54 protein-coding genes (1 of these 54 cut by a window edge) are annotated in these 56,028 nt (G+C 67.0%); 27 read left to right on the forward strand and 27 right to left on the reverse strand.

The window, feature by feature from the left end; all coding sequences use genetic code 11:
* Positions 1-141 precede the first annotated feature (141 nt).
* The 4 genes from ACFSC3_RS04665 (at position 142) to ACFSC3_RS04680 (ending at position 5,677) form a co-directional block, all read left to right on the forward strand.
* Entirely contained in the window at positions 142-1,551 is a 1,410-nt protein-coding gene (locus ACFSC3_RS04665) for an MATE family efflux transporter (protein WP_380939217.1), read from the forward strand.
* Between the two features lie 141 nt (positions 1,552-1,692).
* A complete protein-coding gene (gene groES, locus ACFSC3_RS04670) occupies positions 1,693-1,980 on the forward strand; it encodes a co-chaperone GroES (RefSeq protein ID WP_380939219.1) in 288 nt (95 codons plus the stop codon).
* A gap of 64 nt (positions 1,981-2,044) precedes the next feature.
* Positions 2,045-3,691 (forward strand): chaperonin GroEL, encoded by a 1,647-nt coding sequence (groL, locus tag ACFSC3_RS04675; RefSeq protein WP_380939221.1) that lies wholly within the window; start codon positions 2,045-2,047, stop codon positions 3,689-3,691.
* Positions 3,692-4,078: 387 nt separating this feature from the next.
* The gene (locus ACFSC3_RS04680) at positions 4,079-5,677 is read left to right on the forward strand and encodes a DUF6311 domain-containing protein (protein ID WP_380939223.1); all 1,599 of its coding nucleotides are present in this window, start codon (positions 4,079-4,081) and stop codon (positions 5,675-5,677) included.
* A gap of 123 nt (positions 5,678-5,800) precedes the next feature.
* On the opposite strand, the gene ACFSC3_RS04685 is transcribed toward ACFSC3_RS04680, so the two are convergent.
* Positions 5,801-6,859, reverse strand: a complete 1,059-nt coding sequence (locus ACFSC3_RS04685) for a mannose-1-phosphate guanylyltransferase/mannose-6-phosphate isomerase (RefSeq protein ID WP_380939225.1) — start codon at positions 6,857-6,859, stop codon at positions 5,801-5,803.
* 296 nt (positions 6,860-7,155) lie between these two features.
* On the opposite strand from ACFSC3_RS04685, the gene prsK reads away from it, so the two are divergent.
* From prsK to ada, 4 genes are read left to right on the forward strand one after another with little or no spacing between them, the layout of a single operon-like run.
* Positions 7,156-9,192 (forward strand): XrtA/PEP-CTERM system histidine kinase PrsK, encoded by a 2,037-nt coding sequence (prsK, locus tag ACFSC3_RS04690; protein ID WP_380939227.1) that lies wholly within the window; start codon positions 7,156-7,158, stop codon positions 9,190-9,192.
* Positions 9,189-10,535 carry a PEP-CTERM-box response regulator transcription factor gene (gene prsR / locus ACFSC3_RS04695; protein WP_380939229.1) on the forward strand — a complete coding sequence of 449 codons (1,347 nt, stop codon included), beginning with the start codon at positions 9,189-9,191 and terminating at the stop codon, positions 10,533-10,535. The genes prsK and prsR overlap by 4 nt, the downstream gene beginning before the upstream one ends.
* A gap of 55 nt (positions 10,536-10,590) precedes the next feature.
* On the forward strand, positions 10,591-11,391 hold the full coding sequence (locus ACFSC3_RS04700) for a DUF815 domain-containing protein (RefSeq protein WP_380939231.1): 801 nt from the start codon (positions 10,591-10,593) through the stop codon (positions 11,389-11,391).
* A gap of 55 nt (positions 11,392-11,446) precedes the next feature.
* Positions 11,447-12,463, forward strand: a complete 1,017-nt coding sequence (gene ada / locus ACFSC3_RS04705) for a bifunctional DNA-binding transcriptional regulator/O6-methylguanine-DNA methyltransferase Ada (RefSeq protein WP_380939233.1) — start codon at positions 11,447-11,449, stop codon at positions 12,461-12,463.
* Positions 12,464-12,554: 91 nt separating this feature from the next.
* Here ada and ACFSC3_RS04710 read toward each other — a convergent pair whose 3' ends face one another.
* Together ACFSC3_RS04710 and ACFSC3_RS04715 are read right to left on the reverse strand one after the other, a co-directional pair.
* Entirely contained in the window at positions 12,555-13,331 is a 777-nt protein-coding gene (locus ACFSC3_RS04710; RefSeq protein WP_380939235.1) for a transglutaminase-like domain-containing protein, read from the reverse strand.
* Between the two features lie 254 nt (positions 13,332-13,585).
* Entirely contained in the window at positions 13,586-15,082 is a 1,497-nt protein-coding gene (locus tag ACFSC3_RS04715; RefSeq protein ID WP_380939237.1) for a S1C family serine protease, read from the reverse strand.
* Positions 15,083-15,244: 162 nt separating this feature from the next.
* On the opposite strand from ACFSC3_RS04715, the gene ACFSC3_RS04720 reads away from it, so the two are divergent.
* Positions 15,245-15,514 carry a hypothetical protein gene (locus tag ACFSC3_RS04720; protein WP_380939239.1) on the forward strand — a complete coding sequence of 90 codons (270 nt, stop codon included), beginning with the start codon at positions 15,245-15,247 and terminating at the stop codon, positions 15,512-15,514.
* Entirely contained in the window at positions 15,514-17,070 is a 1,557-nt protein-coding gene (locus ACFSC3_RS04725) for a methyl-accepting chemotaxis protein (RefSeq protein ID WP_380939241.1), read from the forward strand. The genes ACFSC3_RS04720 and ACFSC3_RS04725 overlap by 1 nt, the downstream gene beginning before the upstream one ends.
* 79 nt (positions 17,071-17,149) lie before the next feature.
* Here the strand turns inward: ACFSC3_RS04725 and ACFSC3_RS04730 are convergent, their stop codons facing one another.
* A complete protein-coding gene (locus tag ACFSC3_RS04730; RefSeq protein ID WP_380939243.1) occupies positions 17,150-19,318 on the reverse strand; it encodes a primosomal protein N' in 2,169 nt (722 codons plus the stop codon).
* 156 nt (positions 19,319-19,474) lie between these two features.
* Between ACFSC3_RS04730 and ACFSC3_RS04735 the strand changes: the two genes are divergently transcribed.
* The 7 genes from ACFSC3_RS04735 (at position 19,475) to hslU (ending at position 24,241) form a co-directional block, all read left to right on the forward strand.
* A complete protein-coding gene (locus ACFSC3_RS04735) occupies positions 19,475-20,002 on the forward strand; it encodes a GNAT family N-acetyltransferase (protein ID WP_380939245.1) in 528 nt (175 codons plus the stop codon).
* Entirely contained in the window at positions 19,999-20,451 is a 453-nt protein-coding gene (locus ACFSC3_RS04740) for a hypothetical protein (RefSeq protein WP_380939246.1), read from the forward strand. The genes ACFSC3_RS04735 and ACFSC3_RS04740 overlap by 4 nt, the downstream gene beginning before the upstream one ends.
* Before the next feature lie 105 nt (positions 20,452-20,556).
* Positions 20,557-20,970, forward strand: coding sequence for a hypothetical protein (locus ACFSC3_RS04745; protein WP_380939248.1), 414 nt, complete (start codon positions 20,557-20,559; stop codon positions 20,968-20,970).
* 129 nt (positions 20,971-21,099) lie between these two features.
* Positions 21,100-21,639 (forward strand): glycoside hydrolase family 108 protein, encoded by a 540-nt coding sequence (locus ACFSC3_RS04750; protein WP_380939249.1) that lies wholly within the window; start codon positions 21,100-21,102, stop codon positions 21,637-21,639.
* A 53-nt stretch (positions 21,640-21,692) separates the two neighbouring features.
* Positions 21,693-22,100 carry a holin family protein gene (locus tag ACFSC3_RS04755; RefSeq protein WP_380939251.1) on the forward strand — a complete coding sequence of 136 codons (408 nt, stop codon included), beginning with the start codon at positions 21,693-21,695 and terminating at the stop codon, positions 22,098-22,100.
* A 132-nt stretch (positions 22,101-22,232) separates the two neighbouring features.
* Positions 22,233-22,784: an ATP-dependent protease subunit HslV gene (gene hslV / locus ACFSC3_RS04760; protein WP_380939253.1), complete on the forward strand. Its 552-nt coding sequence runs from the start codon at positions 22,233-22,235 to the stop codon at positions 22,782-22,784.
* A 164-nt stretch (positions 22,785-22,948) separates the two neighbouring features.
* Complete coding sequence (gene hslU / locus ACFSC3_RS04765) at positions 22,949-24,241, forward strand: ATP-dependent protease ATPase subunit HslU (protein ID WP_380939255.1); 1,293 nt, start codon at positions 22,949-22,951, stop codon at positions 24,239-24,241.
* A gap of 120 nt (positions 24,242-24,361) precedes the next feature.
* Here the strand turns inward: hslU and ACFSC3_RS04770 are convergent, their stop codons facing one another.
* The 6 genes from ACFSC3_RS04770 to ACFSC3_RS04795 are packed head-to-tail and all read right to left on the reverse strand — an operon-like array spanning position 24,362 to position 27,867.
* Positions 24,362-24,745: a hypothetical protein gene (locus tag ACFSC3_RS04770; protein ID WP_380939257.1), complete on the reverse strand. Its 384-nt coding sequence runs from the start codon at positions 24,743-24,745 to the stop codon at positions 24,362-24,364.
* Positions 24,742-25,149 (reverse strand): hypothetical protein, encoded by a 408-nt coding sequence (locus ACFSC3_RS04775; RefSeq protein ID WP_380939259.1) that lies wholly within the window; start codon positions 25,147-25,149, stop codon positions 24,742-24,744. The genes ACFSC3_RS04770 and ACFSC3_RS04775 overlap by 4 nt, the downstream gene beginning before the upstream one ends.
* A 33-nt stretch (positions 25,150-25,182) precedes the next feature.
* Entirely contained in the window at positions 25,183-25,911 is a 729-nt protein-coding gene (gloB, locus tag ACFSC3_RS04780) for a hydroxyacylglutathione hydrolase (RefSeq protein ID WP_380939260.1), read from the reverse strand.
* A 4-nt stretch (positions 25,912-25,915) separates the two neighbouring features.
* On the reverse strand, positions 25,916-26,368 hold the full coding sequence (locus ACFSC3_RS04785; protein ID WP_380939261.1) for a VOC family protein: 453 nt from the start codon (positions 26,366-26,368) through the stop codon (positions 25,916-25,918).
* Positions 26,369-26,422: 54 nt separating this feature from the next.
* Positions 26,423-27,163, reverse strand: a complete 741-nt coding sequence (locus tag ACFSC3_RS04790; protein WP_380939262.1) for a tetratricopeptide repeat protein — start codon at positions 27,161-27,163, stop codon at positions 26,423-26,425.
* The gene (locus ACFSC3_RS04795) at positions 27,160-27,867 is read right to left on the reverse strand and encodes an alpha/beta fold hydrolase (RefSeq protein ID WP_380939263.1); all 708 of its coding nucleotides are present in this window, start codon (positions 27,865-27,867) and stop codon (positions 27,160-27,162) included. Before ACFSC3_RS04795 ends, ACFSC3_RS04790 begins: the two co-directional genes overlap by 4 nt.
* Before the next feature lie 203 nt (positions 27,868-28,070).
* Between ACFSC3_RS04795 and ACFSC3_RS04800 the strand changes: the two genes are divergently transcribed.
* On the forward strand, positions 28,071-28,379 hold the full coding sequence (locus ACFSC3_RS04800; protein ID WP_380939264.1) for a UrcA family protein: 309 nt from the start codon (positions 28,071-28,073) through the stop codon (positions 28,377-28,379).
* A 37-nt stretch (positions 28,380-28,416) separates the two neighbouring features.
* Here the strand turns inward: ACFSC3_RS04800 and ACFSC3_RS04805 are convergent, their stop codons facing one another.
* From ACFSC3_RS04805 to ACFSC3_RS04820, 4 genes are all read right to left on the reverse strand, one after another.
* Positions 28,417-29,286, reverse strand: coding sequence for an alpha/beta fold hydrolase (locus ACFSC3_RS04805; protein WP_380939265.1), 870 nt, complete (start codon positions 29,284-29,286; stop codon positions 28,417-28,419).
* Positions 29,283-29,489, reverse strand: coding sequence for a helix-turn-helix transcriptional regulator (locus ACFSC3_RS04810; RefSeq protein ID WP_380939266.1), 207 nt, complete (start codon positions 29,487-29,489; stop codon positions 29,283-29,285). The genes ACFSC3_RS04805 and ACFSC3_RS04810 overlap by 4 nt, the downstream gene beginning before the upstream one ends.
* Positions 29,486-29,902, reverse strand: coding sequence for a hypothetical protein (locus ACFSC3_RS04815; protein WP_380939267.1), 417 nt, complete (start codon positions 29,900-29,902; stop codon positions 29,486-29,488). Before ACFSC3_RS04815 ends, ACFSC3_RS04810 begins: the two co-directional genes overlap by 4 nt.
* 81 nt (positions 29,903-29,983) lie before the next feature.
* Complete coding sequence (locus tag ACFSC3_RS04820) at positions 29,984-31,378, reverse strand: glutamate ligase domain-containing protein (RefSeq protein WP_380939268.1); 1,395 nt, start codon at positions 31,376-31,378, stop codon at positions 29,984-29,986.
* Between the two features lie 82 nt (positions 31,379-31,460).
* Between ACFSC3_RS04820 and ACFSC3_RS04825 the strand changes: the two genes are divergently transcribed.
* The 4 genes from ACFSC3_RS04825 (at position 31,461) to ACFSC3_RS04840 (ending at position 38,272) form a co-directional block, all read left to right on the forward strand.
* Entirely contained in the window at positions 31,461-32,282 is an 822-nt protein-coding gene (locus ACFSC3_RS04825; protein WP_380939269.1) for an LD-carboxypeptidase, read from the forward strand.
* 303 nt (positions 32,283-32,585) lie between these two features.
* Positions 32,586-34,580 (forward strand): threonine--tRNA ligase, encoded by a 1,995-nt coding sequence (thrS, locus tag ACFSC3_RS04830; protein WP_380939270.1) that lies wholly within the window; start codon positions 32,586-32,588, stop codon positions 34,578-34,580.
* Positions 34,581-34,662: 82 nt separating this feature from the next.
* Positions 34,663-35,193, forward strand: a complete 531-nt coding sequence (gene infC, locus ACFSC3_RS04835) for a translation initiation factor IF-3 (protein ID WP_380939271.1) — start codon at positions 34,663-34,665, stop codon at positions 35,191-35,193.
* A gap of 274 nt (positions 35,194-35,467) precedes the next feature.
* Positions 35,468-38,272 carry a TonB-dependent receptor gene (locus ACFSC3_RS04840; RefSeq protein WP_380939272.1) on the forward strand — a complete coding sequence of 935 codons (2,805 nt, stop codon included), beginning with the start codon at positions 35,468-35,470 and terminating at the stop codon, positions 38,270-38,272.
* Positions 38,273-38,546: 274 nt separating this feature from the next.
* On the opposite strand, the gene ACFSC3_RS04845 is transcribed toward ACFSC3_RS04840, so the two are convergent.
* From ACFSC3_RS04845 to ACFSC3_RS04870, 6 genes are all read right to left on the reverse strand, one after another.
* Positions 38,547-39,095, reverse strand: a complete 549-nt coding sequence (locus ACFSC3_RS04845) for a GNAT family N-acetyltransferase (RefSeq protein ID WP_380939273.1) — start codon at positions 39,093-39,095, stop codon at positions 38,547-38,549.
* A gap of 34 nt (positions 39,096-39,129) precedes the next feature.
* Entirely contained in the window at positions 39,130-39,321 is a 192-nt protein-coding gene (locus tag ACFSC3_RS04850) for a hypothetical protein (RefSeq protein ID WP_380939274.1), read from the reverse strand.
* Positions 39,322-39,331: 10 nt separating this feature from the next.
* Positions 39,332-42,073, reverse strand: coding sequence for a [protein-PII] uridylyltransferase (locus ACFSC3_RS04855; protein WP_380939275.1), 2,742 nt, complete (start codon positions 42,071-42,073; stop codon positions 39,332-39,334).
* 151 nt (positions 42,074-42,224) lie between these two features.
* Positions 42,225-42,788 carry a nucleotide exchange factor GrpE gene (grpE, locus tag ACFSC3_RS04860; RefSeq protein ID WP_380939276.1) on the reverse strand — a complete coding sequence of 188 codons (564 nt, stop codon included), beginning with the start codon at positions 42,786-42,788 and terminating at the stop codon, positions 42,225-42,227.
* Positions 42,789-42,812: 24 nt separating this feature from the next.
* Entirely contained in the window at positions 42,813-43,853 is a 1,041-nt protein-coding gene (hrcA, locus tag ACFSC3_RS04865; RefSeq protein WP_380939277.1) for a heat-inducible transcriptional repressor HrcA, read from the reverse strand.
* Between the two features lie 155 nt (positions 43,854-44,008).
* A complete protein-coding gene (locus ACFSC3_RS04870) occupies positions 44,009-44,521 on the reverse strand; it encodes a DUF6438 domain-containing protein (RefSeq protein WP_380939666.1) in 513 nt (170 codons plus the stop codon).
* Positions 44,522-44,585: 64 nt separating this feature from the next.
* On the opposite strand from ACFSC3_RS04870, the gene rph reads away from it, so the two are divergent.
* The 3 genes from rph to ACFSC3_RS04885 are packed head-to-tail and all read left to right on the forward strand — an operon-like array spanning position 44,586 to position 46,719.
* Positions 44,586-45,314: a ribonuclease PH gene (gene rph, locus ACFSC3_RS04875; protein ID WP_380939278.1), complete on the forward strand. Its 729-nt coding sequence runs from the start codon at positions 44,586-44,588 to the stop codon at positions 45,312-45,314.
* Positions 45,311-45,940 carry an RdgB/HAM1 family non-canonical purine NTP pyrophosphatase gene (gene rdgB, locus ACFSC3_RS04880; RefSeq protein ID WP_380939279.1) on the forward strand — a complete coding sequence of 210 codons (630 nt, stop codon included), beginning with the start codon at positions 45,311-45,313 and terminating at the stop codon, positions 45,938-45,940. Before rph ends, rdgB begins: the two co-directional genes overlap by 4 nt.
* A 14-nt stretch (positions 45,941-45,954) precedes the next feature.
* Positions 45,955-46,719 (forward strand): 5'-methylthioadenosine/S-adenosylhomocysteine nucleosidase, encoded by a 765-nt coding sequence (locus ACFSC3_RS04885; protein ID WP_380939667.1) that lies wholly within the window; start codon positions 45,955-45,957, stop codon positions 46,717-46,719.
* A 355-nt stretch (positions 46,720-47,074) separates the two neighbouring features.
* Here the strand turns inward: ACFSC3_RS04885 and ACFSC3_RS04890 are convergent, their stop codons facing one another.
* The 6 genes from ACFSC3_RS04890 to ACFSC3_RS04915 all read right to left on the reverse strand — a co-directional run bounded on the left by ACFSC3_RS04890 (position 47,075) and on the right by ACFSC3_RS04915 (position 53,050).
* Positions 47,075-47,320 carry a hypothetical protein gene (locus ACFSC3_RS04890; RefSeq protein WP_380939280.1) on the reverse strand — a complete coding sequence of 82 codons (246 nt, stop codon included), beginning with the start codon at positions 47,318-47,320 and terminating at the stop codon, positions 47,075-47,077.
* A 125-nt stretch (positions 47,321-47,445) separates the two neighbouring features.
* Positions 47,446-48,804, reverse strand: coding sequence for a DUF1501 domain-containing protein (locus tag ACFSC3_RS04895; protein WP_380939281.1), 1,359 nt, complete (start codon positions 48,802-48,804; stop codon positions 47,446-47,448).
* 13 nt (positions 48,805-48,817) lie between these two features.
* Entirely contained in the window at positions 48,818-50,530 is a 1,713-nt protein-coding gene (locus ACFSC3_RS04900) for a DUF1800 domain-containing protein (protein WP_380939282.1), read from the reverse strand.
* Positions 50,531-50,864: 334 nt separating this feature from the next.
* Positions 50,865-51,398, reverse strand: a complete 534-nt coding sequence (rpsI, locus tag ACFSC3_RS04905) for a 30S ribosomal protein S9 (RefSeq protein WP_380939283.1) — start codon at positions 51,396-51,398, stop codon at positions 50,865-50,867.
* A complete protein-coding gene (gene rplM, locus ACFSC3_RS04910) occupies positions 51,398-51,877 on the reverse strand; it encodes a 50S ribosomal protein L13 (RefSeq protein WP_082441732.1) in 480 nt (159 codons plus the stop codon). Before rplM ends, rpsI begins: the two co-directional genes overlap by 1 nt.
* Positions 51,878-52,006: 129 nt before the next feature.
* Positions 52,007-53,050 (reverse strand): COX15/CtaA family protein, encoded by a 1,044-nt coding sequence (locus tag ACFSC3_RS04915; RefSeq protein ID WP_380939284.1) that lies wholly within the window; start codon positions 53,048-53,050, stop codon positions 52,007-52,009.
* Positions 53,051-53,221: 171 nt separating this feature from the next.
* Here ACFSC3_RS04915 and ACFSC3_RS04920 point away from each other — a divergent pair, with 171 nt between their 5' ends.
* Entirely contained in the window at positions 53,222-53,599 is a 378-nt protein-coding gene (locus tag ACFSC3_RS04920; RefSeq protein WP_380939285.1) for a MerC domain-containing protein, read from the forward strand.
* 37 nt (positions 53,600-53,636) lie between these two features.
* Positions 53,637-55,430: a translation elongation factor 4 gene (lepA, locus tag ACFSC3_RS04925; RefSeq protein ID WP_380939286.1), complete on the forward strand. Its 1,794-nt coding sequence runs from the start codon at positions 53,637-53,639 to the stop codon at positions 55,428-55,430.
* A gap of 263 nt (positions 55,431-55,693) precedes the next feature.
* Here lepA and ACFSC3_RS04930 read toward each other — a convergent pair whose 3' ends face one another.
* Positions 55,694-56,028: the final stretch of a hypothetical protein gene (locus tag ACFSC3_RS04930; RefSeq protein ID WP_380939287.1), read on the reverse strand. It continues 1,060 nt past the right edge of the window; 335 of the gene's 1,395 nt are visible here — the last part of the coding sequence; its start codon lies off the right edge, out of view; its stop codon occupies positions 55,694-55,696.

Genomic DNA, 56,028 nt, shown 5'->3' on the forward strand with positions numbered 1-56,028 from the left:
CTTGCAGGGGAGGAAAGTCGAAGGTTCTCCAACGCTTCTGCCTCCGCCGGAGCACTGGGCGCAAGCGGGAGGATCCGGACACCAGCGCCGATTTGCAGCCACACCGCTTGTCCCAGCGGCGCCAGCGGCTACAGCCCTCGCATGGACATCGCAGGCCCCGTACCGGCGCAGGACGCCGCCGCGCCCGCATCCGCGCGGGACGAGATGTTCGCGCTGCTGCGCCTCGCCGGGCCGCTGGTCGCCGCCAACCTGCTGCAAATGTCGATCTATGCCAGCGACGTCATCTTCGTCGCGCGGCTGGGGACGCAGGCGCTCGCGGCGGCGACGCTGGGGGTGTATCTCTACTCGGTCGTCATGTTCGCACTCCAGGGGCTGGTCGGTGCCGCGGCTCCGGTGATCGCCGCGGAACTGGGTCGCCGCCGCCATGCGGTGCGCGAGGTGCGGCGGTCGTTTCGCATGGGCATGTGGCTGGCGGTGCTCGCCAGCCTGCCGTTCATGCTGGCGCTGGCGCACGGCCGCGACATCCTGTTGCTGATCGGGCAGGACGCACAAGCGGCGGCGGCGGCGGACGGATTTCTCGACATCCTGCTGTGGGCGATGATCCCGGCGATCATGGCGAGCGTGCTGCGCATCACCATCGCCGCGTTGGGGCGGCCGGGCTGGGCGATCGGGGTTGCGGCCGTGGCGTTGGGCGTGAACCTGCTCGGCAATTGGCTGCTGGTGTTCGGCAACTGGGGCTTTCCGGCGATGGGCTTGCAGGGCGCCGCGACCGCCAGCGTCGTGACGTCGTTCGCGATGTGTGCGGCCTATGCCGTGATCGCGCTGACCGACCGGCGCATCCGCCGCTATCGGCTGTTCGGCAATTGGTGGCGCGCTGAGTGGGCTCGGCTGACGGAGCTCGTCCGTATCGGCGTGCCGATCGCGGTCACGCTGACCTTCGAGGGCGGGCTGTTTTCCGCCGCCGCCTTCCTGGTCGGGCTGATCGGCGTGACCGAAGTCGCGGCGCACGCCATCGCGCTCCAGATCGCTGCGGTCGCCTTCCAGGTGCCGTTCGGCATCGCGCAGGCGGCGACGATCCGCGTGGGCATGGGCTATGGCGCGCGCGATTCCGTCTGGATCGGCCGCGCGGGCTGGGTTGCGCTCGTAATCGGTACCGGCTTCATGGTGCTGACCGCGCTGGCGATCTGGGTCGCGCCGCGGGCGTTCGTATCGGCCTATATCGACGTCGATGCGGCGGAGAATGCACGCGTGGTGACGCTGGCCGTCCAGTATCTCGCGGTCGCCGCCGCCTTCCAGTTGTTCGACGGCGCGCAGGTCGTCGCGGCGGGCGTGCTGCGTGGACTTCAGGATACCCGCGTGCCGATGATCCTGGCCGCGCTCGGCTATTGGGTGTTCGGCTTCGGCTCGGCGGTGCTGCTCGGCTTTCCGGCCGGCCTGCAAGGCGTAGAAGTCTGGATCGGCCTTGCCGTCGGTCTGCTCGCGGTATCGATATTGCTCGTGTGGCGCTGGTCGATCCGCGCGCGCCTGGGCCTCATCCCGCGCACGGCCTGACGCAGACCGTCACGCACGGTTCATATTTTTGTTCCAAGCACCGGTTGACGCCGCCGCTGCTCCTCCACATATCCCGGCCGCTGGCACTCGATTAAACCGAGTGCCAACCTGCAATTCTGCCGATTGGATAAAGGGACATCCATGAACTTTCGTCCGCTGCACGACCGCGTGCTCGTCCGCCGTATCGAGGCCGAGGAAAAGACCTCCGGCGGGATCATCATCCCCGACACCGCCAAGGAAAAGCCGCAAGAGGGTGAGGTCGTCTCGGCCGGCACCGGCGCGCGCAGCGAGTCGGGCGAAGTCCACCCGCTCGAGGTGAAGGCCGGCGATCGCGTGCTGTTCGGCAAGTGGTCGGGCACCGAGGTCAAGGTGAACGGCGAAGACCTGCTGATCATGAAGGAATCGGACATCCTCGGCATCATCGGCTGAGCGACGTCGACCTTCTCACACGACTCAACTTTCTCAACATTCGTAATCTGAAAGGGTAGCCACCATGGCAGCCAAGGACGTGAAATTCTCGCGCGACGCACGCGAGCGGATCCTGAAGGGCGTCGATATCCTGGCCGACGCGGTCAAGGTCACGCTGGGGCCGAAGGGTCGCAACGTCGTCATCGACAAGAGCTTCGGCGCGCCGCGCATTACCAAGGACGGCGTCACCGTCGCCAAGGAAATCGAGCTGAAGGACAAGTTCGAGAACATGGGCGCGCAGATGGTGCGCGAAGTGGCCTCGAAGACCAACGACATTGCCGGTGACGGCACGACCACCGCGACCGTCCTGGCGCAGGCGATCGTCCGCGAGGGCATGAAGTCGGTCGCCGCCGGCATGAACCCGATGGACCTGAAGCGCGGCATCGACCTCGCCGTCACGAAGGTGATCGAGGACGTGAAGTCGCGTTCGAAGCCGGTCTCCGGCTCGAACGAAGTCGCGCAGGTCGGCATCATCTCGGCCAACGGCGACAAGGAAGTCGGCGAGAAGATCGCGGAAGCGATGGAGAAGGTCGGCAAGGAAGGCGTCATCACGGTCGAAGAGGCCAAGGGTCTCGAATTCGAGCTGGACGTCGTCGAAGGCATGCAGTTCGACCGCGGTTACCTGTCGCCCTATTTCATCACCAACCCGGAAAAGATGCAGGTCGAGCTCGCCGACCCGTACATCCTGATCCACGAGAAGAAGCTGTCGTCGCTCCAGGCGATGCTGCCGATCCTCGAGGCGGTCGTGCAGTCGGGTCGCCCGCTGCTGATCATCGCCGAGGACATCGAGGGTGAGGCGCTGGCGACCCTGGTCGTCAACAAGCTGCGCGGCGGTCTGAAGGTCGCAGCGGTCAAGGCACCGGGCTTCGGCGATCGTCGCAAGGCGATGCTGGAAGACATCGCGATCCTGACCAAGGGCGAAGTCATCAGCGAAGACCTGGGCATCAAGCTCGAGTCCGTCACGCTCGGCATGCTCGGCACCGCCAAGCGCGTCACGATCGACAAGGATAACACCACCATCGTCGACGGTGCGGGTGAAGCCGATGCGATCAAGGGCCGCACTGACGCGATCCGTCAGCAGATTGAAGTCACGACCAGCGACTACGACCGCGAAAAGCTCCAGGAGCGCCTCGCGAAGCTGGCCGGCGGCGTCGCCGTCATCAAGGTCGGTGGCGCTTCGGAAGTCGAAGTGAAGGAGCGCAAGGACCGCGTCGACGACGCGCTGCACGCGACCCGCGCAGCAGTCGAAGAGGGCATCGTCCCCGGCGGCGGTACGGCGCTGCTCTACGCGACCAAGGCGCTCGACGGCGTCGAGGGTGCGAACGAGGACCAGACCCGCGGCATCGACATCGTCCGCAAGTCGCTGACCGCTCTGGTTCGCCAGATCGCCAGCAACGCCGGCCATGACGGTGCGGTCGTCTCGGGCAAGCTGCTCGACGGCGGCGACACCTCGCTCGGCTTCAACGCGGCGACCGACACCTACGAGAACCTGGTGTCGGCCGGCGTCATCGACCCGACCAAGGTCGTCCGCACCGCGCTGCAGAACGCAGCCTCGGTCGCCGGCCTGCTCATCACGACCGAAGCGGCCGTGAGCGAACTGCCGGAAGACAAGCCCGCCATCGGCGGCGGTCACGGTGGCGGCATGGGCGGCATGGGCGGCATGGACTTCTGATTTTCTTGTCCGGGGCAGCGCGAGCTGTCCCGGACAGAAGATCGGAAAGGGCCGGCGGGTCGGCGGCGACGCCGTCGATTCCGTCAGACGCTTGGGTGGCGGCTTCGCCGTCGCCCGCCCGATGCGAAACACGGGGGCTGGTGGAGCGATCCACCGGCCCTTTTGTCGTTTGAGGGCAACCACCGGCGCCGGAGCATGAGTAGTCGGGCCTCTCATATTGCCCCCCCGTTCGTGCTGAACTTGTCGAAGCACCGTACTTCGTGCCGCAAGCGGTCCTCGGGCGTATCGGAGTACGGTGCTTCGACAAGCTCAGCGCGAACGGAGGAGGGGACGTGCCGTGCCCGCCCGTTAACCACACCTCAGCACCTCCCCCGCCATACCGCGCCGATGTCCGCCGTCTCCCGCCTGCCGCTGATCCTCCTCCCGCTCGCGCTGTTCGCCTGGTTCTTCCACCCGGCGATGCTCGATCCGACGAACATCGGCTGGATCCTGCGCGGCACCGACAATGGCGAGGGCGCGCTCGGGCTTCATGCCTGGCTTCATGGCGGCCACGGCTTCCTGCGCACCGGTCTGTTGAACGCGCCGGAAGGCGTCTCGCTGCTGTTCACCGACAGCAATCCGCTGGTCGCGCTGCTGCTGACGCCGTTTGCCGGCCTGCTCCCCGCGGATTTCCAGATGGTCGGCCCGTGGATCCTGTTCTGCCTGGTCCTCCACGTCGCCTTCGCCCGTGCGCTGCTGAAGGATTATGCGCCCGACACCGCGACCTTGTGGATCGGCGTTGCGCTGCTGAGCCTGCTGCCCACGCTCTACGCGCGCTACGTCCACTGGAACCTGATGCCGCACTGGCTGATCCTGTGGGCGCTGTGGCTGTTCGTTTCGCCGCGCCGCGCGAGCAACCTGCAGGCGTGGGGTCTGCTGATGCTCGGCGCGGTCCTGATCCACAGCTACCTGCTGGTAATGGTCGCCGCGATCTGGGCGAGTGCGATGCTGGAGCGGTTCGCCACCGCGCCGTCGCCACGGGACCGCCTGCGGATCGTCATTGGAGCGCTGGTCATCGCCGCGATGACAGCCGGCATTGCGCTGGCGCTGGGGGCGGGGGGCAGTTACGCGCCGACCAACACCTATGGCTTCTTCGCCATGCCGCTCGACGCGCTGTGGAACCCGGCGACCGACAGCTATTCCGTCTTCCTGCCGGCGACGACGCAGCGCGACGGGCGTGATTTCGAGGGCTTTCAGTATCTCGGCCTCGGTCTGCTGATCCTCCTGCCGCTGGCTCTCGCGGTCGCAGGGCGGACCAAACCGCGCGCAGAAGAAGCGGGCGTACTCCGCCGACTGTTGTGGCTCGCACCCGCTCTCGCCGTGCTGACGCTCGTCGCAGTGAGCAACTGGCCGCATTTCGCCGGCAGCCCGGTCGGCAAGCTTCCGCTGCCCACGTTCCTCGCCCCCATAACAGACATGGTCCGCGCGTCGGGCCGGCTGTTCTGGCCGACTGCCTATACTCTGGTCTTCGCCGGCATCGTCGCGCTCTATCGTCTGAGCCTTCCGCGCGCGCGCCTGCTGCTCGCCGCGCTGCTAGCCGTTCAGTTCTTCGATATGCTCGGCATGCACATCGCGATCGGCGGTTTCCACGCCCGCGAGGTCGCGCATTCGGTGTATGAGAAGACGCCCGATCCACGCTGGGATACGCTGATCGCCGGTGCGCGCGATATCGCATTCGAGCCGGCGGACGTGACCCTCGACCTCCAGCGGTTCCAGGAAATCGCCTGGCGCGCGGTCAAGGCGGGCAAGCCGGTCCGCAGCCTCTACGCCGCGCGGACCCCGGTCGAGACGCAACTGCGTCAGGCCCGCGAGTCTGCGGCCTTCCAGCGCGGCGAGCGTGTGGCTGGCCGGATGTATGTGCTGATCGCGGGGGCCAAGCCTCCGGCAGGGATGCCGGCGGTGGCGATCGACGGGGTGTATGTCGTGCCGGCTGTCTCGGTACGTTGAAACGCCCCCGTTCGTGCTGAGCTTGTCGAAGAACTGTCCTCGATCTTCGTGCCGAACCGATTGTGGCACGAATAAGGGCGGCATTTCGACAAGCTCAGTGCAAACGGCGTGAGCTGGGTAACTCTACCGCGCTTTCAGCGCCTCGATGATCTTCTTGACGTCCTGGCTGCGGCCCTTGGGCAGGATCAGGACATCATCACCGCTTGCGACCACGATCAGGTCGCTGACCCCGACCAGTGCCACGCGCAGGCCGTCCGAGCGGACGAAGCAATTGTTCGTGTCGACCGCGATGACTTCGCCGGCGTGGGTGTTGCCGCCGTCGTCGCTGTCGCTGATCGCGTCGAGCGCGTCCCAGCTCCCGAGGTCGCTCCAGCCCATCGCGACGGGGACGACCGCGACGCGCTGCGCCTTTTCCATCACCGCATAGTCGATCGAGTCGGACGGGGAGGCGGCGAAGGCATCAGCGTCGGGCCATACGCGGATGCCGTCGCGGCGCGCCTTGTCCATCGACGCCTGCGCGGCGGCGACCATGTCGGGTGCTTCGCGGTTCAGGACTTCGAGATAGCGGTCGGCGCGGAACAGGAAGATACCACCGTTCCAGGCATGGCCGCCCTCGGCGAGCATCGCCTCGGCACGGTCGAGCGGCGGCTTTTCGATGAAGCGGTCGACGTGGTGGACACCCTCGGCGATCGGCGCGCCGACCTTGATCCAGCCATAGCCCGTCTCCGGCGCATCGGGCGTGATGCCGAAGGTGACGAGCCAGCCGTCCGACACCAGAGGCAGCGCGGCGGCGATCGCGGCGTGGAAGGCAGGTACGTCGGCGATCACATGGTCCGACGGCATGACCAGCAGAGGCTGTTCGCCCGCCCCCGCCGCGATCGCCGCGAGGGCGATCGCCGGCGCGGTGTTGCGGCCCATCGGTTCCAGAATGACGGCCGACGGCGCGACGCCGATCGCGTTCAGCTGGTCCTCGACCGCATCCGCATGCGCGGCATTGCCGACGATGATCGGCGCAGCATAACCCGCATCCTCAGGCGTGCGCCGCGCGGTTAGTTGGAGCATCGTCTCATCGGACGTCAGCGCGAGGAACTGTTTCGGACGTTCCGCCCGCGACATCGGCCATAGCCGCGTGCCGGACCCGCCGGACAGAATGACGGGTACAATCGAAGGCACAGCGGTCATGAACGCGAGAACTCCCTGGTTGAAGATGGTTTAGACATAGTTTCCCCGCCGTAACAACGCGCAGTCACCGCTGAATGTCCTCGACGTTCAGATTTTCTTCGCGATTTTGCGGGAAACGGGTGAGGTGTCGGCAGGATTTACAGCGGCGGCGACAAGCGGGGGGCGGGGATGACCTGCGCGCTCGGCCATCACGCGTCTGATATTCCCTTCGGATATGCCGGGGTCGAGCCCGGTGGCCTTGCGTCACACGCCCGGCACGGCGCCACGACGTCGACGTGCGTGACGGGTCTCCACTCTTGGAGCATCTAAGCCTCTGGACCCATGCGTTCGCCGCGCTGCTGATGGCGGCGGTGGCGTTTCTCGCCGCGCGCGGAACCGCCGCCGGCCTGCCGCGCTGGCCGCTGGTCGTCAGCTATGCGCTGGGTGCGATCTGGGCGCTGTCGATCGCGGGGCTGGGGGCGAGCGACCCGGCGACCCGGCTGCTTGCCGGGCTCCACGCACTTTCGCTGCTCGGCGTGATGGCCGTGCTGCACGGCCGGGCCGACGTGCGTCCGCTCGGGCTGGTGCCGATCTATGGCGTCGTGGCGGTCGTTATCGTCGTGATGACGCTGTTGCAGTTGCTTGCCCTGTCGCTGGGGAGCACAAGTCAGGCCGGAGCAGGCGTCATGACCGCGGCGCTGTTGCTGCGGATGCTGGCGACGGTCGCCGCGCTGGTGCTGGTCAACAACATCGCCATGTCCCGCCCGAGCGCGGCGGTGCGGCTGATCTGCGTATCCTTCGCGGTCCTGTGGGCAGCGGACCTGATGATCGTGACGGTCGCCTATCTTTCTGGCGAATGGCCTGCGGCGGTCGGCGTCGTCCGCGGCGGAATGGCGATGGCGGCCGCGAGTTTTGCCGCACTGGCGCTGCATCGTAACGACGTGCGCCCGGTCGCGGTATCGCGGACGGTCGCCTATCAGTCGCTGTCGCTCGTCGCGGTCGGCGTCTATTTCGCGGCGCTCGCGTTCGGGACGAGCGCCCTGTCGGCCGTGGGTAGCACCGCACGCATCTGGCAGAGCGGATACGTCCTCGGCCTGACCGCGGCGACGCTGACGATGCTGTCCTCGCCCTGGCTGCGCGCCTGGGCGAAGGTGAAGATCGCCAAGCACCTCTTTACTCACCGCTATGACTATCGCGTCGAATGGCTGCGCTTCATCGGCACGCTGGGGTCTGCGGGCGCCGCCGCCGCGCCACTGCCCGAGCGCATCGTCAAGGCGGTCGCCGATCTGACCATGTCCGACCGCGGGTTGCTGCTGGTACCCGAGGGCGAGGGGCTGGGCGTGGGCGCGACGTGGAACTGGGATGGGGCGGGCGGCGGGGCCGACGCGCGGCTCGTCCGTCACCTGACGCGGACGGAGCGTATCCTCTCGCTCGACGACCTGCGTCGCGCGGGGTGCGATGCCGACGAACTCGGATGTGTTCCGCAGTGGATGATCGACGACGTCGCCGTTTGGGCGGCTGTGCCGATGCTCCACCAGGCGCGGCTCGTCGGAGTCGTCGTGCTGTCGCGCCCGCCGGTCGACCGTGCGCTCGACTGGGAAGACTTCGACCTGCTGAAGGTCGCCGGCCGTCAGGTCGCCAGCTACCTCGCCGAGGCACAGGCGCAGGAGGCACTGGCCGACACCCAGCGTTTCGACGAGTTCAACCGCCGCAGCGCCTTCATCGTCCATGACATCAAGAATCTGGTGAGCGGCCTGAGCCTCGTCGCGCGCAATGCCGAACGCCATGCCGACAATCCCGACTTCCGCGCCGACATGGTCGCGACGCTTCAGGACTCCGCCGCCAAGCTGAACATGCTGCTCGGGCGCCTGTCCGCCAGCCCGCGGGGCGGGGCCACGCCGCCGATCGCCATCCCGCTGCTTGACTTCGCGCAGAATCTCGTCGCCCGACGCCGGGCCGGCCATCCGGTCGTCGCTACCGGCGATGCCCAGGCCATCGCGCTCGCCGATCCCCCCCGTCTCGAACAGATCATCGACCATCTGTTGCAGAACGCGATCGAGGCGAGCCCGGCGACCGAGCCGGTGACGCTCGTCGTGTCGCGCACCGATATCGACGCGACCATCGCCGTCGTCGACCGCGGCTGCGGCATGGCGCCCGCCTTCGTCCGCGACCGCCTGTTCCGCCCCTTCGCCTCGTCCAAGCCCGCCGGCTTCGGCATCGGCGCGTTCGAAGCACGCCAGCTCGCCGAAAGCCAGGGCGGCCGCATCGCCGTCGACAGCCGCGAGGGCGAAGGCTCCACTTTCCGCGTGATCCTACCCCTGGCCCGCGCCGTCCCGTTCGAGGTTGCCGCATGACCGACAAGACGCTGCTCATCGTTGAGGACGATCTCGCGCTCCAGCGCCAGTTGCGCTGGGCCTATGATGGCTACCGCGTCCTTGTCGCCGCGACGCGGGAGGAGGCGCTGACCCTGTTGCGCGCCGAGGAGCCGGCGGTCGTGACCCTCGACCTCGGCCTACCGCCCGATCCCGACGGCACGACCGAAGGCTTCGCGACGCTGGCCGAGATGCTCGCGCTCAAGCCCGACCTGAAGGTGATCGTCGCCTCCGGCCACGGGGCGCGCGAAAGTGCGCTGCGGGCGATCGCGGAAGGGGCCTGGGATTTCTATGCCAAACCGATCGACATCGACGCGCTCGGCCTGATCGTCGCCCGCGCGTTCCACGTCCACGCGCTGGAGGCCGAGAACCGCCGCCTGGCCGCCGCGGCCGAAGGGAAGACGGCGCTCGGCGGCATCATCACGGCCAGCCCGGAAATGCTGAAGGTGACGCGCACCATCGAACGCGTCGCCTCAGCCGATGTGTCGGTGATGCTGCTGGGCGCGTCGGGCACCGGCAAGGAGCTGCTCGCCCGCGGCCTGCACGAAACCAGCGGTCGCAAGGGCGCCTTCGTCGCGATCAATTGTGCGGCGATCCCCGAAACCCTGCTCGAAAGCGAGCTGTTCGGGCATGAGAAAGGTGCCTTCACCGGCGCGGTCAAGACGACCGAGGGCAAGATCGAACAGGCGCAGGGCGGCACCCTGTTCCTCGACGAGATCGGCGACGTGCCGCTGCCGCTTCAGGTCAAGCTGCTGCGCTTCCTACAGGAACGCGTGATCGAGCGGATCGGCGGGCGCAAGCCGATCGCGGTCGACACCCGCATCGTCTGCGCGACGCACCGCGACATCGACGCGATGGTCGCCGACCAGTCGTTCCGCGAAGACCTCTATTATCGCCTGGCCGAGATCGTCGTGCGCATCCCGTCGCTGGCCGAGCGTCCGGGCGACCCGACCCTGCTCGCCAAGGCGCTGGTCAAGCGTCATGCCGCGCAGATGAAGAGCGCGGTGACCGGCCTGACCGCGGACGCGCTCGCCGCGATCGACGCGCATCCCTGGCCCGGCAATGTCCGCGAACTGGAGAATCGGGTGAAGCGCGCGGTCATCATGGCGGAGGGCACGCGCATCGCCGCCGCCGACCTGGACCTGGACGGCGAGGCGGATGGCGACGCGATCAATCTGCGCGCTGTCCGCGAGGAGGCGGACCGCAAGGCGATCCGCCACGCGCTCGCCCGCAGCGACAACAACATCTCGGGCACCGCGCGCCTGCTCGGGATCAGCCGGCCGACGCTCTACGACCTGATGCGCGCCTATGACCTACAGCCGTAGATGGATTCGCTGCACCAACTGGTGAAGCCGTGTCCCATCTTCTAGAGCCGACGCGATGACCGACGCCCTGACCCGCATCGCCGACGCTCTCGATCGCCTCGCGCCGCCGCCGCAGCCGGATGCCGACCTTACCGCGCACCCGGCGTATCTCTGGGATGGTCGCACGCTGGTCGCCGCGCGCGGCTTCGCGCCCCTGCCGCTCGACACGCTGACCGGCGTTGAGCAGCAGAAGACTGCGCTGGTCGACAACCTCCAGCGGCTCGCCGCCGGCCATGCCGCGCACGACGTGCTGCTGTGGGGCGCGCGTGGGACCGGCAAGTCGGCGCTGGTCGCCGCTGCCGCGGCGGCGGCCGATGTCGCGCTGGTCGAGGTTGCGACGCACACGCTCGACAGCCTGCCGCAACTGTTCGCCCGTCTCGCGACGACGTCGCGGCCGTTCGCGGTGTTCGTCGACGATCTCGGCTTCTCCTCGCCCGACGAGGCGCGCACGCTGCGGTCGCTGCTGGAGGGCGGGGCGGAGGCGCGGCCGGCGAGCGTGCGGTTGCTGGTGACATCGAACCGCCGTCACCTCGTCACCCGCGACCTGGCGGAGCAGGACAGCGCGATCAATCCGCGCGACGTCGTCGACGACGCGCTGGCGCTTGCCGATCGCTTCGGGCTCAGCCTCGGCTTCCACGCGATCGATCAGGACACCTATGTCGCGATCGTCGTCGGCTATGCGCGCGCCTATGGCCTGAGCTTCGATCCGCAGGAAGCGATCGGCTGGGCGACGCGGCGGGGCAGCCGGTCGGGGCGGGTCGCGTGGCAATATGTCGTTGAACTCGCCGGGCGCGAGGGGCGGGCGCTGCCGCGCTGACTTTGAGCGCAATCAGCGGGAAGCATCGCGATCCGCGAGCCGCTATATCAGCGCCATGATGGACGAAACCGCTGCCTGGGCCGCTTTCGAGAGCCGCGATCGCCGGATGGACGGTCGGCTGATCGTCGCCGTCACGACGACCGGCATCTATTGCAAGCCGTCCTGCCCGGCCCGCCGCCCGTTGCGCGAGAATGTCCGTTTCTTCGCCGACCCCGCCGCCGCCCGGGACGCGGGCTTCAGGGCCTGCTTGCGCTGCCAGCCCGACGCGGTCGGCCGCGACCATGATGCCGTCGCTCGCGCCGTGGCGACGATCGAGGCGGCGGAGGACACGATCTCGCTCGACGATCTGGCCGCGCAGGTCGGCTACGCTCCGCACCATTTCCACCGCCTGTTCAAGCGCGCGACCGGCGTGACTCCCGCCGCCTATGCGCGTGCGGTCAAGGCGCGCCGCGCCGCCACCGCACTGTCCGCGGATCACAGCGTAACCACCGCGATCTACGAAGCCGGCTATTCCGCGCCGAGCCGCTTCTACGACACCGCCGCCGATCGCCTCGGCATGACGCCGTCCGCCTGGAAGCGGGGCGGGGCGGGCGTGACGATCCGCTGGACGGTCGCCGCGACCAGCCTCGGCCCGCTGCTGATCGCGGCGACCGACAAGGGATTGTGCCGTGTCTCCTTCGACGAGGACGGCACGCACCTCGCCGCGCGCTTTCCCGCGGCGAAGATCGTGGCGGGCGGCACGGCGCTTGATACGTTGGCGGCGCAAGTAGTGGCGGAGGTCGAGAGCCCCGGCCGGCACACCGACCTGCCGCTCGACGTGCAGGGGACCGCGTTCCAGGAAGCGGTGTGGCTCGCTCTCCGCGCCATCCCGAAGGGCGAGACGCGCAGTTATGCCCAGATCGCCGCGGCGGCCGGGTCGCCGGGAGCGGTCCGTGCGGTCGGCAGCGCGTGCGGGGCAAACACCGTCGCAGTCGTGATCCCCTGTCACCGCGTGACGCGTTCGGGTGGAGAGTTGGGTGGCTATGCTTACGGTCCTAACCGCAAGCGCGCGTTGCTGGAGCGGGAAGCTTAGCGACCCCGAGCTCCCGCGAAGGCGGGAGCCTAGAGTCGCGAGAGTCGACCTCTGTAACCCTGGGCTCCCGCCTTCGCGGGAGCACGGCAGGCTATCCCGCCGAAACCTCCACCCGCTGCTCGCAGAACGTCGCATTGCCGTAGCTGGTCAGGAACGACACGTCCGCCGCATCGCGGCCGACGCCGATCTTGGCCATCTCCCCCGCGACCGCCATGCCGGTCGGGTCGACCAGATGCCACGCGCCATCGAGGAACACTTCCGCCACCGCGTGGAAATCCTGCGGATCGACGCCCAGTGCATAGACGCTCGCGATACGCGCCGGCACGCCGGCCGCGCGGGCGAGGGTGATGAGGACATGGGCATAGTCGCGGCACACGCCCTGCCGCTGGACGAAGCTTTCGAGCGCTGTCGTCGCCGACGTGCTGACGCCCGGCTTGTAGGTGAAATGCGCCTCGATCCAGTCGCGCATCGCCGCGATCTTGGCGCCGCCGTTCAGCGCGTCGAATTCCGACGTGACGAATTCCTCGAACAGGTCGGATGGGCAATAGCGCGACGCCATGAGGTACTGGACGGTTTCGCCGGGCAGCTTGTGGAACGGGACGGCGGGCAGGGTGGCGATGTCCGCCAGCATCCGCTCGACCCGCACGGTCGCGCGGTAATCGACCGACATCCGCCCGACGACCCGCAACCAGATCCGCTCGCCGATCGCATCCTGCGCCGGGACGCGCGCGAAATGCTCGCTGTGGGACACGTCGAGATGCGCCTCGACGATGGTCTGTTCCGGAATCGCCGCCGCCTCCAGCTGGAGAAGCACGTCGCTCGGTTCGGCGAAGTCATAGGTGAAGGCGGTGTGGATTCGGATCGTCATAGGCGGCACCTAACGGACGGATCGTGGTGGGGTTCAAGAAGCCAGAGAAAAAGATGAAAAAGGAGTTCGGTGTGCCCTGCGGGCCAAGGCGCAAAGGCGCGAAGGGGGCAGGTCACGTGGCTGCGAAGCGGCCTCTAAAAACAACGGTAGCGTTGTCTTCCGATCGCGAACGACAGGCGAAGAATCTTCGCGCCTTTGCGCCTTGCGCCCCGTAGGGGCGCCCGAACCGCTGTTTTCTCTTCTAGGTCCGGACCCTAATCAGCTGGCTTGCAGGAATAGACCAGCTTCTCGTTCGGCACCGGCGGCAGGGCGGCGCGGATCGCTGATTGCTGGCCGGCCAGATTGGCGCGCGCCGCTGCCTCGCTCGTGCAGGCCTTTATCGCCACCCCCTGCCGCAACCGCCGCGCCTCGGTCATGCGCGCGTCGTCGAGGAAATAGCGTGTCTGCGTATAGGTGCGCTCGTCGGGTCGGTAATCGAGGATCGACACCGTCGCCTCGCCGTCGGGCACCAGCACGCGCTGCCAGCCGCCGCGACCGTCCTCGGCATATTGGGTCCGCCCGTTCATGCACCCATCGCCGCCCCAGGCGAGCGCCGTCGGCTCGGGCGTGGACACGGTCACGCGGCTGCGTTCGGGCACGAAGCTGCACACGAGCGGGCCGATCGCGTCGCTGGCCTTCGTGCCCCCTGCCGCTGCCGCGCGCACGGCGGCGGCATCGAAGGTCGGCCGCATCGCGAACAGCGCGACCGCGCCCAACATCAGCGCGCCGCCGCCGCCCGCGGCATAGCGCCACCGCGGATCGCCCTTTGATACCAGCAATCCCGCGCCACCCAGCGCCAGTGCGCCGAAGACCAGCGCCACCGCTGCACCGGCCATGAAATTCTCGCGCGCCACCTCGTTCGCCGCGCGCGCTTCGGCCACCGCAAGGGCCTGCGCCTCACGTGCCTTCTCGGCCGCGGCGCGCGCCTGCGCGTCGCTTGCGAAACGGGCGTCCTCGTCGGCCGCGCGATCCGCGGCCAGCCGCTCCTCCATCGTCTGGCACGGCGTCGCGACGCTGGCGAACGGCTGCTTCGCTTCGCGCAGGAAGGTGGCAACCTCGGAGAAGGCGATGGCGAAGGCAAAGCTCGCATCGCCTTCGTCACCGCGGGTCAGGGCCGAGTTCACCCCGACCACCCGCCCGCAGCGGTCGAGCAGCGGCCCGCCCGAATTGCCCCGTGCGATGCTGGCGGTGTGCAGCAGCATCTCGGTCCCCATCAGGCTGCGCCTGCCCGAAAAGACGCCCTGGCTGCGTACCGGCGACGTCGGCGTGATGAAGTCGGCCGACGATCGCGCGGTCGCCAGGTCGACATTGCCCGGATAGCCCAGCGCATAAAGCGCCTCGCCCTCGTTCGCCGGGCCGGAATAGAAGGCGACCGGCGACAGGCGCACACCCGTCACCTCGATCAGCGCAAGGTCGCGTTCGGCATCGACGGCGACCAGCTTGCCCTGCACGGACTTGTCGCCCTGCGACGGAACCACGCCGATAACGACGTTGCCCGGATAGCGCGCCGCCAGTTCGACCACATGCGCATTGGTCAGGATGCGGGTCGGCGACACGGCCAGACCCGATCCGTGACCGAAGCCGACCACTTCGTCGTCGGCGACGGCGATGGTGACGATCCGCACCACGCCGCGGCCCGCCGCCGAGATGTCGTCCGCATGGGCCGGTGTAGCCAGGGTCAGGAGCGCAAGAAGGGCGAAGATCAACCGCATGGCGCGACGCCTAGCCCATGGGTCGGTCAAGGGAAATGGGGCGCGACATGTAACCTCGATCAAGAAATTTATCTTGTAAGCGCAAGCCATCCTTAACGCGCGGTTTTTAGTGAATTGGGTATGGATCGACTTCCTATTCGAGGATTTGCGCTGGCGCAGGTCATGGCGATCGCCCTGGTCATCGTCGCGATAGCGTTCTGGCCGCCGCAGCGCGGCGCGATGTTGATGATCCCGCTGTCCGGTCACGCCGCGACCGCGGTCGACGTCGCCTTGGCCGGACATGCCAGCCTGATCGGGATGGGACCGCTGCCGGGATCGATGGTCGTGCTGGGCGATCGCGCGATGCTGGGCGGTCCGGCGCTCGATCGCGGCATCCTGTTGCTGGCGGCGCCGCGCGCCATCTGCGGCGCCGTGCAGAAGGACATCGCATAATGGACGCCCCCGTCGTCACCGGCGCGACCGATGCCGCGCCATCGCAAACGCTCGACCGGCTACGGCGCCGTGGCGTGCAGGCCTGGGCGGCAATCGGCTGGATCACGCTGCTTGCGATCATCGTTCAGGATGCTCTCCAACCTGGGCCGATGGCGCTGCCGGCGCTGATCGGCATCGGCGGCGCGATCAACATCCTGCCGACCTATATGGCGATCCGCGGTCGGCACGATGCAGATGCGCGGCTGGTGATGGGGGCGCTCGCCGCCGTCCTGCCGGCGCTCGGCGTCTTCGTGCTTCAGGACCATCCGTGGCAGATGGACGCGCATATGTTCTTCTTCGTCGCGATGGCGGCGCTGATCGTGCTGGGTGACTGGCGGCCGATCGCGCTGGCGACCGGGCTGACGGCGCTGCACCATCTGGTCCTGCAATGGATCGCGCCCGAATGGGTATTCTCCGGCTCGGGCAATCTCGGGCGGGTGATCTTCCATGCGGTGGCCGTCCTTCTCCAGTTCGGGGTGCTCGCCGTCGTCACGGTCCGCCTCGAACGCCTGATCGAGTTGCAGGACAAGGCGATCGCCCGCGCCCGGTCGCTGACCGCAGCCGCCCGTGACGAGCGCCACCGCGCCGAACAGGCGTTGCTGAAGGCCGAGGAGGCCGCCCGCGAGGCGGCGGCGGCGCGCGTCGCCACCGAACGCCGCGGGGAACTGGTGACGCTCGCCAACGAATTCGAACGCTCGGTCAGTTCGGTCGTGCACGCGATCGGCGTCGCGACCGAACGGCTGGAGCTGTCGGCGATGCAACTCGGCGACAGCACGCGCGATACCGACACTGCGGTCGGGCAGGTCGCCGGGGGCGCTGCACGCGCGGTGGCGGAGATCACGCTGGTGACCGGCGCGATCCAGGGCCTGTCGGAGACGATCCGCACCATCGCCGCCGCGGCAACCGACCAGTCCGCGCTGACCACCGCTGCGGCCGGCAAGGCCGAACACAGCGTGCGCACGATCGTCCATCTCGAAAATCAGGCCGGCCAGATCGAAAGCCTGGTCGATGCGATCCGCGACATCGCCGGCAAGACCAACCTGTTGGCGCTCAACGCCACGATCGAGGCCGCACGGGCGGGCGACGCAGGCCGCGGCTTCACCGTCGTCGCGGGCGAAGTGAAATCGCTCGCCGCCGATACCCGCCGCATCAGCGACACGATCAGCGATGTGCTCGCCGGCATCCGCTCGGGCGTCGCGGATTCGGTCGCGACCCTGCGCAGCGTCAACGGCGCGATCGGGCAGGTCGCCTCCGCCGCGACCGGCATCGCCAGCGCGGTCGAGGAGCATCGCACCACCGCGATCGGCGTCCACACCTCCGCCGACCGTGCGACGCGCTCGGCCGCCGATATCGAACAGCGGATGGGTGCGGTTGCCGAAGCGACGGGCGTCGCCGCCACCTTGTGCAACGGCCTGCGTGGCAGCGCGACCGAACTCAGCTCCACCGCCCGCCAGTTGCGGGCGTCGACCGACCTGTTCGTCTCGTTCCTGAACGATGGTCAGGCGGTGGCGGCGTAGTCAACAAGACGTAGAGCGGACCGCTTTTCAAACCTCCCTCCCCTTGCAGGGGAGGATTGGCGCTGATTGTCGATCCAGCCTAAAGAAAATTATACGGGTCGACGTCCACCGCTACCCGGACCTTCGCCCCCCAGTCGAGCGCACCCAGCCAGTCGCGGATGATGTCCTGCACGTCCAGCGACCGCGTGGCGTGGACCAGCAGGCGGAACCGGTGCCGCCCGCGCAGCATCGCGAGCGGGGCGGGGGCGGGGCCGAAGACGTGCATTCCGTCCACCTGCGGCGCGGTGCGGCCGATCGTCCGGGCGGTCGCCTCCGCTTCGCCCTTGTCCTCGCTCGACACGACGATCGCGGCGAAGCGGCCGAACGGCGGCGCTTCGGCATCACGGCGATTTTCGGTTTCGGCGGCATAGAAGCTTTCGGCGTCGCCGCTGACCAGCGCCTCGATCACCCGTGCGCCCGGCGCGTGGGTCTGGATCAAGACCGTCCCCGGCTTGGCCCCGCGCCCCGCGCGCCCAGCGACCTGCATGATCTGCTGGAAGGTGCGCTCCGCGGCCCGCAGGTCGCCGCCCTCCAGCCCCAGGTCGGCATCGATCACGCCGACCAGGGTCAGGTTGGGGAAGTGGTATCCCTTGGTCACCAGCTGGGTGCCGACGACGATGTCGATGTGGCCCGCCTCCATCCGCCCGACGAACTCCGCCGCCTTCGCCGGCGACCAGATCGTGTCGCTGGTGACGATCGCGACCTTCGCGTCCGGGTAGAGCGCGGTCACTTCGTCGGCAATGCGCTCGACACCGGGGCCGCAGGCGACCAGCGAGTCCTCGTCCTTGCATTCGGGACAGGCCTTGGGCGTCGGATAGGCATGACCGCAATGGTGGCAGGACAGGCGATGGATCAGCCGGTGCTCGACCATCCACGCCGTGCAGTTCGGGCACTGGAAGCGATGCCCGCACGTCCGGCAGAGCGTCAGCGGGGCATAGCCGCGCCGGTTGAGGAACAGTAGCGCCTGTTCGCCGCGCTCCAGCGTCGCATCGATCGCCTTGACCAGCCGCGGCGCGATCCAGCGGCCCTTGGGCGGCGGTTCGGCCAGCAGATCGATCGCTTCGATCGCCGGCATCTGCGCCGCGCCATAGCGGCCGGGCAGCTTCAGTTCGCGATAGCGCCCGGCCTCGACCTGCGCGCGAGTCTCGATCGCCGGCGTCGCGCTGGCGAGGATCACCGGACACCCTTCGAACCGGCCGCGCATCACGGCCACGTCGCGCGCGTGATAATGGACGCCGTCCTCCTGCTTGAAGCTCGTCTCATGCGCCTCGTCGACGACGATCACGCTCAGATTGGCGTACGGCAGGAACAGCGCCGATCGTGCGCCGACCGTCACCTTGGCCTGGCCGCTCGCGATCCCGCGCCATGCCCGCCGCCGCTGCGACGATCGCAGTCCCGAATGCCACGCGACCGGTTCGACCCCGAAGCGGGCGTGGAAGCGCTTCAGGAACGGCTCGGTCAGGGCGATCTCGGGCAGCAGGATCAGCGCCTGCTGCCCGCGCCGGATCGCCTCCGCGACCGCCTCCAGATAGACCTCGGTCTTGCCCGATCCGGTGACGCCGTCGAGCAGGAACGGCTCGAACGCGCCCGCGGCGACCGATGCCTGCAGGATACCGCCGGCATAGCTCTGGTTCTCGGACAGAACCGGCGCGCCATAGTCGGGGTCGGGTTCCGGGAATGGTGAATCGAGATCGACCTCCACCCCCTCGATCGCGCCCGCTTTCACCAGCCCGCGGATCACGCCGTCGCTGACATCGGCGATCGTCGCCAGCTCGCGCACCAGTCCCTGCCGGTCGCCGATCCGCTCCAGCGCCTGCGCCCGCTGCGGCGTCAGCCGTTCCGGCACATGGCCGGTGGCGCGATATTCGACGATCAGCTTCGTGCCTTCCAGCGCAGAAGATGACGGCATCGTCATCCGCAGCACCGCGGCTAGGGGCGCGAGATAATAATCGGCGGTCCACTCGACCAGCCGCCTGAGCGGCCCCGGCAGCGGCGGCACATCGGCCACGCCCAGCAGGTTGCGCAAGCGGTTGTCGCCGACATGCTCTGATTTCAGCCGATCCTGTTCCCATGCGACGCCCAGCAACTGGCGCGGCCCCAGCGGCGCGACGACGATCGACCCCGGCTCGACATGCATGCCTTGCGGCACGCGATAGTCGAGCGGGCCGAGGGCGGAATTCATCACGATCACGCGGGCGCGGGAAGACATGGGACGCATATCGGGATTCAGGGCGACTCGGGGAACCCCTTCGTTATAGAATCCCTCCGTGCTCTCGCGCAGGCGGGAGCCTAGAGCCGCAAAGCGAGACGCTCATGACCCTGGGCTCCCGCCTGCGCGGGAGCACGGAGATTCTTTGAGACTATCATGCGCATTATCGAAACCGAACGTCTGACCCTGCGCGAGATCGACGAGACCGATGCCGTCTTCGTCCACGAACTGCTGACCGACGCGGATTTCGTCGCGATGATCGGCAATCGCGGCGTCGCGACGCTGGAGGATGCCGAGCGCGCGATCGATGAGAAATATCGCGCCGCCTATGCCGAGCATGGCTTTGGCATGTGGCTGGTGGAGAGCCGTGCGGACGGGACGAAGCTCGGCATGGCCGGCCTGGTCCGTCGCGACGGGCTCGACCATGTCGATGTCGGCTATGGCTTTCTGCCGGTCGGGCGGGGCCGGGGCTATGCGACAGAGGCGGTGCGCGCCGTACTCGACTGGGCGGCGGCGCGCGGCATCGCACCGGTCGTGGCGATCGTGAACGAGGAGAATGCGCCATCCCGGGCGATCCTGGGACGCTGCGGGCTGGTTCCGGACCGGACGCTTCGCCTGCCCGGCGCGACGCGCGATGTGATGCTCTATATTCCGGCCGATCCCACTCCTAAGGTGACCGCATGATCCTCGCTGCCATCCTTCTCGCCCAAGCCGCCACCGCACTGCCGCCGGCCTGCCCGAATCCGCCAGCCGCGCTCCCCGCCGATCTTGGCGGATGGCGGGCGACCGGCGAAGACCTCGCGTCGGGCAAGGCCATTACGGTCGCGACGATGGACCCCGCGACCGTGCGCCTCGCCGGCGTGCCTTTGCCCAGGCAGCCCGGCCGGATGGCGCTCCAGACGTTCCGCGTCACCACCACCGGCACCTACGGCATCGCGCTCGACCAGAAGGGGTGGATCGATCTCTACGATGTCCGCGACATGACCGCGCTGAAATCGACGCGCCATGGCCACGGGCCGGACTGCTCGGGCATCCGCAAGATCGTCCGCTTCGCGCTGACGCCGGGAGAGTATCGCGTCGTCGTCGGCGGGCTGGCCGGCGCTCAGGCGAAGCTGATGCTGGTGCGCGGCTGAGACGGTGACGCTGCGTCGTCGCGGCGGAAGCACGCCGTGACGCAACTTTAGCTGCGGTCGATCATTCCATTGCCGGGTGTGGGGGAAACAGGAGGAGAGTTCCCCATGCGTACCCTGATTCTCGGCATCGTGGCGGCGGGCGCCGCGCTTGGCGGTTGTTCGCAGTACGGCGACGACTATGGCCTCGACCCGCGCTATCGCGGCTATGCCAGCTATGACTATGATCGGCCCGATCCGTCGTACAACGGCTATTACGCCGATCGCTATTATGTCGACAATCCGCGCTACCGCGAACGCCGCCTGAGCTCGAACGACCGGGTCTATTACGGCAACGACGGCCGCTATTATTGCCGCCGCGGCGACGGCACGACCGGACTGGTCGTCGGCGGAATCGTCGGCGGGACTCTGGGCGCCGCGATCGCGCCGGGTGGCAGCGGCCTGCTGGGTGCGCTTCTTGGCGGTGCCGCGGGTGCGGCCGGCGGCGAGGCGATCGATCGCCGAAACGTGACCTGCCGCTGATCGAACGAAACGACCTGGATATGGGCCGCGGTGTGATCGCACGGCGGCCCAACCATATAGGTTTTTCTGTAGCTATAAAAGTTGGATAATCTTGGTTAGGTGATCTGCCCTCTGACAACAGGAGGGCATATGGACATCGACCGACTGATCGACGCCGTCATCGACCGCGAGGGCGGTTATAGCGATCATCCCGCTGACCGCGGCGGAGCGACATGCTGGGGCATCACCCGGGAAACCGCCCGCGCCAATGGCTACGCCGGTGACATGCGCCGTTTGCCGAGAAACACGGCGATCGCGATCTACCGCCGCGTCTATTGGCAGCGCCCCGGCTTCGATCGCATCGCGGATCGCGCGCCAACACTTGCCGCCGAACTGTTCGATACCGGTGTGAACATGGGGCCGGCGGTTGCCGCAGGCTTTCTGCAACGCGCGCTCAATGCCCTCAACCGCGGGCAGCGCGATTATGCCGATATCGCCGCCGATAGCCGCATCGGCCCGCAGACGCTCGCCGCGCTCGACCGCTTCCTCATGCTTCGCGGCGCGGACGGGGAGGGCGTGCTGCTGAAGGCGGTCGAGGCGTTGCAGGGCGAACGCTACCTGCATCTCGCCGAACGCCGCCCGGCGAACGAGGCCTTCCTCTACGGCTGGCTCGCCAACCGCCTCGGTTGAATCGCTCCGCAACTCTCAACTTTCTCAACATTCGCGATATCGAAAGGGTGAACATGGGTATCATCGAAGGCATCATCGGCCCCGTCGCGGGGCTGCTCGACAAGATCATTCCCGACTCCAATGCGCGCGACGCGGCCAAGCTGGAGCTGCTGCGGTTACAGGGCACGCAGGCGATGGAGCAGGCCAAGGCGCAGATGGCGGCGATCGTCGCGGAGGCGCAGTCGACCGACCCCTGGACCAGCCGCGCGCGGCCGAGCTTCCTCTACGTCATGTATGCGCTGCTGCTATGGGCGATCCCGATGGGCCTGATCTCCGCCGTCCGGCCAGAGATGGCGACGGCGATCGCCAGGGGCATGAACGCGTATCTGAATGGGATACCGGAGCCTTTGTATGCGCTCTTCGGCACCGGCTATCTGGGATATACGGTGGCAAGGGAGTGGGGAAAGGCGCGGGCGGCCTGATCTTGCGCCAGGAAGATCAGGGCTAGCCACGACGGGCAGCGGAGCCGGCACTGCCGGCTCCGTCTGACGGCGCGGAGCCGTGGGGCGGCGGACCCCTTGCCGCCTCCGCCCGACGATCCCACATGCGCCGCCATGAGCAAAGACATGGTGTGGCACGGCACCACAATCCTCAGCGTGCGCAAGGGCGGCAAGGTCGTCGTCATCGGCGACGGTCAGGTCAGCCAGGGCCAGACCGTCATGAAGCCTAACGCCCGCAAGGTCCGCCCGCTGGGTGACGGCAAGGTCATCGCCGGGTTCGCCGGCGCGACCGCGGACGCCTTCACCCTGTTCGAGCGGCTGGAAGCGAAGCTGGAGCGGCATCAGGGCCAGCTCCTGCGCGCCGCGGTCGAACTCGCCAAGGACTGGCGGACCGACAAGTACCTCCGCAATCTGGAGGCGATGCTGATCGTCGCCGACAAGGACGTGACCCTGGTCGTGACCGGCAACGGCGATGTGCTGGAGCCGGAGGCGGGCATAGCCGCGATCGGTTCGGGCGGGAATTTCGCTTTGGCCGCAGCGCGTGCGCTGACGGACTATGAGCCCGATGCGGAAACGCTGGCGAAGAAGGCGATGAAGATCGCCGCCGACCTGTGCGTCTACACCAACGACCGCACGACGGTCGAAGTGCTGGACAGCGCGACGTAAATCCTGAGCCCTCTCCCGCTTTCGCGGGAGAGGGTTGGGTGAGGCTCTTCTTCTTCTGAACCGCCAAAGAAGAACAGACCCTCACCGACTACGACTAGGCGGCAAGCCGCCAAGTCTCCGTAGCCTCTCCCGCGAAGGCGGGAGAGGGCATTTTGAGAGACCCGATGAACGACGCCCTTACCCCCAAAGCCATCGTCCGCGCGCTCGACGAGCACATCATCGGCCAGGCCGACGCCAAGCGTGCCGTCGCCGTCGCGATGCGCAACCGCTGGCGCCGGCAGCAGCTCGCGCCCGACCTGCGCGACGAAGTCAGCCCGAAGAATATCCTGATGATCGGACCCACGGGCTGCGGCAAGACCGAGATCAGCCGCCGCCTGGCGAAGCTGGCCGATGCGCCGTTCGTGAAGGTCGAGGCGACCAAGTTCACCGAGGTCGGCTATGTCGGCCGTGACGTGGAGCAGATCGCCCGCGATCTGGTCGAGGAAGCGATCCGGCTCGAAAAGGAACGCCGCCGCACCGCAGTCCGGGACAAGGCCGAGGCCGCGGCGATGACCCGCCTGCTCGACGCGCTGACCGGCAAGGACGCCAGCCAGGCAACCCGCGAAGCCTTTCGCCAGCGTCTCAACGAAGGGCATCTCGACAACACCGAGATCGAGATCGAACTGGAGGCCGCTCCCGCCACGCCGTTCGAAATCCCCGGTGGCGCGCCGCAGATGATCAACCTGGGCGAGATGATGAAGAGTTTCGGCGGCCCGCAGCTCAAGCGCCGCAAGCTTAACGTCCATGCCGCCTGGACCAAGCTGGTCGAGGAGGAAGCCGACAAGCGTCTCGACCAGGACGACGTCAGTCGCGTCGCGCTGGCGGATGCGGAGGCGAACGGCATCGTCTTCCTCGACGAGATCGACAAGATCGCGGTGAGCGATGTCCGTGGCGGATCGGTCAGCCGCGAGGGCGTCCAGCGCGATCTGCTGCCGCTGATCGAGGGCACGACGGTCGCGACGAAGTACGGCCCGATGAAGACCGACCATATCCTCTTCATCGCCAGCGGCGCGTTTCACGTCGCCAAGCCCAGCGACCTGCTGCCCGAGCTTCAGGGGCGTCTGCCGATCCGGGTGGAGCTGAAGGGGCTGACCGAGGAGGATTTCGTCGCGATCCTCAGCGACACCAAGTCGTCGCTGCCCGAGCAATATAAGGCGCTGATCGGCACTGAAGGCGTGACGATCGACTTCACCGCCGACGGCATCCGCGCGGTCGCCAGGATCGCGGCCGAAGTGAACGGTGAGGTCGAGAACATCGGCGCGCGGCGCTTGCAGACGGTGATGGAAAAGCTGCTGGAGGAAGTCAGCTTCGACGCCGAAGATCGCGGCGGCTCCACGCTGACGATCGACGCGGCCTATGTCGACAAGCAGCTGGCCAGCATCGCGCGGAACACGGATTTGAGCCGGTATGTGCTGTAACTTCAACCGTCCGTCATCCCCGCGAAGGCGGGGATAAATTCTGGCTGACCGATATGAGTCTCACTGCCTTCAGCGACTATTGATCCCCGCTTTCGCGGGGATGACGAACGTCGGGAAGGGCTACTTCACCCGACCATAGGGCACGAACTCCCCGAACATACAGTATGGCCCGGGAATGCTCGCCCCCCGCGGCACGGTGCGGAAGCGATCGTTGCGGCAAAGCTGCCCGCCGTAGACCTCGGTCACCAACAGCGGATCGCCGCGCAGCGACGGGCAGCCGCCGGATGCCCGGGTAACGAACAACCGCCCGCCCTGGCGATAGACGAGCGTGTCGCCGATGATCCGCGGCGCGTCGAGGTTCGATGCGTTGATGCACCGCTGGGGCGGCCCCGCCGTGCGCCCCTTCAGCGCGTCGGCCAGTTCGGCGGCATCGGTCTTGCCGTTGATCGGTGCGGACGCGGTGCATCCGGCCAGCGCCAGCAGCGGCAGCAGCGCGATCTTCACCGCCCGTTCTTGGTATAGGGCACGAAGTCGCCGAACGAACAGGCGCCCGACGGGAAGCCGGCCGTCCGATCGACGGTCCGGACGATGTCGCCGCGGCACATCTGGGACATGAAACTCTGCGTGACGATGATGTCATCGCGCTGGAGCCCGAAGCACCCGCCGCCGGTCTTCGTCAGATAGCGGCGGCCGCCGTCGTCATAGACCAATGTGTCGCCATAGATGCGGACGTTGGCGTTGCGGGTTTGTACGCAGGTCTGCGGGCGACCTGGGCTCCACCCTCGCAAGTCCCGGTCCAGGCGCGCGAGATCGCGGTCCTGTCGCGCCTGCTCGCGCGCAGTTTCCTGCGGCGTCGCGACACATCCGGCCGTCAGGGCCAGTGCGGCGAGGGGGAAGAAGAAACGCATGATCGAAGCCTCCGTCTGGGGGAGGATAACGCTTCAGCCGCGAAATGCATCCTTGCCGGCGCGCCGTTCGGCGAATTCCTCGACGGTGGTCGCCCGCAGGAACGGGTTGGTCGCCCGTTCGAGCCCGATCGTCGTTGGCAGCGTCGCCTGACTGTCGCTGCGAAGCCGCTCCACCTCGACCATCCGCTCGGCAAGTGCTTCGTTGTCGGGCTCGACCGTCAGCGCATAGTGCCCGTTCGACAGCGTATATTCGTGCGCGCCGTAAACAATCGTCTCGTCGGGCATCGCCGCGAAGCGGGCCATGTTGGCGAACATTTGCGCCGCCGTCCCCTCGGACAACCGGCCGCACCCCATCGCGAACAGCGTGTCGCCGCTGAAAAGCAGGCGGTCGTCGGAGAAATGGAAGACGATGTGGCCGGCGGTATGACCGGGCGTTTCGAGCACGGTCGCGACGTGATCGCCGATCCGCACCGTATCGCTCTCGCCAATGCCATGATCGAGTGTCGGGATTTTCGTCCGTTCGCCCTCTGGCCCGGTTACGTCGCAGCCATAGCGCGCCTTCAATTCGGCATTGCCGCCGGTGTGATCGGGGTGCCAGTGGGTCGTCCAGATCGCATCCGCCCGCCACCCGCGCGCATCGAGCGCGGCAAGGACGGGAGCGGCCTCGCCGGGATCGACGACGACCGTCTGGTCAGCGACGTCATCGTGGATCAGCCAGACATAATTGTCGCTGAGCGCAGCGACCCGGACGACTTCGAGCATCAGCTTACCACTCGCCGACGTTCGGCATCGACGTCCACGGCTCGGCCGGTTCCAGCTCGCCCTTCTGCAACAACTCGATCGAGATGTTGTCGGGCGTACGGACGAACGCCATGTGGCCGTCGCGCGGGGGGCGGTTGATCGTGTAGCCGGCGTCGATCAGCCGCTGGCAGGTGTCGTAGATATTGTCGACGCGATAGGCGAGGTGCCCGAAATTCCGCCCGCCGGTATAGGTTTCGGGCGCCGACCCGTCCTCGGCCGGCCAGTTGTAGGTCAGCTCGACCTCCGCCTTGGCGCGCTCGCCCGGTGCGTTCATGTCCTCGTCCGCGGCGAGGAAGATCAGCGTGAAGCGGCCCTTCTCACTCTCCATGCGCCGGACCTCCTTCAGGCCCAGGACCTCGAAGAATTTGATTGTCGCATCGGGATCGGTGACCCGGATCATGGTGTGGAGATACTGCATCGGTGGCCCTTGGCTTGGGGAGAGGTCAAGCCGCCGAAGATAGGGATGGAGGCGCTATTTGCCAGCCTCGAACTGCGCGAGCGCCGCCTTGGCCGACGCGGCGACCGCGCCCTGGCCTGTCTGCGCCGCCTTGGTCCACCCGCCGCGCGCGCCGGACTCGTCTCCCGAGAGCGCGGCGATGTTGCCGGCCTCCAGCTGGACCGAGGCGTCGTCGCTCGCCCGCTCCAGCGCCTGGGCGATATCGGTGCGCGCACGGGGCAGGTCGTTCATCCGCCGTGCGAGCGTCGCGGACAACAGCCAGGCGAGCGGATCATCGCCGGCATCCGTCAGCGCCGCGTCGATGTCCTTGCGCGCCGCCGCCATGTCGCCGGCCGCAACGAGCGCGCGGGCGCGGTCGAGGTGGGCTTCGCCCAGCGCGAGGCCGGTCAGTCCGCCGCTGGTCAGCGCGCTATCGAGCGCGGCCTTCGCTTGCGCCGGGTCGCCCGCCGCCAGCCAGGCATTGCCCGCCTGCGCCCAGAAACTGGCCGCACGTGCATCCTTTGCCACGGCGGCCCCTTGCGCGGATTGGGTGAAGGCCAGCGCGGCCGGCTCATAGCGTTGCTGCCCGGCATGCGCGCGACCCAGGCACTGCTGTGCCCGGAATCCGCCACCCGCCAGGACCCAGCGCGATGCTTCGCGCTGTGCGGCGGCGGGGTCTCCGATGGCCAGTTCGACGCAGCGTTGCATCCGCGCATCCGCCGAATCGGTGATGGCGGGCGTCGTCGCGGTCTGGAGAGCAAGGGCAAGCAGGATCATGGCGTCAGCATCTCGATCGTGCTGAGCAGCGTGCCGATATCGGCATCGCGCGACAGCCGGTGGTCGCCGTCCTTGATCAAAATCGTCTGCACATCGGCTGAACGGATCGCGCGGGCGAGCTCCATGCTCAGCTCCCACGGCACGTCCGCGTCCGTCTGGCCGTGGATCAGGCGGACGGGACAATCGATCGCGATACTCGGCCACATCACACGCAGGCGTTCGCCCGATTCCCAGAAGGCGCGGGTGGTGATGGTCGGCTGATCGGAATAGGGGGAGGGCTGTTCGAGCCGCCCTTCGCGCGCGATCGTCGATTTCTCGTCCGCCGTGAAGCCCCAACTGGTGAAGTCGGGCGCGGCGGCGACGCCGACGATGGCCGCGATCCGTTCGGGCCGGGCCAGCGCGACCAGAAGCATGATCCAGCCGCCCATCGACGATCCGACCAGCGTGACCGGCCCTTCGATCAGATGATCGACCACAGCCAGTGCATCGTCGCGCCACGACTCCAGCGTGCCGTCCTCGAACCGTCCGGGACTGGCGCCGCAACCCGAATAGTCGAAGCGCACACAGGCTCGGCCATGCGTCTTCGCCCAGGCCTCGATCGCCATCGCCTTGGTCCCGGTCATGTCGCTGGCATAGCCGGGAAGAAACAGCAGGGTCGGTCCACGACCGGGCGTGTGATGATAGGCGAGAGACAGTTCGGACATGACCTGCCTATGACAGCGAAGCCACCTGCGCGAAACCGCCACGTTTTTGTCGCGCGGACGTCGTTGCGGCGTCACGCCAACGACGCGCAGCCGTAACGATCGCGGCCTAGAGGATCGCCCGTCCGACGCGAGCCCGGTGTCCGAGGTACGTGCGGACAGGTTCGGCGGTCGATCCTCGGCCGCCTATCCGCAGGAGATCCAGCATGAAGTTCCTCGTCCCCGCCGCCTTCGCGGCGGTCGCCGCGCTGTGCCCGGTCGTCGCCCAGGCGCAGCTTCGCGAAACCGTCACCGTCCGTGTTTCGCGCGCGGGCCTCAACCTCGCGGACGCCGACCACCGCGCCGCGTTCGACAAGCGCGTTCTCAAGGCCGCCTATCGCGCGTGCATGTTCCATCAGTCGAAGCTCCTCCCGCCGACCGACGCGCTGCGCTGCGTCCGCGAGATGCGCATCGACGGAAACCGCCAGGTGGCGATGATCGTCGACCGTCAGCAGCGCCAGCTCGCCGCGCGCTGAGCAGAGGCGGGGCGGGAGGTAGCCACCCGCCCCGCACCTACTTCGCCAGGAAGGTGTCGAGCGCCTTGGCGAACGCAGCCGGCTGGTCGAGCATGATGAAATGCCAGCTGTCGGCGATCGGCACGAGCGTGGCGGACGATCCGGCATAGTCGCGTTCCCAGATCGTCGCCGCCTGCGGTCCGGCACCGGTGGCGTAGAGCACCACGAACGGCTTTCCGGCGATTTTGGCGATGTCGGGGCGCAGATCGGTCGTCATATCCTCGTACATCGCCTGGGCGACGACGCGGGGGGCGGCACGGCGGCCCCATTCCCCGACCTGGATGCGACCGGCGGGGGAGTTCGACCAGATGCCGCCGGGATCGGTCGTCACCGGCGTCTTGGATACGGGCGCGGCGGCGATCATGTCGCGCATCCGCGCGGCGCTCGGCGTCACGGCGGCCACGGTCGCTTCGCCCTGGAAGAGCGTGCCGATGAAGGGGAGGGCGTCGACCACCATCACCCGTCCCACGCTTTCCGGATGTTTGACGGCCAGCATCATCGCGACCAGACCGCCCATCGAATGGCCGACGACCGCGGGCTTGGCGATCCTCCGCTCGCGGACATAGCCGTCGACCTCTTCGACGATACCGTCGAGGATGCCGGGCTTCAGATTGGCGCGCGGTTCATCGCCGCCGAAGCCGTTGACCTGAACCGTGAGCACATGGTGCCGCGCTTTCAGCCCCGGCACCACACCGTCCCACACCGCGCGGGGGCTGGCCAGACCGGGGATGAGGATGACGGTGGAACCGGTGCCGCCTTCGTCGCGGATCGAGATATGCTCGCGCTGGACGAGCTGCGTCTGCCCCTTGGCGATCATGGGCGTCAGCACGGCGGCGAGGATCAGAAAGAACAGCGACGGGCGTGTCATTGCGCGGACTCCTTGGGGTTCACGAAGATCGCCTCGATCGGCTGGCCGAAGACGTCGGCGATGCGAAAGGCGAGGGGAAGGGATGGGTCGTAGCGACCGGTCTCGATCGCGTTGACGCTCTGGCGCGAGACTTCGAGCAGTTCGGCCAGATGCTGCTGGCTCCAGCCCCGCTCGGCCCTCAGCGCGCGCATATGGTTGTTCATGCGCCGTCGCCGGCCATCCGGTCCCGCAGCGACTGGACGCACTGTGCGATCCCCCAGCCCACGCACCACAGGATGAACGCCCAATAGGCCGGGGCATGCGGCACGACGCCGCCGTCCTCCAGGAACCCCCAGGCGCTAGCGACCGCCAGCATGAAACCCATGCCGATCAGCATCCCCTGCACGACGCGCGCGCGGATGAATTCGTCGGTTTCCTCGACGATATACAGGCCGATCACGCCGATCACCGCGATGATCGGCAGGGCCGGCAGGATCGACAGGGCGACGAGCAACACGCCCTCCGGCTGCCACGTCTTGATCGCCCAGACGGCGAAGAACAACGCCGCCACATAGGCGAACATCGTCGGCCAGAACCGGCGCACATAGCGTCGGCCGGCGGGGGTATTGGAGCGCATGGCGATAAGCCCTCTCGTGATTCGATGACAAGCTCACTTTACGTAAAGTGAGCTTGTCATGTCAAGCGAGCTTTCCAATCGTCAGCGGCGCAGCATCTCCACCATCTCGGCAGCCAGCAGGCTGAGCGTGTCGTCGCGGGCGCCCATCACGATGATGCGATCACCCGGGCGAGCCTGGGCCACAAGGTGCGCCGCGGCGGACATGCGGTCGGGGATATGGAGTACGCGGCCACCGCCGATCGCGATGTCGCCGACGATCTCGGCACTTCCGACCTCCCGCGCGACCGTGCCGCCCTCATAAACGGGGTCGGGCAGGACGAGCACATCGTCGCCGGTGAGACCGGTCAGGAACGTCGCGACGAGCTCGCGGCGCACCTGCTTCAGCGGGCCATAGCCATGCGGCTGGAACAGGATCAGCAGCCGGCCTGGGTGCGCGTGTAGCGTCGACAGCGTTGCGGCGATCTTGTCCGGGTTGTGCGCGAAATCGTCGATCACCGCGACGCCCCCCGCTTCGCCGACCAGCTCGAACCGACGCCGCAGCCCGGTGAAGTCGGCGATGGCGGCGATGGCTTCCGACAGCGGGACGCCGGCCATGCACGCCGCCCCCAGCGCAGCGAGGGCGTTCGCGACATTGTGTCGACCTGGCACGGCGAGACGGACGGGATGGACCTCGCCATTCGTCAGCAGGTCGAAGGACACCGCGAAGGGCGCCTCGACGATATTGCGTGCGCTCAGGTCCGCATCGCGCTCCACCGCGACCGTCAGCAGGCGGCCGGAATCGAGCGTCGTCGCCAGCGCTGCGGCCTCCGCATCGCCGATGTTGACGATCGTGATCCGCGCCTTTTTCGCGAAGTCGCCGAACAGGCCGCGCAACTCGTCGAGCGACTTGTGATCGAGGCTGATGTTGTTCAGCACAGCGATGTCGGGCGCATAGAGCGCGATCGACCCGTCGCTCTCGTCGACTTCGCTGACATAGACGCGCTGCGCCCCGACGATCGCGCTGGCGAAGGGCAGGTCCGGGCGGACGAAGTTCTTCATCACCGCGCCGTTCATCACCGTCGGCTGGACGCCTGCGGACTCGAGGATCCAGCCGATCATGCCGGTGACGGTCGACTTGCCGCTGGTCCCGGCGACCCCGATCGACTGTTCGACCGCATTGAACAGCGAGGCGTTGAGTTCCGCCCGCGTCATTCGCGTCGCGTCGATCGCGGTGGCGGCCACGATGTCCGCGACACTGTCCTCCACCGCGGCCGAGGCGACGACGATCTGCTCCGCCGAGACGATCCCGCTGCCGTCCTGCGGATGGAGAGTGATGCCCAGGTCTTCGAGCGCCGCGAACTTGGCCGGCACGCGGCCCTGGTCGAGCCCGCGGTCGGAGCCTGCGACGGTCGCGCCGCGAGCGTGCACGATCATCGCGAGCGGCATCATGCCGGACCCGCCGATGCCGACGAAGAAGAAGCGTTTGCCGGAAAGCATGACGCCGCGCTATCGACGCGCAGGGGCGGGGGCAAGATGCCCGAAGCCCATTTGTGTGAAGAACCGGACGAAGGCGTTTGGGATGAAGATTGCCGTCTGCGCGCCCGCGCGTTCGATCACACCCGCCGGCGCGGCCCGCGTCGCCGCCTTCACCGCGCTCTATTATCCGCAGGTCGATCTGATCGTCGATCCGCAATGCTTTGCGCAGGCCGGGCATTTTGCCGGACCGGACGAAGTGCGCGCGGAAGCGTTCCTACGCCATGCCAACGACCCCGGTATCGACGCGATCTGGTTCGCGCGCGGCGGCTACGGTTCGAACCGCATCCTCGCGAGCGTCATGCCCGAGCTGACATCGGCGGCGCGCGAGAAAAGCTATATGGGCTTTTCCGATATGGGGTTCCTGCTCGGCGCGCTCTATGCCCGGCGGATCGGGCGGCCGGTGCACGGGCCGATGGCGTCGAACGTCAGCGAAGCGTCGAAGGGGATGCCGGTGGGGCGTGCGCTCGGCTGGCTGGTGAATCGAGACCGGTCGGTGCTGGAGCCGACATTGGGCGGCCAGCCCGCGGCCGCGTTCAATCTCGTCATCCTGTGCGCGCTGCTCGGCACGCCGTGGATGCCTGACCTGACCGACCATATCCTCTACATCGAGGAGGTGGGGGAGGCCTATTACCGGATCGACCGGCTGCTGTTCCAGATGGCGAACGCCACGCAATTGAAGGGGATCGCCGGCGTCCGGCTGGGCGCGGTCACCGACGTTCCGGACGGCGATACCGAGGCCGAGTTCGGCGAATCGCTGGAGGTCATGATGACAGGCTGGTGCCGCGACATGGGGGTGCCGTACCTCGGCCGCGCGCGGATCGGGCATGACGCCGACAATCTGGTGATCCCGTTCGGCTTGGCTTGAGGGCTGGTCGATATGCTCGTGCTCCCGCGCAGGCAGGAGCCCAGGGTTACAGGGCGTGTCGCTGGTGGCTTTAGGGTCGGTTTCGATCAGCTTTGTTCAACCGTTCGTGCTGAGCGAAGTCGAAGCACCTTGCGGAGATCTGCCCTTCGACTTCGCTCAGGGCGAACAGGGGTGAACAAAGCTGATCGCTCCTACCTCTAGGCTCCCGCCTGCGCGGGAGCGCAGTGGCGTCGACCTGCCTTGCCTTCCTGCCCCTCTCCGCGGCATAGGCACGCCTTCCATTCTCTCCAAGGTTCTCTCGACATGACCGCGCATTTCCGCATCTCGCTGCCCGACGGTTCCGTCCGTGAGGTAGCACCGGGGACTACCCCGGCGGATGTCGCCGCGGCGATCGGGCCGGGCCTGGCGAAGGCGGCGATCGCTGCGCGGGTCGATGGCGAGTTGCGCGACCTGTCGCGGCCGTTCGCAGGTGATGCGCAGCTCGCGCTGGTCACGATGCGCGACGAGAAGGACGCGCTGGAACTCGCCCGCCACGACTTTGCGCACGTCCTGGCCGAAGCGGTGCAGCACCTGTTCCCCGGCACGCAGATCACCTTCGGCCCGGCGACCGACGACGGTTTCTACTACGACTTCGCGCCGAAGGACCGGCCCTTCACCGAGGACGACCTGCCCGCGATCGAGGCGGAGATGCGCCGCATCATCGCCAAGAACGAGCCGTTCGTGCGCGAGGTCTGGAGCCGCGAGCAGCTAATCGCCAAGTGGCGCGAGCAGGGCGAGACGTTCAAGGCCGAATGGGCCGCCGAACTGCCCGACACCGAGGAACTCACCATCTATCGCCAGGGCGAGTGGCTCGACATGTGCCGCGGGCCGCACATGCCCTCGACCGGCAAGCTCGATCCCGCCGCCTTCAAGCTGACGCGCGTGTCGGGCGCCTATTGGCGCGGCGACCAGAAGAACGCGATGCTCAGCCGCATCTACGGCACCGGCTGGCTGTCGAAGAAGCAGCTCGACGCGCATCTGACCATGCTGGAGGAAGCTGCCAAGCGCGATCACCGCAAGATCGGGCAGGAGATGGACCTGTTCCACCTCCAGTCCGAAGCGCAGGGATCGGTGTTCTGGCATCCCAACGGCTTCATCCTGTGGCGCCAGATGGAGGCGTATATGCGCCGCCGCCTGGATGCGGCCGACTATGCCGAGGTGAAGACGCCGCAGCTGATGGACGCGCGCCAGTGGGAACAGTCGGGCCACTGGGGCAAATATCGCGAGAATATGTTCGTGGTACCCGACGAAGTGCCGAACGTCGAGGACGAGGGGCCGGTGCTGACGGGCGAGGGCGACCTGATGGCGCTGAAGCCGATGAATTGCCCGGCGCACGTCCTGATCTTCAAGCAGGGCATCAAGTCCTATCGCGACCTGCCGATCCGGATGGCGGAGTTCGGCTGCTGCCACCGCAACGAGCCACATGGCGCGCTCCACGGCATCATGCGCGTCCGCCAGTTCACGCAGGACGACGCGCATATCTTCGTGCGCGAGGACCAGCTGGTCGATGAAGTCCGCAAGTTCTGCGAGTTGCTTCACTCGGTCTATCAGGATCTTGGCTTCACCGACTACGCGGTGAAGCTGGCGCTGCGTCCGGAAAAGCGCTTCGGCTCCGACGAGATGTGGGACCGGTCTGAGCAGGAGCTGCGCGACGCGGTGCAGGCGTCGAACCTGCCCGACGACATCAAGGCGAAGTTCGAGGAACTGCCGGGCGAGGGTGCCTTCTATGCGCCGAAGCTGGAGTTCCACCTGACCGACGCGATCGGCCGGACGTGGCAGGTCGGCACGATTCAGTCCGACCGCGTGCTCCCCGACCGGCTCGACGCGAGCTATGTTGGTGAGGATGGCGAACGCCACCGCCCGGTCATGCTGCACCGCGCGATCCTCGGTACGTTCGAACGCTTCATCGGCATCCTGATCGAACATCACGCCGGGCGTTTCCCGATGTGGCTCGCGCCGGTCCAGGCGGTCGTCGCGACGATCGTGTCGGATGCCGACGACTATGCCCGCGACGTCGCCGCGAGGCTGCGGGCCGCTGGTATCCGCGTCGACACCGACCTGCGCAACGAGAAGATCAACTACAAGGTGCGCGAGCATTCGCTGGCGAAGGTTCCGGCGCTGCTCGTGGTCGGCAAGCGCGAGGCGGAGGAGGGCAAGGTCGCCGTCCGCCGCCTGGGCTCCGATCGCCAGGAGTTCGTGACGCTGGACGAGATCGTCACCCGTCTGCGCGACGAGGCGACCCCGCCCGATTTGCGCTGACGCGGGGCACTTTCGCTTTCGCCGCGTTTTCCCTATATAGAGCGCCGGAATTACCACAGGAGACTCGACTATCCGTCCGCCAATGATGCGCCGACCGATGCAGCCGGCATTGAACGGCCCCCGGTTCAACGAATTCATCCAGAGCCAGAAGGTCCGCGTGATCGATCACGAGGGCGAGAATCTGGGCGTGATGTATACGCGCGCCGCGATCGAGGCTGCGGCAGAGGTCGGACTCGATCTGGTCGAGGTGTCGCCGAACGCCGATCCGCCGGTCGCCAAGTTCCTGGACGTGGGCAAGTACAAGTACGAGGCGCAGAAAAAGGCGAACCTCGCCCGCAAGTCGCAGAAGACGCAGGAGATCAAGGAGATCAAGATGCGTCCGAACATCGACGACCATGACTATGACACCAAAATGAAGAAGGTGGCGGAGTTCATCGGCGAGGGCGACAAGGTGAAGGTCACCATGCGCTTCCGCGGTCGCGAGCTCAGCCACGGACAGCTCGGTATGGCGGTGCTTCAGCGCGTCGCGGAGCAGGTCGCCGAGGTTGCGAAGGTCGAGGCCTATCCGCGGATGGAAGGGCGTCAGATGCTCATGGTCCTCGCTCCGAAATAATTTTTCGAAAGCTGGGTATCGAAAAACGGCCGTCGGCGAGTTGATCGCCGGCGGCCGTTTTCCTGTACAGCGGCTGGCCTATCCGGCTTTCCGTAACGTCAGGCGGCAACAGGATGAAATCAGTCCTGTCTTGAAACTGTGTCGTTCGCGCACAGCTGAAACGAAAATCGCGTGTTCGGGTATGGTGGGGGACTAGGCAAATCCCCTTTGCTGCGGCAGGTTGTCGAAGAACGAGAATGGCCAAAGCCGTTCCGTCAGGAGAGGATTGCCGACCATGCGTAAGCTCGCGCTGCTGATTTCCGTCGCGTCCACTGCCATCGCCGCTCCGGCGATGGCGCAGAGCACCACCACGTCCCCCCAGGCAGCCGACGCCAACCAGGCGGCAAGCGATGCGGCGCAGGACGAAGGCTTTGTCAGCGCAGGCGACGTCGTCGTCACCGCGACCCGCCGTGCGGAACGACTGGCCGACGTCCCGGTCGCCGTGTCCGCCGTATCGACCGAGCAGCTGCAGCTGTCCGGCGCGAACGACATCCGCCAGCTGAACCAGCTCGCGCCGTCGCTGCTCGTGTCGTCGACGGGTACGGAAGCGAACACTTCCGCCCGTATCCGCGGCATCGGCACGGTGGGTGACAATCCCGGCCTCGAAAGCTCGGTCGCGGTCTTTATCGACGGCGTCTACCGCTCGCGCTCGGGCGTCGGCATGAACGAACTCGGCGAGGTCGAGCGCGTCGAGGTGCTGCGCGGGCCGCAGGGTACGCTGTCGGGCCGCAACGCGTCGGCAGGCGTTATCAACATCATTACCAAGCAGCCGAGCTTCTCGGGCTACAGCGGCATGGCCGAGGCGACCTACGGCAACTACGACCTCTGGCGCTTCCAGGGCGCGCTCAACGTGCCGCTCGGCGAGACGTTCGCGGCGCGCATCGATGGCGTCTATACGAAGCGCGACGGCTTCTATTACGACCCGGCCAACAACGTCGATATCAACAACCGCGACCGCTATTTCGTCCGCGGCCAGTTGCGTTTCGAACCGTCTAGTGACCTGACGATCCGCATCATTGGCGACTATACGAAGCGCGACGAAGCCTGCTGCGCGGCGACCTACGTCGATCGGCGGACCAATCCATATGTCGGCGACCTCAACGAACTGGCGACGGTACCGACTACCGCCACCACGCCCAGCGCGAACGGCAACAACATCGTCAACGTCATCCGCGATCTCGGCCAGAACCTGTCGCTGGTGAATGCGCCGGGCTATAGCCGGACGGTCTCGACCAGCCGCGGCCGCAGCTTCGACGGCATAACCAAGGATTGGGGCGTGTCGGGGCAGGTCGATTTGAACCTCGGCCCGGCGACGCTGACGTCGATCACCGCCTATCGCGACTATAATTCGACCCAGGGGTCGGACACCGACTATTCGAGCGTCGACATCCTCTACCGCGCGGCAAACGGCCTGTCGGGTCGCGCGTTCAAGACCTTCAGCCAGGAACTGCGCCTCCAGGGCGAGGCGTTCGGGGGCAAGCTCGACTGGCTGATCGGCGGCTATTACGCCGATGAGAAGCTGGACGTCGTCGACAACCTGCGCTTCGGAAACCAGTACGGCCGCTTCGCGACCTGCCGGATCGTCTCGGGCAGCGCGCTTGCGCAATTCTATTCGCCGACCAGCACGTCATGTCTGTCGCCGACCGGGAACGCCGTCCTGCGCGGGCTGGTGCCGGGCGTGACTTCGCCGTTCGGCGCCGCGGGCAATACCGTCGTCAACGCGCTGGCGACGCTCGACGGGATCAACGACAAGGGGTCGATCGCCGACCGCTATCGCCAGACGAGCCGCAACTATGCGTTCTTCACGCACAACATCATCCACTTCACCGACACGCTCGATCTGACGTTGGGCGCCCGCTACACCAACGAGCGCAAGCGACTGACGGCAAGCTTCACCAACGACAACACGGGCTGCGTCACCAACCAGACTAACCTCGGTGCGCTCGGCCTGCTCAATCCCGCAAGCCCGCTGTTCGCCACCGCCGCCGGCATCGTCGGCCTGAGCTGCCAAGGCAACTCGACGTCGGAATTGAACGGCGTCAGCATCGCAAGCCAGCGGAACGAGGACGAGTTCACCGGCACCGCCGTGCTGTCGTGGAAGCCGGTCGACGCGCTGCTCGTCTACGGCTCCTACTCGCGCGGCTATAAGGCGGGCGGGTTCAACCTCGACCGGTCGGCGCTAAAGAACCCGGTCGCGAGCTTCGCGGCGCTGGGCGGTGCGCAGGCGCTGGCGGGCAATCTGCAATTCGATCCGGAGAAGGTGAACGCCTTCGAAATCGGCGCAAAATATTCGCGCGGGCCAGTGACGATCACCGCGGCGGGCTTCCGCCAGGAATTCGAGAACTTCCAGCTCAACACGTTCAACGGCACGGTTTTCCTGGTCGCGACGGTTAATTCCTGCAAGTCGGCGCTGAACGGCGGCGACCGCGACCTGAGCGCATCGACCGGCAGCTGCCCGGCGAACGACGTGACCTACGGCGTGGTGTCGCAGGGCGTCGAGCTGGAAGCGGCGCTCCAGCCGGCGCGGGACATCAACTTCACGCTCGGCATCACCTATACCGACACGCATTATCGCAACGATCTGGTTGGATCGGCCGGTGGCCTGCCGCTCGATCCGGCGCTGCGCGTGCTGCCGGGCAAGCAGCTGTCGAACGCGCCGGAATGGGTGGCGACCAGCTCGTTCGCCTGGACGCCGCGACTGGGCAATTCGGGCCTGTCGGGCCTGTTCTACATCGATGGGCGTCTGAGCGACGATTACAACACCGGCTCCGACCTGTTCCCGCAGAAGTCGCAGGACAGCTTCTTCGTCGCCAACGCCCGCATCGGCATCCGCGGCCCGAGCGAGCGCTGGGCGCTTGAGTTCTGGGGCCAGAACATCTTCGACAAGGACTATGCGCAGGTCGCCTTCAACTCCCCGTTCCAGGCGGGCACGACCAGCGCGCCGTTTGTCGACCCGCAATATCCGGGTGGCCGTCAGATCTTCTCGCAGTATCTGGCCGAGCCGCGGACTTACGGTGTGACCGGACGGGTGCGGTTCTAAGCGGGCGGCGCGCGGTTTGCGCAAGCAAACCGCCGACTCGCCACGGCGGACGGGCCCCATCAAAGTATTACTTTGATGGGAACCCGCAGCGGGGTCGGCGTAGCCGGCCCCGTCTGACGTCGTGGCGGAAACGATCGGCGGCAAGCGACACTAGCCCCGTTCGTGCTGAGCTTGTCGAAGCACCATACTACTATACGCCCGCTGCTCATTTGCGGCAGGAAGGGCGGTGCTGCGACAGGCTCAGCACGAACGGAGATGTGGGCACCGCATCGCGTCAGCCGTTAAGCGGCCCGCCCTCGAACCCAGCCCGGTCGATCGCGTAGATCACATGCCGCGCGACCCCATCGGCCAGCGCTACGTCATGCCGCCGGTCGGTGAGCACCGCGCCGATCTTATCCATCGCCCGTCGCGAACGGGCATTGCCTTCACCGACCAGGAAGATCACCCGTCGATACGTCGTAAGCGCGTGCCCAATCATTAGCCGCTTCACCGACCGGTTGGCCGCCCCGCCCCAATGACTTCGCGCGAGGAAGGTCCAGCCGATCTCGATCTCGCCGACACCGGCGCGCGTCGGATCGAAGCGTGACGACCCGATGACCGCGCCCGTCGCCGCATCCTCGATCACCAGAGCCCCGCCGCTCGCCAGGCCGTCTGCGAAGAAGCGACGGAACACCGGCTCTTGCCAGCGATCGTGCGCGGGGTGGATCGCCCAAATCTCTCGGTCTGACGCAACCGCGAACAGGGCGTCGAATTCGTCGGGTATCATCGGACGCAGGCGAACGACGGCATCGGCGAGACGGGGTTGGGCGTCGAAGTCGTTCATGACGCGAGTCCTTCAGGTCGTCGTGCGCGGCGGGTCAATCGCCGCCGCCACAGCCGCCGCCGTCTCCGCCGCCGCAATCGCCAATCGTGTCTCCGCCGCCGCCGTCGATCCAGCCGCCACTGCCGCCATCGACCCGCGACCGCGCCGGGCCGGAGCGCCGCGCTACCAGTCCGATCGCGAGCAGTCCCACGCCGACGAAAAATGCGACCACCGCAACGATGGCCATTTCGTCCCCCTCATGCCGCTATCGCCATCTCTTCGCCGATCGCGGCATCGAGCAGGCGCTTCTCGATCGTCTTGACCCGCGTGCCGCCCAGCTTGTCGCCTGTCAGGTCGGTCACATAGAAGGTGTCGACGGCGCGCTCGCCATAGGTTGCGACATGCGCCGAATGGATCGTCACGCGCGACTGGAACAGCGCGTTCGCGAGATGGTGGAGCAGGGCGGGGCGATCCCGCGCGTTAACTTCGATCACCGTGAAGCGGTTCGACGCGGCGTTGTCAATCAGCACGTTAGGCTGAACGGCGAAGGCGTCGGCACGGGGGCGGGGCGGGGCCTTTGCCTTCAACCGGTCGCGCAGCTTGACGCGGTTGGCGAGCGCGTCGGCGATGCCGGTGCGGATGCGATCCAGCTGCCCTGGGTCGTCGAACGGTCGGCCGAGCGGATCCTGGACCAGGAAATTATCGAGCGCCATGCCGTCGCGCGTCGTGTGGATGCGCGCGTCGATGATATTGCCCCCCGCCGCATGGATCGCGCCGGCGATGCGGTAGAACAGGCCGGGGTGGTCGGCGGCGTAGACCGTCACCAGCGTCGCGCCGCGGGCAGGGTGGGGGCGGGTGTCGATCGCCAGATCGGTCATGCCCGCCGCCTCGATCAGGCGGATATTATGTTCCAGAACGTCGGTCGGCTCGGCTACCCAATAGGCCTCGGGCAGGCGGCGGACGACGGCGACGAAGCGGTCGTCGGGCCAGCCGAGCTGGGTACCGAGTTCGGCCTGCTTCGCCGCGATCCGCTCGCTGCGCCCGCGCTGTTTGTGGCCAAGGCGAAGGACTTCCTCCGCGCCCTCAAACAGGTCGGTCAGCAGCTGCCGCTTCCACCCGTTCCAGATGCCGGGACCGACGGCGCGGATGTCGACGATGGTCAGCACCAGCAGCATGATCAGCCGCTGCGGGCTCTGCACGGCCTGCGCGAAGTCGAGGATGGTCTTGAAGTCGGACAGGTCGCGCTTGAAGGCGAAGGAGGACATCAGCAAGTGCCAGCGCACCAGCCACGCCACCGTCTCCGTCTCCGCCGGGGTCAGACCGAAGCGCGGGCATAGCCGCTCAGCGACCTCGGCGCCCAGAATTGAATGGTCACCGCCCCGGCCCTTGGCGATGTCGTGCAGCAGCACCGCGACATAGAGCGCTCGGCGGGACACGATCTGGCCGAAGATGGCGGTGGCGAGCGGGTGATCATCCTTCAGCAGTCCGCGCTCGATCCGGCTCAGCAGGCCGATCGCGCGGATGGTATGCTCGTCGACGGTGTAATGATGGTACATGTCGAACTGCATCTGTGCGACGACGCGGCCGAAGTCGGGGACGAAACGGCCGAACACGCCGGCCTCGTTCATCCACCGCAGGACCATTTCCGGATCGCGATCACCGGTCAGCAGGTCGAGGAAAAGGGCGTTCGCGCGCGGGTCGTTCCGAACGCCGTCGACCAGCCGCGCGTCACGACCCGCCGCACGCATCGCTAGCGGATGGATCTCCAGCCCGTTCGCCTCGGCTAGCTGGAACATCTCGATCAGCCGTACGGGATCGTCGACAAAGAATGTGTCGGTGGGCAGCGCCAGCCGTCCGCGGTCGAGCACGAAGCCGTGCAGCTTCGACGGGCGCCGACGGATGGTCGGCAGGCCGAAGCGGCGACCGCGGGAGGCGAACTTCTCGTCGATATGCGCGATGAAGACGCCGGTCAGATCGCCGACCGCCTTCGCCTGCAGGAAGTAGAATTGCATGAAGCGCTCGACCTTCGACTTGCCGGGCCGGTCGGTGAAGCGCATCCGCTCGGCAATCTCGCGCTGATAGTCGAAGGTCAGCCGGTCCTCGGCGCGGCCAGCGATGATGTGCAGGTGGCAGCGCACCGCCCACAGGAAATTCTCGGCGCGGTGAAAGCGGCGGAGCTCGTCGCGGGTTAGCATCCCGGCGCCGACGAGTTCGGTCGCGAAGGTGACGTTATAGATATACTTGGCGATCCAGAAGAGAGCATGCAGGTCGCGCAGGCCGCCCTTGCCTTCCTTCACATTGGGTTCGACGACATAGCGGCTGTCGCCCATCTTGACGTGCCGCGCGTCGCGTTCGGCGAGCTTCTCGACGATGAAGGTCCGCGCGGTATCGGCCTGGACTTCGCTCCGGAAGCGGTGCCCGGCCTCGGCATAGAGCGCCTCGTCGCCCCAGACGTAGCGCCCTTCGAGCAGCGCGGTGCGGATCGTCACATCGGCCTTGGCCTGGCGCACCATCTCGTCGAGCGAGCGCGAAGAGTGGCCGACCTTCAGCCCCATGTCCCACAGCGCGTAGAGCATCGATTCGATCACCTGCTCGCTCCAGCCCGTCTGCTTCCAGGGCGTGAGGAAGGCGATGTCGATGTCCGAATGCGGCGCCATCTCGCCGCGCCCGTATCCGCCGACGGCGACGAGCGTCATGCGTTCGGCAGTGGTCGGGTTGGTGTTGCGGTAGAGGCGCTGGACGGTGAAGTCCCAGAGCAGCCGCAGCAGCTGGTCGGTGAGATAGGCGCCGGCGTTGGCAGCTTCCAAGCCGCGTGAGGGATGCTCCGACAGGCGGCGGGCGATTTCGGCGCGTCCGGCATCGAGTGCGGCCTTCAGGCACTGCGTCCCGGCGCGGCGGAGAGCGGCGGTGTCCTTGCCCTCGAGACCGGCGAGCTGGTCGGCGATCGCGCGGCGGTCGATCAGGGCGCGGCGGTTGGGGACGTGGTCGAAGCGGGACATGGGTTGGTCTTAGCCGATCCTCCCCGGGACGGGGAGGGGGACCAGCCGCAGGCTGGTGGAGGGGGCGGGCCGCACTTTCGTCGCTCGCGGCACACCCCCTCCACCAAGCTGCGCTTGGTTCCCCTCCCCGCGAGCGGGGAGGAGCGATACCTCACCCCGCCTTGGCGACACCCACCAATGCCGGACGCAGCAGGCGATCCTTCAGCATGTAGCCCGACTGGATTTCCTGCACGACCGTGCCGGCCTCGGTATCGGCGGAGGGAACCTCGAACATCGCCTGATGCCGGTTCGGGTCGAGCTTCTGGCCCATCGCCTCGACCTTGGTGATGCCATGGCGAGCGAAGACGCTGTCGAGTTCGCGCCCCGTGGCTTCGAGGCCGGTGACCAAGCCCTTCATCTTCTCATCCGCGCGCAGCTCGGCCGGGATCGCGTCGAGTCCGCGCGATAGATTGTCGGCGACCGACAGCAGGTCGCGGGCAAAGCCGGTGACGGCATAGTCGCGCGAATCCTGCGCAGCCTTTTCGGCGCGGCGGACCATGTTCTGCGCGTCGGCGCGGGCATAGAGCACGGCGGCCTTGGCTTCGGCCAGTTCGGCTTCCAATTCGGCCACGCGGTCATGCTCCGCCACTTCCGGTGCGGATTCCGCGGTCTCGCCGCGCAGGTCGACGGCCTCTGCGGTCAGACCGGCGTCTTCAACTTCTCGATTTTCGCTCATGTCGTCCATTCTAATGATTTTGGGTCACGCCAGCAATCGCGCGAGCGTGGCGGCCGTGAAATCCACCATGGGCACGACCCGGGCATAGTTCAACCGCGTCGGCCCGATCACGCCGACGACGCCGACGACCTGCCCGTCGATCGCGCGGACCGGCTGGGCGATCACCGACGAGCCGGACAGCGCGAACAGCTTGTTCTCCGATCCGATGAAGATGCGTGCGGCCGGGCCGTCGCGCGCGGAGTCGAGCAGGCGCATGATCTCCTCCTTCCCCTCCAGCTCGTCGAGCAGGCCCCTGACCCGGTCGAGGTCGGCCGCCGCCGCAGGGTCGATCAGATTGGCCTGGCCGCGGACGATCAGGACGGGACGGCGCGCGCCGTCCTCGCTCAGCACCGCGATGCCGCGCTCGACCAGCGTGCGGGCGGCGCCGTCCAGCGCGGCGCGTTCGGCGGCGATCTCGCGGCCGATGCGCTGGCGGATGTCGCTGAGCGTCGCCCCGGCGGCGCGGGCGTTGAGGAAATTGGCGGCCGCCTCCAGCGCGACGGGTGGCACGTCGCCGGGCAGTTCGATGACCCGGTTCTCGACCGAGCCGTCGTCGCCGACCAGCACCGCAAGCGCGCGATTCGGGCCGAGGGGCACGAAGCCGAACTGGCGCAGCACCGGCTCGCGACGCGGCACGAGGACGAGGCCGGCGCAGGCCGACAGGCCCGACAGCGCCGCGGTGGTAGCGGCGATCGCTTCCTCCACCGGACCGCCGGCCCGCGCGCCGGCGTGGATCGCCGCGCGTTCCTGTTCCGATGGCGCGACCGCGTGCATCATGCCGTCGACGAAAAGGCGCAGACCGGTCTGCGTCGGCATGCGACCGGCGGAGGTATGCGGGGCGGCAAGCAGACCGGCTTCCTCCAGATCCTGCATCACCCCGCGGATCGAGGCGGGGGACAGGTTGAGGCCGGATACCTGGGCAATCGTCTTCGAGCCCACTGGCGTGCCGGACTCGAGATAGGATTGGACGACGAGGCGAAACACGTCGCGGGCGCGGTCACTGAGTTCGGGGAAGGTCGGCGTCACGGCGACGAAGATAGTGGGGCCGGGGCGGGGGCTCAACGCCAACGGCTGTCATTCCCGCGAAGGCGGGAATAAATTGTGGCTGAGTTTGCGGTTCCGTTCGACACGTCAGCCAGAATTGATCCCAGCCTTCGCGGGGATGACGGTGGTGAGCGCGGTCAGCGACGCGACGGCGTTGCGCTGTCCGGCCCGATCAGGTGCCCGATCGGTAGCAGCGACGGTACGCTGCGCAGGCTCGCGGCGAGCGTCGCATTTTGGGGATCGCGGCAGCCGAGGTCGTATCGGACCGATTTCGGCTCGGCATTGCCTTCGCGGATCGTCACGGTGATGCTGGGGCGGTCGGTGACATATTCCCCGCAGTGGCGTCCCCCGACCGTATAATCCGCTGACGAGGCGGCGAACGCGCCCGAAACCGCGCGCAGGACGGCGTCGAACTGCGCGAAGGTCACCGCGAATTCGTGCCGGCCGGGCGCGGCGACGAAGCGCTTGCCGTCGAACACGCCCGCGCGGCCAAGGCTGTCGATCCGTACCGAATAGACCGGGCAGGTGCCGTAACACGGGCCGGTTTCATAAGTGATCTCGATCGGCGTCGGTGACGGTGTCGCAGGATAGCGACCTACGGCGGGGGCGCAGCCGGCCAGGAGGGTGAGCGGGAGCAGCACTCGCAACATTGCCTCCACACTGGCGCGCCTCGCCCGCCCCGTCTAGGGCAGGACAACATTCACGGAGACCTTCATGCGACCTTCCGGCCGTGCGCCTGACGAAATGCGCGCCATCACCATCACCCCGAACTTCACCCGCCATGCGGAAGGATCGGTGCTGATCGCGTTCGGCGATACCAAGGTGCTGGTCACCGCCTCGATCGAGGAAAAGGTGCCGCCGTTCCTGCGCGGCAAGGGCGAGGGTTGGGTGACGGCGGAATATGGCATGCTGCCGCGCGCGACCCATACCCGCGGCGCGCGTGAGGCGGCCAAGGGCAAGCAGTCGGGGCGGACGCAGGAGATCCAGCGGCTGATCGGACGCAGCTTGCGCGCGGTCACCGACCTGAAGCTGCTCGGCGAACGGCAGATCGTGCTCGACTGCGACGTCATCCAGGCCGACGGCGGCACGCGCACCGCGGCGATCTCGGGCGCGTGGGTTGCACTGCGCCTGGCGGTCGACAAGCTGATGGCGTCGGGCAAGCTGACCACCGACCCGATCCTGCACAAGGTCGCGGCAGTCAGCTGCGGCATGTATCAGGGACAGGCGGTGCTCGACCTCGATTACCCTGAGGATTCGAATGCAGAGGCCGATGCCAATTTCGTCCTGCTCGACGACGGCAAGATCGCCGAGGCGCAGGCGACCGCGGAAGGCGCCTGTTACGACGAGGAAAGCCTGCTGCGCCTGCTGCGGCTGGCGCGGATCGGCTGCACGCAGATCTTCGCCGCGCAGGAAGCTGCGGTTTCCGGGGCGACCGGGCGATGAGCGGCGAGGGGCCTGTTCCGCAGGCGATCCGCAAGCTCAGCGCGGGTAAGCTTGTCATCGCCAGCCATAACGAGGGCAAGGTGCGCGAAATCCGCGAACTGCTTCAGCCTTACGGGATGGACGTGGTGTCCGCGGGCGAACTCGAACTGCCCGAGCCCGAGGAGACCGGCACGACCTTCGTCGCCAATGCCGAACTGAAGGCATTGCAGGCCGCCGACCTGTCGGGCTTGCCCGCGCTGTCGGACGACAGCGGCCTGTGCGTCGAGGCGCTGGGCGGCGATCCGGGCATCTTCTCCGCACGGTGGGGCGGGGAGAACAAGGACTTCGGCCATGCGATGCAGCTGGTCGAGGATCGGCTGGCGGAAAAGGGGCCGGACGCCGCGCGCGATGCCCACTTCATCTGCGCACTGGCGCTGGCCTGGCCCGACGGCCATGTCGAATGGTTCGAGGGGCGGGTCGACGGCACGCTCGTCTGGCCGCCGCGCGGTGACAAGGGGCATGGCTATGACCCGGTTTTCGTGCCGGTCGGTGGTCAGGAGACCTTCGGCGAGATGGATCAGGCGGTGAAGAACGACATCAGCCACCGTGCGGACGCGTTCCGCCAGCTGGTCGCGGCGGTCTTCTGACCGCGCGGACGCTGATCCTCGTCGCCTTCCCGCCGGAATGGGCGGCGATGGTGCCGCATGTCACGGTCGACGGCGACCATCGGCTGCACGGGCGGCGGGTGATCGAGGGGCGGTTTGCGGGCAAGCCGGTGATCCTCGCGCAGACCGGCGTGTCGATGGTCAATGCCGCGATGACGACCCAGGCGCTGCTCGATCGCTTCACGGTGTCGCGGATCGTCGTGTCCGGCGTCGCCGGCGGGCTCGATCCATCCAATAGCGTCGGGCGGGTACTTGCGCCGGCGCGTTGGGGACAGGCGCTGGAGGTCGGCATGGGGCGAGAGACGCCCGCCGGCCCGGTGCTGCCGCCACTGCCGGGCGCGACGGACCTGCCGCCGTTCGGCATGATGATCCCGCGCGACGTGATCGTCGGGCGGGACGGTGAAGGCGAGCGGGAGCGGCGCTGGTTCGAGGTCGACGCGGACCTGCTCGCCCTTGCGCGCCGGCTGGAGGATGGCCACGATCTTCGCGTCGGCGGGGCGGGGCTCAGCGGGGCCGCTTTCGTCGATAATGCGGCCTATCGCGACTATCTGTTCGCGACATTCCAGGCAGCGGTGGTCGACATGGAGACGACCGCGGTGGCGCAGGTCGCCTTCGCCAATCGCGTCCCCTTCATCGCCTTTCGGAGCCTGTCGGACCTTGCTGGCGGTGAGCCGGACGACAATCACCTGCCGCTGTGGCTGGAGCGGGCGTGCGCGAATGTCGCGGCCGTGACGCGGGCGTTCATCGCCAGCCTGCCATAAAAAGCGGCCCGGTACGTCAGTACCGAGCCGCGAGGCAAACGCTGGATCTTGGGAGCTTCCGAGCGTTGATCTCGATGTATTCCTATCCAAACGATAGGAAAAGCGAGCCATGCTTTGGGGCTTGATAGCGGGGCTATTCTGCCCGCCGATCAACCGCGCGATGGGCCGAAATGACGGTGACGACGAGAAAGGGCCGCGCCGATCCCATGATCGACGCGGCCCTTCGATCGGCAATAGGGCATCAAGCCACCCCTTAGCCGTTCGAGCCGAGCGAAGTCGAAGCACATGAGTCCCATGCCTTTCGACTGCGCTCAGAGCGAACGGATCGGGTTAGATGTTTGATGCCCTAAGAAGCTCAGAGCGTGTTCGCGACCGCGTTGCCGGTCGCGTCGGTCACGTTCAGCGTCTCGGTGGCCGCGTTGTCTAGGACCGGATCGGTGGCGTTCAGCGAGTCGACCGCGGTCAGGTTGTCGGTCGCCGGCAGTTCATCGTTCAGCACGACGTCGTTGCTGACGGCCGCATTCTCGGTGGTGTTGCCACCACAGGCCGACAGCGCAAGGGCGGCGGTGATTGCGAGCGGAGCGAGTGCGAACTTCTTCATGATCTTTCCCCTTCTAACGACAGGCCATGATGGGCCGGCCTGCACCCGATACGTCGAGTGTCGGCGCCGGCTTTAGCGAAATCCCATCGTGTAGGTAGGATAGAAAATCTTGAGGCCTGTCGACTTCAGGCAAACAGTCCGAGCGGACCGCGCCCGCCCGTCGTCCAGGTCCACCAGTTGGGTAGCACATAGCTGAGGTCGCCGTCGGCGACGCCGTGCCACTTGGCTATCGCGCCGAGATATTCCTCCTGCGCGATGCCTGGGACGAAGCGGCCTTCGGACGACACATCGTCGGCGCCGCCCAGCACGCTCGACGGATAAACGCCGTGCGCCATCTTCGGGCGAAGGTTGCCGCCGACGACCAGATGATTGCTGCCCCAGGCGTGGTCGGTGCCCATCTGGGCATTGCCGCGATAGGTGCGGCCGAAGTCGCTCATCGTGAAGGCGGTGACATTCTCCGCCATGCCCATCGACTTCGTCGCCTTGTAGAAGGCGGCGAGCGCCATCGCGAGATCACCGAGCAGGTTGGCGTGGGTGCCGGTCGAGGTGTCGCTGTTCACCTGCGCCGAGTGATTGTCATAGCCGCCCTGCGTCACGAAGAAGGTCTGGCGGTCGTGACCCAGCGAGCCGCGCGCCTCGATCAGGCGGGCGACGCGCAGTAACTGGCGCGCGACGTCGCTGGTCAGCGTGGTGCCCGTCGTCGGGTTGACGAAGAAGGCGTCGACGCTCGACGACGCGGTCAGGATGGTGTTCGCATTGGCCGCCTGGGTATAGGCGGCGGTGATCTGCTGTCCCGTCACGTCGGCGATCGTACCCATGCCGGCGGCGCTGGCGAAGGCGGTGATCGCGGCGTTCTTCGGCGTGCTGCCGGCGGTATAGCCGCTGCGGCTGAGCGTGCCGGTCGACGGCAGGATCAGCGGCGAACTGCGCTGGCCGATGACCGCCAGGTTCGATCCGCCGAGCGAGATCAGCGACGGCGTCGCCGTCTGCGTCGCTCGGTCGGCGATGCGGCCCATGAAGCCGTCGAAATTGTCGCTGCGTGCGCGCAAGCCCTGCCAGTGCGCCTGCTCGTCCGAATGGCTTTGCAGGTTGGTTGGCCTGAGGTCGCTGCGCGACCGGTACAGGTCCTTCGTCAGCGGCGCATAGAGCGTGCCGGCGTTGAGGACGATGTTCATCGCCCCTTCCGCCCAGACCGGGTTCAGCGCCGCCATCGCCGGATGCAGCGCGAAGGCCGATCCGTCGAGCGCAGTCAGCCTGTTCTGCGCCAGTGCCACCGTCCCGCGTGACGCGGCATAGCCCGAATAACGGCTGTCGGTCGGCACGACCATGTTCCAGCCGTCGTTGCCGCCGAACAGGAACACGCCGACCATCGCGCGGTAGCTGCCGTTGGGGGCGGCGGATGCGGTGCGGGCGAGTTGGCCGAGCGCGGCGGCGGCGCCGGTGCCGGCGATGAAGGTAGCGAAATCGCGACGGGTCAGTTTCATGTCTCGCGCCTTCTCAACGATCGACCAGGAACAGCGGGCTGGTGCCCACGATGTAGAGCAGCATCTGCGCCCGGCGGCGGGCCTGCAGCGTCGCGTCGGTGTTGGTGATCGCCGTGGCGGCGGCCTTCAGCGACGTCTTCTGCGCATCGGTCATGGTGTTGGCCATCATCAGCAGGTCGATGCGCGAGATCATCGCGTCGGTATCGGCCCCCATCGCCTCCCACGCGCCCCATTCGGTCTTGCTGCCCGACCAGCCGGGGATGCCGGGATTGGTCGTGAACTCGCTGCGCGCCTGGTCGCCGCCGACGGTCCAGTTGTAGACGAAATTGTGGAGGCGCGTGATGTTCGACGTCGTCATCAGCTTCGACGGGCCGCTCTTCAGCAACGTGTTGCCGGGCAGCGGATAATCGGGCGGGTAGAAGTTGAACACGCTGGGCGAGCGGAACACGCCTTCGCCAAGGCCAGCATCCTGCGTCACGAACGCATAGCCATCGGTCGTCATGCCGGCGGCGCGCATCAGTGCGGTCATCGCCAGGATCGGCTCCTTGACCTTGCCGTCGCCGGTGCCGGTCCGTGGGGCGCCGCGTGCCTCGTTGTCGGTGAGAATCGCGCGGATCACCGCCTTCATGTCGCCGCGCACGCCCGAACCATTGTCGGCGAACTTCGCCGCGACGCGTCCGACATAGGCGGAGGAGGGGTTGGAGGTGACGAGCTGCTGGATCAGCGACTTCGAGACATAGGGCGCGGTCGACGCATTGTTGAAGGCCGCGTCGACCGCCGCCTTCACGCTGTCCGACTGCGAAGCGCCGGCTGGGACGGTGGTGCCGAGGAAGGTCTTCGCGGTCGTGTCATAGCGCGATGCATTCTGGATCATCGGCTTCGAATAGTCGCGGACGTTGTTGTCGGTGATCGCGCCGCCGTTCAGCCGCGGATAGGTCCAGCCGGTCAGCGCTTTCGCCACGCCCTTGATGTCGTCGGTGGTGTAGGTCGGGATGGCGGCGCCGGTCGCATCCAGCTTGCGCGTGCCGTCCATGTTGAGCTGGTCCGGCCCCATGCTGAACAGTTGCAGCATCTCGCGGGCATAATTCTCGGACGGCGCGGAGCGATTGCTGTCCGCCATGTCGAGATAGTCGCCCATGTAGCTGGACATGGTGACGTTCATCAGCAGGTCGCGGTAGTTGCCGAACGCGCCGTCGAGCAGGATCTGGTTATAGGCCGCGATGCCGTTGGTTTCGTTCACTTCCGTCTCGGACGCGACGAGGATCTGGCTGAGCGCGAAGGCGACGCGCTGCTTCAGCTGATCGGGCGCGACCATCGCGTCGGCGTAGAAGCGCATCGCCACCGGCTCACGGCTGAAATATTTGCGGTTGCAGGCGGTGTCGGTGCTGTTGGTGCAGAAATTCTGCGCGACGCCGGTCGAGCTGGCGATGTCGTCGTATTTGCTGCCGGTCGCGGCGAACTGTTCGTCGATCCAGCCGTTGATGCCGAGGGCGACGACGCGGTTGACGACGTCCGGGGTCGGTCCGAACGTCGCCTGACGCGCCAGGCGCACGGCGTCCTGGCTGGTGACCGCGGTCGGGCTGGGTGTCGAGGACGTCGGTGTCGGCGTCACGCTGACGACCCCGCCGCCCGACCCACCCGAACTTCCGCCGCCGCACGCGGAAAGCGCAGCGAGTGCCGCAAAGGATACCGCAAGCCGTCCGGCCTGCCGACGACAGTCTGTCATGTGATGGTCCCCGCCGGCACCCATTCGCGCCGAGCCCGATACAGTATGTAAACTAAATCAAAGGGGTTCGAAAGCGGTTAACGTGCCTAAGTATTTGTTTACGCAGTAAATCTGCGCCGGAATGATGTCGGGGCGCGACCGGTCGAAGCGGGGTGGCGCGACAGATTGTGTAAAGTTTTGTTGGGAAGGTGTTGAACTGAAACAAAAAAGGCGACCCGTTTCCGGATCGCCTTTTTGATGGCTTTGGCGCCACGTCGTCGGACATGACCGGCGTTGCCGGTCCTGCCGCCCGACGCGGCGAGTCCGCGGATTGCTCGCGCAATCCGCGGCACGCTTAGCGCTTCGAGAACTGGAAGCTACGACGGGCCTTGGCCTTACCGTACTTCTTACGCTCGACCGTACGGCTGTCGCGGGTCAGGAAGCCGGCGGCCTTGACCGGGCTGCGCAGCGCCGGCTCGTAGCGGGTGATCGCCTGGGCGATGCCGTGCTTCACAGCACCGGCCTGGCCCGACAGGCCGCCGCCCTTGACGGTGGCGACGACGTCATACTGACCTTCGCGACCGGCGACGCCGAACACTTGGTTGATGACGAGGCGCAGCGTCGGACGTGCGAAATAGACTTCCTGATCGCGGCCGTTGACCGTGATCTTGCCGGTGCCCGGCTTCAGCCAGACGCGGGCGACGGCGTCCTTACGACGGCCGGTCGCATAGGCGCGACCCTGCTTGTCGAGTTCCTGCGCACGCAGCGGGGTGGTCGGGGCGGCCGGCTGGACGGTCGCGTCGGTTGCGGTACCGGCGGTCTCGGTCGAGACGGGCTGGCCCGAAGCGATGGCGCCGAGATCGGCGAGGGACTGGCGGTTATCGGACATTATGCGCCCACCTTGTTCTTGCGGCTCAGCGCGGCCACGTCGAGGACTTCCGGGTTCTGGGCGGCGTGCGGATGCTCGCTGCCGGCGAAGATGCGCAGGTTGCGCATCTGCTGACGACCCAGCGGACCGCGCGGGATCATGCGCTCAACGGCCTTCTCCAGCACGCGCTCCGGGAAGCGGCCGTCGAGGATCTTGTCCGCGGTCACTTCCTTCAGGCCGCCCGGGTAACCGGTGTGCTTGTAGTACACCTTATCGGTGCGCTTCTTGCCGGTGAACTGGACCTTGTCGGCGTTGATGACGATGACATTGTCACCGCAATCGACGTGCGGGGTGAAGCTCGTCTTGTGCTTGCCGCGCAGCAGGTTCGCGATGACGACCGCAGCGCGGCCCACCACCAGATTTTCAGCATCGATCAGATGCCACTTCTTCTCCACCTCGTGCGGCTTTACCGACTTGGTGGTCTTCATCAGCGCCTTCATGGGCCAGACCTCGTCAAATGCAGCGCGCCGCCCCAGACGTGGAGCGGCGCGGACGAGGGGCCAATGATCGAATGCGGTGATTAAGTCAAGCAAAGTGCGGCTTTGCTGACGGGTATCATGATACCTCGGTCACTTTCGCGGAGTGACACTCCCGACTGCGTGGGCGCCGTTCACCGCACTGATCAGCACCAGCGCACCCACGAACTGGTGAAGCGCCGCGATCCAGATCGGCACGCCCATGACAACGGTCGCGATGCCGAGCAGGATCTGAGTGCCGACCGTGGCGTGGATCATCACCGCCGCGCGGCGATTGCCCGCCCGCTTGGCGGCGCGTGCGAGGATCATCAGGCCGACGAAGGCGACAAACGCCCACCAGCGGTGAATGAAGTGCACGACATAGGGGTCGTTGATCAGCGCATCGGGCAGGGACCGAGCGAAGAACTCCGCCGACGGAAATACCCGACCATTCATCAACGGCCAGTCGTTCGCGGCCAGCCCCGCGTTCAACCCCGCCATCAGCGCGCCGTAGAACAGTTGCACGAACAGCAGCAGGATCGCGACTGCGCCCAGACGGGTCAGCTTCGCCGGCCGGGCCATGGGATCGATCGCCAGCGCGCGCAGGTTGCCCGCGACCCAGACGATCCCCGACAGGATGATGAGCGCCAGGTTCAGGTGGATCGCCAGTCGGATATGGCTGACATCGGTCCGCTCGGCGAGTCCGGAGGTGACCATCCACCAGCCGACGGCGCCTTGCAGCCCGCCGAGGACCAGCAGCCCGACCAGCGGCCAGCCATAGCCGCGCGGGATCGCCTTCTTCACCCAGAACCATGCCAGCGGCACCGCGAAAGCCACGCCTATGACGCGGCCCAGCAGTCGATGGAGATATTCCCAGAAGAAGATGCCCTTGAACTGGGCGAGCGTCATGCCCTGGTTCAGCTGCTGATATTCCGGGATGCGCTGGTACTTAGCGAACTCCGCCATCCATTGCGCTTCGGTCAGCGGCGGGATGGCGCCGGTGACGGGCTTCCACTCGGTGATCGACAGGCCGGATTCGGTCAGGCGCGTGATCCCCCCGACGACGACCATCGCGACGATCAGCGCGGCGACGACGTGCAGCCAGCGAACGAGCGCGGCGGGGCGGGCGGTGGGCGGGTCGAGCGGGGGGCGCAGCATCGCGTGCGATTAGCCGATGGGGGCGGGAGCGCCAAGGTGGACGATTTGTCCTAGGCCGAAACTGTCCGGTGAGTCCGTTGCGTCTGGCCCGCACCGGGGCGACGGTAACCAACCTGCATCTAAGAATGTGATATTGTAACGTCGCTCAGGTACGCCTAAATGAACGCTCGAATGGCACAGACGACTCGCCTCTGGTGGACGACGCTCGGACTCGATCGCATCGCGATCGGGCTGTCCGGGCTGTGCCTTGTCCATTGCCTGGCGACCGCGGTGCTGATTGCGCTGGCGTCGGCGGCGGGGGGGCTGCTGCTCGATCCGCATGTGCATGAGATCGGCCTTGCGCTCGCCATTCCGCTCGGCGCCATCGCGCTGGGGCGGGGGATCTGGACGCATGGCTATATGATGCCGTCCGCGGTCGGGGCGCTGGGGCTGGGCGTCATGGCCGGCGCGCTGACGTTGCCGCACGGCGATACCGAAGTGCTCTATACGATGATCGGCGTCGGCCTGCTCGCGCTCGGTCACGATCTCAACCGCCGCGCGCACGCCTGACATTGCTCTGAGCGACGCGCCATTCTAGGGCGCGCGCATGACTCCGCTCGACAAGATCCGCAACTTTTCCATCATCGCTCACATCGACCACGGCAAGTCGACATTGGCCGACCGCCTGATCCAGCGCACCGGTGGGCTCAGTGAGCGTGAGATGTCGGCGCAAGTCCTTGATAACATGGAGATCGAGAAGGAGCGCGGGATTACCATCAAGGCGCAGACGGTGCGGCTTGAGTGGAAGGGGCATATCCTCAACCTGATGGACACGCCGGGCCACGTCGACTTCGCCTATGAAGTCTCGCGCAGCCTGGCGGCCTGCGAAGGCGCGCTGTTGGTCGTCGATGCGGCGCAGGGCGTCGAGGCGCAGACGCTCGCCAACGTGTATCAGTCGATCGAGCATGATCATGAGATCATTCCGGTCATCAACAAGATCGACCTGCCCTCGGCAGAGCCAGAAAAGGTCAAGGCCGAGATCGAGGAGATCATCGGTCTCGACGCGTCGAACGCGGTGCTGTCTTCGGCCAAGTCGGGCATCGGCATCGAGGAGATTCTCGACGCGATCGTCGAGCGTATCCCGGCGCCCAAAGGGGACATCGATGCGCCGCTGAAGGCGATGCTGGTCGACAGCTGGTACGACCCGTACCTCGGCGTCGTCATCCTGTTGCGCGTCATCGACGGCAGCATCCGCAAGGGCCAGCAGGTCAAGTTCATGGCCGCGGGCACGACGCACTTGGTCGACCGCGTCGGCGCCTTCCGCCCGAAGCTGGAGAACCTGCCCGACCTCGGCCCCGGCGAAATCGGCTTCATCACCGCCCAGATCAAGGAAGTCGCCCAGGCCCGCGTCGGCGACACGCTGACCGACGCCAAGCGCCCGGCGGCGGAACCGCTGGAGGGCTTCAAGGAAGTCCAGCCGGTCGTGTTCTGCGGCCTGTTCCCGGTCGACGCCGCGGACTTCGAAAAGCTGCGCGAGAGCATCAGCAAGCTGCGTCTCAACGACGCCTCGTTCAGCTTCGAGATGGAGACGTCGGCAGCGCTGGGCTTCGGCTTCCGCTGCGGCTTCCTCGGCCTCCTGCACCTGGAGATCATCCAGGAACGGCTGATGCGCGAATACGACCTCGACCTCATCACCACCGCGCCGTCGGTGGTCTATCAGATCGAGCTGACCCACGGCGGCGGGCATATCGACCTGCACAACCCCGCCGACATGCCCGAGCCCAACAAGATCGAGACGATCAGCGAGCCGTGGATTCAGGCGGTCATCTATGTGCCCGACGAATATCTCGGTTCGATCCTGAAGCTGTGCCAGGACCGCCGCGGCATCCAGAAGAATCTGACCTATGTCGGCGGCCGCGCCCAGGCGACCTACGAACTGCCGCTCAACGAAGTGGTGTTCGACTTCTACGATCGGCTGAAGTCGCTGTCGAAGGGCTATGCCAGCTTCGATTACGAACAGATCGGCTATCGCGAAGGCGATCTGGTCAAGATGGGTATCCTGGTCAACGAAGAGCCGGTCGACGCGCTGAGCATGATCGTCCACCGCTCCACCGCCGAAACGCGCGGCCGCGGGATGGTCGAGCGGCTGAAGGAACTCATCCCGCGCCACATGTTCAAGATCCCGATCCAGGCCGCGATCGGCGGCAAGGTGATCGCCCGCGAAACGATCAGCGCGCTGCGCAAGGACGTGACCGCGAAATGCTACGGCGGCGACGCGACGCGCAAGCGCAAGCTGCTGGACAAGCAGAAGAAGGGCAAGGCCAAGATGCGGGAATACGGCTCGGTGAGCATCCCGCAGGAGGCGTTTATTGCGGCGCTGCGGATGGGCGACGACGCCTGAGGCCAAGGAGGGGATTGCGAGAGCAATCGCCGAGTTGGACGTAAGACCAGCGTCGCGCCCGGCCGGCGGCGCTACGAGCGCCGACCGACGACGCGGCTTTGCCGCGGCGGGTTTACGCCTTTATCTCAACCTTTCTCGAACATTCGGCTGGCTCATCAATACGGTCGTTCAGCAGCCACTTGTTGCGGGCGAGCGATTTCCCGGTTGTAATTTCAATGGCTTCGAATGATGTCGCTGGCAGTAACATTTTGATATCGACTCGCTTATCCACCCCGCTTCAGGGTAAAAATCCGCGAATACCCGTCCTTGATGACGCCGCCGACGAAGTTCTCCCTCGCCAGCGACACTGAGCCGAACGGAATGTCGGCCTGAAAATCCTTAAGCGATGCGAGCTGCATTTTAAGCCGCTCCACGGCGTCAAGGCTCACGGCTTTCTCTAGCAGGTGCATGGCGTGAACGAGAAAGATGTCCTCGGCCTCAATACGGTCGGTGGTCACGTTGACGTTAAGCTTCACCTTCAAAACGGTGGCCGCGTTCTGCGTGCCGTCGACGTAATAGGCGAGATTGTTTCGCCAGATCCCATCACCCTTCCCGAGCT

The sequence above is a fragment of the Sphingomonas floccifaciens genome (genome assembly GCF_042681125.1).
Taxonomy (GTDB): Bacteria; Pseudomonadota; Alphaproteobacteria; order Sphingomonadales; family Sphingomonadaceae; genus Sphingomonas; species Sphingomonas floccifaciens.

Excerpts from the sequence above, each read along its gene's own strand:
- ACFSC3_RS04665 (WP_380939217.1), top strand. The coding sequence starts at position 142 with ATGGACATCGCAGGCCCCGTACCGGCGCAGGACGCCGCCGCGCCCGCA.
- groES (WP_380939219.1), top strand. The coding sequence starts at position 1,693 with ATGAACTTTCGTCCGCTGCACGACCGCGTGCTCGTCCGCCGTATCGAG.
- groL (WP_380939221.1), top strand. The coding sequence starts at position 2,045 with ATGGCAGCCAAGGACGTGAAATTCTCGCGCGACGCACGCGAGCGGATC.
- ACFSC3_RS04680 (WP_380939223.1), top strand. The coding sequence starts at position 4,079 with ATGTCCGCCGTCTCCCGCCTGCCGCTGATCCTCCTCCCGCTCGCGCTG.
- ACFSC3_RS04685 (WP_380939225.1), bottom strand. The coding sequence starts at position 6,859 with ATGACCGCTGTGCCTTCGATTGTACCCGTCATTCTGTCCGGCGGGTCC.
- prsR (WP_380939229.1), top strand. The coding sequence starts at position 9,189 with ATGACCGACAAGACGCTGCTCATCGTTGAGGACGATCTCGCGCTCCAG.
- ACFSC3_RS04700 (WP_380939231.1), top strand. The coding sequence starts at position 10,591 with ATGACCGACGCCCTGACCCGCATCGCCGACGCTCTCGATCGCCTCGCG.
- ada (WP_380939233.1), top strand. The coding sequence starts at position 11,447 with ATGATGGACGAAACCGCTGCCTGGGCCGCTTTCGAGAGCCGCGATCGC.
- ACFSC3_RS04710 (WP_380939235.1), bottom strand. The coding sequence starts at position 13,331 with ATGACGATCCGAATCCACACCGCCTTCACCTATGACTTCGCCGAACCG.
- ACFSC3_RS04715 (WP_380939237.1), bottom strand. The coding sequence starts at position 15,082 with ATGCGGTTGATCTTCGCCCTTCTTGCGCTCCTGACCCTGGCTACACCG.
- ACFSC3_RS04720 (WP_380939239.1), top strand. The coding sequence starts at position 15,245 with ATGGCGATCGCCCTGGTCATCGTCGCGATAGCGTTCTGGCCGCCGCAG.
- ACFSC3_RS04725 (WP_380939241.1), top strand. The coding sequence starts at position 15,514 with ATGGACGCCCCCGTCGTCACCGGCGCGACCGATGCCGCGCCATCGCAA.
- ACFSC3_RS04730 (WP_380939243.1), bottom strand. The coding sequence starts at position 19,318 with ATGTCTTCCCGCGCCCGCGTGATCGTGATGAATTCCGCCCTCGGCCCG.
- ACFSC3_RS04735 (WP_380939245.1), top strand. The coding sequence starts at position 19,475 with ATGCGCATTATCGAAACCGAACGTCTGACCCTGCGCGAGATCGACGAG.
- ACFSC3_RS04740 (WP_380939246.1), top strand. The coding sequence starts at position 19,999 with ATGATCCTCGCTGCCATCCTTCTCGCCCAAGCCGCCACCGCACTGCCG.
- ACFSC3_RS04745 (WP_380939248.1), top strand. The coding sequence starts at position 20,557 with ATGCGTACCCTGATTCTCGGCATCGTGGCGGCGGGCGCCGCGCTTGGC.
- ACFSC3_RS04750 (WP_380939249.1), top strand. The coding sequence starts at position 21,100 with ATGGACATCGACCGACTGATCGACGCCGTCATCGACCGCGAGGGCGGT.
- ACFSC3_RS04755 (WP_380939251.1), top strand. The coding sequence starts at position 21,693 with ATGGGTATCATCGAAGGCATCATCGGCCCCGTCGCGGGGCTGCTCGAC.
- hslV (WP_380939253.1), top strand. The coding sequence starts at position 22,233 with ATGAGCAAAGACATGGTGTGGCACGGCACCACAATCCTCAGCGTGCGC.
- hslU (WP_380939255.1), top strand. The coding sequence starts at position 22,949 with ATGAACGACGCCCTTACCCCCAAAGCCATCGTCCGCGCGCTCGACGAG.
- ACFSC3_RS04775 (WP_380939259.1), bottom strand. The coding sequence starts at position 25,149 with ATGCGTTTCTTCTTCCCCCTCGCCGCACTGGCCCTGACGGCCGGATGT.
- gloB (WP_380939260.1), bottom strand. The coding sequence starts at position 25,911 with ATGCTCGAAGTCGTCCGGGTCGCTGCGCTCAGCGACAATTATGTCTGG.
- ACFSC3_RS04785 (WP_380939261.1), bottom strand. The coding sequence starts at position 26,368 with ATGCAGTATCTCCACACCATGATCCGGGTCACCGATCCCGATGCGACA.
- ACFSC3_RS04790 (WP_380939262.1), bottom strand. The coding sequence starts at position 27,163 with ATGATCCTGCTTGCCCTTGCTCTCCAGACCGCGACGACGCCCGCCATC.
- ACFSC3_RS04795 (WP_380939263.1), bottom strand. The coding sequence starts at position 27,867 with ATGTCCGAACTGTCTCTCGCCTATCATCACACGCCCGGTCGTGGACCG.
- ACFSC3_RS04800 (WP_380939264.1), top strand. The coding sequence starts at position 28,071 with ATGAAGTTCCTCGTCCCCGCCGCCTTCGCGGCGGTCGCCGCGCTGTGC.
- ACFSC3_RS04805 (WP_380939265.1), bottom strand. The coding sequence starts at position 29,286 with ATGACACGCCCGTCGCTGTTCTTTCTGATCCTCGCCGCCGTGCTGACG.
- ACFSC3_RS04810 (WP_380939266.1), bottom strand. The coding sequence starts at position 29,489 with ATGAACAACCATATGCGCGCGCTGAGGGCCGAGCGGGGCTGGAGCCAG.
- ACFSC3_RS04815 (WP_380939267.1), bottom strand. The coding sequence starts at position 29,902 with ATGCGCTCCAATACCCCCGCCGGCCGACGCTATGTGCGCCGGTTCTGG.
- ACFSC3_RS04820 (WP_380939268.1), bottom strand. The coding sequence starts at position 31,378 with ATGCTTTCCGGCAAACGCTTCTTCTTCGTCGGCATCGGCGGGTCCGGC.
- ACFSC3_RS04825 (WP_380939269.1), top strand. The coding sequence starts at position 31,461 with ATGAAGATTGCCGTCTGCGCGCCCGCGCGTTCGATCACACCCGCCGGC.
- thrS (WP_380939270.1), top strand. The coding sequence starts at position 32,586 with ATGACCGCGCATTTCCGCATCTCGCTGCCCGACGGTTCCGTCCGTGAG.
- infC (WP_380939271.1), top strand. The coding sequence starts at position 34,663 with ATGATGCGCCGACCGATGCAGCCGGCATTGAACGGCCCCCGGTTCAAC.
- ACFSC3_RS04840 (WP_380939272.1), top strand. The coding sequence starts at position 35,468 with ATGCGTAAGCTCGCGCTGCTGATTTCCGTCGCGTCCACTGCCATCGCC.
- ACFSC3_RS04845 (WP_380939273.1), bottom strand. The coding sequence starts at position 39,095 with ATGAACGACTTCGACGCCCAACCCCGTCTCGCCGATGCCGTCGTTCGC.
- ACFSC3_RS04850 (WP_380939274.1), bottom strand. The coding sequence starts at position 39,321 with ATGGCCATCGTTGCGGTGGTCGCATTTTTCGTCGGCGTGGGACTGCTC.
- ACFSC3_RS04855 (WP_380939275.1), bottom strand. The coding sequence starts at position 42,073 with ATGTCCCGCTTCGACCACGTCCCCAACCGCCGCGCCCTGATCGACCGC.
- grpE (WP_380939276.1), bottom strand. The coding sequence starts at position 42,788 with ATGAGCGAAAATCGAGAAGTTGAAGACGCCGGTCTGACCGCAGAGGCC.
- ACFSC3_RS04870 (WP_380939666.1), bottom strand. The coding sequence starts at position 44,521 with ATGTTGCGAGTGCTGCTCCCGCTCACCCTCCTGGCCGGCTGCGCCCCC.
- rph (WP_380939278.1), top strand. The coding sequence starts at position 44,586 with ATGCGACCTTCCGGCCGTGCGCCTGACGAAATGCGCGCCATCACCATC.
- rdgB (WP_380939279.1), top strand. The coding sequence starts at position 45,311 with ATGAGCGGCGAGGGGCCTGTTCCGCAGGCGATCCGCAAGCTCAGCGCG.
- ACFSC3_RS04890 (WP_380939280.1), bottom strand. The coding sequence starts at position 47,320 with ATGAAGAAGTTCGCACTCGCTCCGCTCGCAATCACCGCCGCCCTTGCG.
- ACFSC3_RS04895 (WP_380939281.1), bottom strand. The coding sequence starts at position 48,804 with ATGAAACTGACCCGTCGCGATTTCGCTACCTTCATCGCCGGCACCGGC.
- ACFSC3_RS04900 (WP_380939282.1), bottom strand. The coding sequence starts at position 50,530 with ATGACAGACTGTCGTCGGCAGGCCGGACGGCTTGCGGTATCCTTTGCG.
- rpsI (WP_380939283.1), bottom strand. The coding sequence starts at position 51,398 with ATGTCCGATAACCGCCAGTCCCTCGCCGATCTCGGCGCCATCGCTTCG.
- rplM (WP_082441732.1), bottom strand. The coding sequence starts at position 51,877 with ATGAAGGCGCTGATGAAGACCACCAAGTCGGTAAAGCCGCACGAGGTG.
- ACFSC3_RS04915 (WP_380939284.1), bottom strand. The coding sequence starts at position 53,050 with ATGCTGCGCCCCCCGCTCGACCCGCCCACCGCCCGCCCCGCCGCGCTC.
- ACFSC3_RS04920 (WP_380939285.1), top strand. The coding sequence starts at position 53,222 with ATGGCACAGACGACTCGCCTCTGGTGGACGACGCTCGGACTCGATCGC.
- lepA (WP_380939286.1), top strand. The coding sequence starts at position 53,637 with ATGACTCCGCTCGACAAGATCCGCAACTTTTCCATCATCGCTCACATC.